A 57,671-nucleotide genomic window follows, 5' to 3' on the forward strand; every position below is an offset into this window, starting at 1 on the left:
ACCGCTATGGCTCAAAAAGCGAACACTATGGGCGGACGACTTTGGAATTTAGCCAACCGCAATCAGACAGTCGTACTCTCATTAACCGTACGCATTTGCATTACACCCATCAAGATGTTGAGGATTTAAACTGGGCAAATAGTTTTTATCAGCAACATCATTGGTCAGCCAAGCACGGTCAGCGTGAATTTAGCTACGGCATTTATGCAGGTGGTCATATCGAAAATAAAAAAGTCAGCCTAAATGTCTATGGTCCTTATGCCAGCTATCGTCAGCCTGTATGGCGTAAATGGCTGTTCTTACAAGGTGATGTTAGCTATTATAATAATAAGTCTGAAAATAAAGACCATCGTGTCGGTGTGTTTGGGCGTGTGGAGATGGTATTTTAACTGATTGGATAACCAATGGTGTGTATAATTAAAAAGACAGCTGTTTAGGCTGTCTTTTTAATTATAACTGTCGTATTAAAGTTTATCGTATTAAAACTTGAGAGTTAAATTCCTAAAATGTTGGTGATGATACTATAGTGATCTTCAAACATTTTTTTGCCATCTAGAGCATGAATGGGCAGCCAAAACACGCCTTTGGCATCATCGCCTGCTTTGACGGTGGGTAGGTCATTGCCTGTCAATTCAAAATGAAATACTGTGGTAATCGTGCGACCTCGTAAAGAGCGGTCAGGTGCATCAAAAGTATGGCGAGATTTTAGGGTGTTGTGGTTAATACTTAGTCCAGTTTCTTCAGATAGTTCACGCAACACACAATCAATCAAACGCTCGTTAATGTCCAAAAATCCCCCAGGTAATGCCCATAGCCCATTGCCGTATTCACCTCCACGCTCAACGAGCAAAATGTGTCCTGATTGCACGATTAGGGCATCAGCGGTGGTAAAGATGGGTGGATATGGGGTGTTTTGCCATTGTTTCTTAAATGCTTGAATATGGTGGTATTCATCATATAGCTTAACATAGCTTGTTGTATGCTTAAATGCCTGTAAAAACTGCCAAGAGGCATCAGGCATACGCTTATCAATGATACCATCGGCGAAGTACAGCTTCCTAAGTGGTGTGGCGGATAAATTCTCAAAGCTAGGAAGTTCAATCGCTCCCCAATTTGGAAATAGCGATAAATAATACGAACTGTCATCTTTATTGTGTCCGATGATGCCGATGCGTGCGTTCGCTTCTGTGGTGTGCACGATGGCAGTCTGGATATTTTGTAACCATTTGTGGTCATTGTACAGTGTGTCATCAATGGGTAGGCAGTGGATTCTTTTGCGGTCAGTATCATCGAATGCACTGAGTATCATCTGGGTACGCTCCTCAAAAGTAAAGGGGTTTTTGATGGTGCGTGGACTGTTGGCAGAGCCGATGAGCATGATGACTTGCCGAGCTTTGCTCAATGCTTTTTTAACGACAAATTCATGCCCATGATGAAAGGGTTGAAATCGTCCAATAAAAACCAAATGGTCAAATTCGTCATTCGTGTCAGTCATATATTATACCTATCGTCAGCCATAAAACCACTCAATAATAGCAGAAAAATCCATAAAATGAGAAAAAAGTTTATCAAGCCACCTTGATAAAGTCCTTTTATGTTACCATATAAATGGCAATAAACCGACTGATTTGGTCAAGATTATCATTATTGACAACTTGTCTAAGCTTTTTTAGGTTTCTCAATCAACTCATTTTTATATCAATACAGAGAACAGTCATGAGCGATATTCAAGAAGACACCCAAGATACCCCATTAAGTAGCAATATCATCATCACGCCATCGGCACAAGGTTATCTTGCCGAGCTACTTGCTAAACAAGAAGTTGAAGGCATTGGTGTGCGTATCTTTGTAGAGTATCCTGGTACGCCTCGTGCGGAATGCTGTATGAGTTATTGCCAGCCTGATGAGGTTGATGAATCGGATTTGCAGATTTTGTTTGAGGCATTCATTGCCCATATTGACGCACCAAGCATTCCTTACCTACATGATGCAGTCATTGATTATAATAAAGACCGCTTTGGCGGGCAGTTAACTTTCCGTGCACCAAATTCAAAAGTACCGCAAGTCGGTGCTGATGCCAGTGTTGAGGAGCGCATCAATTATGTCCTACAATCAGAGATTAACCCAAACCTTGCCAGTCATGGCGGTATGGTAGAGTTGGTAGATTTGATTGAAGATGAAGCAGGCTTGACAGCGGTGCTGAAATTCGGTGGTGGCTGCCAAGGCTGTTCAGCGGTGGATGTTACCTTGCGTCAGGGCGTAGAAGTGCAACTAAAGCAATCAATCCCAGAGCTAACCCAAGTGGTGGATGATACCGACCATAGCATCTTGGATAATGCGTATTATAAATAATTTACAATCATTCAAACGCTTTAGAGTGATGAATGGGAGTAAGTACTTACTCCCATTTTTATATTCATCAAAAGCCATCTAAAATCAAAAGTTTGTCATTTTTTTTTGGTGATATTTGTCATCAGCCTAAAATCTGGGCTTTAATGGACTGGTACTCTTGGGTAGATAGGCGAGGACCGAACTGCATGACGATGCGACCTGCAACATGGGTGGCAAGTTGTCCACATTGTTCTAATGAATGACCGTTGGTCAATGCGTATAAGAAAGCTCCTGCATAGTTATCGCCTGCACCATTGGTATCAATGGGGCTATCGATTGATAGTGATGGTACGCTAAGTATGTTGCCAGATTGGGCGATGAGCGTTGGTTTGTTGCCATTGGTAATGACTACCAAATCGGCAAATTTGCCTAAAGCTTGAATGGCTGTCTCTTGGCTGGTTGCACCTGTGTAGAGTATGGCTTCTTCGCTGTTGCAAAAGATGGCATCAACACCGCCTAAAAGCATGCCATCTAACCCATCTTTGGCGAATTTGACCACTGCAGGGTCGGCAAAACTGACGGCCACTTTGACACCTTGCTCTTTTGCTTGCTGGCGTAGGCTTGCGATACCGTCCGTGATGGATGGCGACATGGCAAGATAGCCTTCTAAGTAAAGCCACTTTGCCCCTTGTAGGGCGTTGGGATTGATATTTGTCTTGTTAATCTGACTGCTTGTGCCTAGATGTGTCTGCATGGTGCGTTCGCCATCTGGTGTAACCAGTACCACGCACGAGCCTGTTGTGCCGTTGGTATCGATGGCAACACTGGCATCGGTGGTAACGCCTGATTGCTCAAGGTCGGATAAATAAAAATCGCCCATGTCATCGCCACCCACTCGGCAGTTATAAAATGCACGACCACCTAAAGAGGCAAATGCCACCATGCTGTTGGCGGCCGATCCACCGCCTGCTTGTTTGACAGGGTGGTCGCCTGCTTGAGCGAGTGTGGCAAATAGAGTGTTTTGGGTGTCTGATTCGGCAAGTGTCATATTGCCACGAGTTAAGGTGGTGGCGGTTAGGGTTTCGTTACTGATTTTAAATTCGGTATCCACTAGGGCATTACCTATGGCAACAATATCAAACATGATGTTCCTAAGTTTAGTGTAAAAATGATAAGACAGTCAATAAAATAGGGCAATCACGCCCAATGCACTCATCATCAAGGGGTTGTGTGCATGATAGTTTTTCATCTTTAATCTGAATAAAAGATGAAAAACTTACTCAGTGGCCAACTGTACGACAAGCAAGTCGCTATCAACATCAGGTAAGATGCTATCAGCAGTCGCTCCTGCCAACCATGCCGATAGCCCTGTGCGTTTATGGCGACCGATGACCACAAGGTCAATGGCGTTATTTTTACAGTAATCCACGATGCCTTTGCGTCCTGAGATGGCGGTTTTTATTTTAACATTATGGGCGTGAAGGCTGTTTCTGGCTAGCACTTGGGCAAGGCGGATGCGTGCTTCTTGACAGCGTTTATTATCAATCTCTTCGTGCAGTGCCGATGCCGGTATCAGCTCATAGCCAAAGCCAAACATGGTCTCTTCGACAATGTGCAGTACAGACAGTTGGGCGTTTGGCGATGCGTCCAAAATCCATTTTGCCTTGGTAGCAACCAAGTCTGTATTATCTCTTAAATCCGTTACCAGTAAAACATGTTGATACATTACGACTCTCCTGTGGTTGATGAGCAGATGCTCAAGGTGAATGATTTATCGTTAATGAAAGGATTATCTTATTAGTACAATTTTAGTATAACAAAAAACCTGACCACCGTCAGCTAAATTCTATTAAAAATGAATTTTTGACTACTTGAATGATTTTGCCATACTTATGCGGATAATTACTTAACTAATTCTTTTTTGGTGTTTTAAATTTTGATGATTTATCACTAATATAATTGAGTCAATCATTTCTTATGATTATATATTTTTCATGATTTGTTAGTTTTTTGGTTGTTATTTTCAAGGATTTCATATGACAGCACAGACCCTAATCATCAAGCCTATCAAACAAACCATCGGTGCCATCATTGAGGGCGTGAATCTAAACGAGCTAACCGATGAAGCATTTGCTCAGATTAAGCAGGCTTTGTTGGATCATCAGGTAATTTTCTTTCGCAATCAGGATTTGACAACTGACGCACAAGTCAATCTTGCCAAATCATTTGGTAGTTTACATATTCATCCAGTCTTTCCAACTGTGCCAAATGTGCCTGAAGTCATCGTGCTAGACAGCCATCAGACCGACCTAAAAGACAATGAGCTTTGGCATACTGATGTTACTTTTAGTAAGACGCCACCACTAGGCTGTGTACTAAGAGCGGTCAAAATCCCACCATCAGGTGGTGATACCCTATGGGCAAGTGCAACGGCAGCATTTGAAGCACTAAGCGGTGATATCCAAGAAAAAATCAAAGGCTTGACCGCACTACACGATATTCGCCTGTCATTTCCAAAAGAGCGTTTTGGTGGTGTGAGTGAAGCAGAAAAAGTCCGTTTAGAGGAGATTTATCATAACAACCCACCGGTGGTACATCCTGTGGTGCGTACCCACCCTGACACAGGCAAGCCAATTTTGTTTGTGAGCGAGGGTTTTACCGCTAAGATTAACGATTTGCCAGAAGAAGAGGGTAAGGAGCTGTTAGATTTTTTAACACAGCACGCTGTCAAAGAAGAGTTTCATCTGCGTTGGCAATGGCAAGAAGGCGATGTTGCTATTTGGGATAACCGTTGTACACAGCATAAGGCATTGTTTGATTATGGTGATGCCCATCGTATCATGCACCGTGCTACCATCAATGGCGATGAGCCTTACTATGTGATTAACTAACCATGTTATCAGCTAAAAAATCTGTGATAATGCACTAAGGATAAGCGATGAGTGGTTCTGGTCAATCTCATAAAACATCAAATCAAGGATTTAAAGCCAGTTGGGTCTATGCCATGGCGGTAGGCTCTGCGGTTGGTTGGGGTGCTTTTGTACTGCCTTACGAATGGCTTTTATCATCAGGACTGATTGCGGTTGTTGCAGGCTTTGTGATTGGGACACTGCTTGTTGGTGTGATTGCCATCAACTATGGTTATGCCACTAGGTCTTTGCCTGTAACAGGCGGTGGCATTGCTTTTGCTTTAGCGACTTTTGGGAGAGTGCATGGCTTTATTGCAGGATGGGCACTCATGCTTGGCTATATGGGTATCATCGCCCTGAATGCGTCAGCGGTTACTTTGGTATTAAGACTTGTTATTCCTGATATGATGATGCAAGGTGCGTTATATGAAATTTCAGGTTGGACCGTCTATGCTCCTGAAGTCTTGGTGGCATCACTGTTTTTGGTGGGATTTGCTTACTTGAATATAAAAAATACCGCTATCTCTGGACGGGTGCAGGTCTTGGCGGTCGTGCTGATGCTTTTGGCGGTGGCAACTGTGCTGTTTGGTACTGGTATCCATTATGTTACACATCAAGAACGACTACCGCTACTACCACCTGATGGTGTGGGGTTTTGGTCGGCAGTGGGGGCGATTGTTGCTTTTGCACCGTGGGCGTATGTGGGTTTTGATGGCATTCCACAACTGGCAGGCGAGTTTCGTTTTTCTGCAAACAAAATCATGAGACTGCTTGTTGGCAGTATTGTCAGTGCCAGTTTTTTGTATGTGGCGGTTATCTTGTCGGCGGCATTCGCCTTAGGTGGGCAGATGGCGTCATTTGCTGGTAGTTCATGGGAGATAGGTCATGCCATCTCATCGGTGATGGGTAGGTTTGGTTTGGTGCTGATGGTTTTGTCGGTTAGCATGGGTGTTTTGACGGGTTTGAATGGTTTTTATGTGGCGGCAAGTCGTGTTATCTTGACCTTAAGTCGCAGTCAGATGCTACCTGCATCACTTGGGCGACTTCACTCCATATACGGCACGCCATCTTATGCGTTTTATGTTGTCATGGCAGTCTGCCTGATTAGTCCTTGGTTTGGTCGTGCGGCACTGCTTTGGATTGTGGATATGACCAGCGTTGGTATTGCTGTTACCTTTTTTTATACTTGTGCCTGTGCTTATAAATTGGGTCGTGATGGGGCGGTATTTGGTATGAGCGTTCAACAAAAGAGCAATGCACAAAGGATTATTGGTATCTTAGGCATGGTCATCTCGGTAGGGTTTTTATTATTGTTGCTATTGCCGAACTCAGCTGGTGCTCTTAGCCTGCCATCACGATATATGCTGGTGCTATGGGTGCTACTTGGTATTTTGTTTTATGTTGTTAGGCGGGCTGATTTGTATCGCAAAAGTGATGCTGAGTTAAGACAGGTGCTGTTTGATCAGGTTTATTGATGGAGTAAAATCAATGCAGAGTGTCATTTGATATTTTTTAGATTGGGTTAATTTTTTATGAGAATTTATCAAGATTGGGTAAAAAAAGTATTTGAAGTATTGCATAAATAAAACAAATTATTAATATAATCAAGATAACAAGAAAAAATAATGGACTTTGATGGGTGAAGCTGTTATTGTAACTGCATAAATTTTTAAGTTAATCTTAGTCTTAAGGAGAGTTTGATGATGAAGCGTATCATATCAACCTTAGCATTATCAGTATTTGCCATGTCGTTTACTGCGACTGCATCAGCTGATGAAGACAGACGCATCTATCAACAAAATAAAGCTCAATATATCTCACACGCCAAAGCAGGCGAGATTGCCAAAGCTCATGTTAAAGGCACTGCTGTTAAGCAAGTTGAATTTGACCATGACAGAATGTACGGTGCTCATTTTGATGTAGAGATAATAACTGCACAAGGTGAGTATGATGTCAAAGTTGATGCTAAGTCAGGCAAAGTCATCTCAAGTAAATTTGATGACTAACCTAGACACAACCAGTCATACCAAAAGCAGTTAATTAAAAAAAATCGCAGGTTTTAGACTTGCGATTTTTTAATTGCGTTTTTATTCATGATTCAAAGATTGAAATGTTTAAATGTATATCAATAAGACCATGCAAGCATTCATTTTTTGGGTTAAATTATGCTAAACTATGGCTTTTTACTGCTATTTTTATCGTTTCACCAGTAAATTGGTAACCAATTTTTTAAGCAACTTAAGATAATAAAAGCAAGGAATTAATCATGATAACCACCAAATCCGACAATACCCCTAAACAACACCCAAGCCCAGCCTTTGAATGGCTTGGCACCACAAAAATCGAAGCCTTAGATATTGATGTTGAGCATTATCGCCATAAAGAGACAGGGCTGGTGCATTTTCATCTTGCTTGTCAAAATGATGAAAATGCTTTGATGATTGGCTTTGCTACCCAACCAATGACTTCTCGTGGCGAAGCCCATATCTTGGAGCATGTGGTTTTATGCGGTAGTGAAAAATATCCTGTCAGAGATCCGTTTTTTAGCATGATTAAGCGTTCATTGCAGACTTTTATGAATGCGATGACGGCGGCAGATTGGACGGTTTACCCTTTTGCGACACAGAACAAGAATGATTTTTTTAATCTATTGTCCGTCTATGCTGATGCGTGTTTTTTTCCAAATATTCATGAACTGGATTTTGCCCAAGAGGGTATTCGTGTTGAGATCAATGATGACGGAAAGCCTGAGTACCACGGCATTGTTTTTAATGAGATGAAAGGAGCGATGAGTGGTGAGATTGATCAATTATACTACGCTTTGACACCGCATCTATTCCCAACAACTACCTATCATTATAATTCAGGTGGCGATCCAGAGCATATCATCAAGCTAACCCATGAGGATTTGTTAAAATTTCATCAGGCACATTATCACCCATCAAATGCCATTGTGATGAGCTTTGGTAACATTGAGGCAGTCCAAATCCAAGAGCATCTACAAAAGAATGTACTGGTGCGATTTGATGATGTCAGTCGCCCTAAGATTGGCAAAAAATTCGCTTCTGTGCTTGAACAGCGACTAGATGAGCCAGTAAGAGTTTTTGATACTTATACCGCTGATGATAATGGCGGACAAAAAACCCATCATGTGCTGTCTTGGCTACTTCCTAGTATCAAAGATCCAAAAGAACGCTTGGCAATGCGTCTAATGGAAGGGGTGCTTATTGAGCATTCAGGCTCGCCGCTGCGTGCCTACCTAGAAAGTTATGCCCATGCAACCGCTCCTAGCCCACTGCTAGGATTGGATGACAGTCATTATGAGATGGTGTTTTATGCAGGGGTGCGTGGTTCGGATGTTGATTATGCTGATGATGTGGAGGCGGGCATCTTAGGTCTGCTACAGCAGGTGGTCGCAGATGGTGTGAATCTTGAGACAATCGAAACGGTGCTACATCAAATAGAGCTGGACCAACGACACATTGGTGGCGATAGTATGCCTTATGGGCTAACACTCATGCTTGAGGCGTTTAGCACAGTGGTGCATGATGGCGATCCTTTAGATGTTTGGCAGATTGACGAGCATCTAAACTGGTTAAGACAACAGGCGACAGACCCAAGTTTTGTGCCATCACTCATCCAAAAACACTTAATTGACAACCCTCACCGAGTGCGTTTGACTTTATCACCTGACAAGGATAAGGCGCAAGCACTCATTGATAAAGAGCAGGCGACAATAGATGCACTTGATCGGTCATTAACTGATGAAGATAAGGCAGATATTCGCCAACGCATGATGGACTTACAAGCTCGCCAAGCGATGGCGGATGATGTTGATTTGTTGCCAAAAGTAGATTTATCAGATGTGCCAAGTGATATCGCATTTGTTCATGCTAATAAGCAACCCATTGCTTTAGATGGTGAAATGCGTACTTTGTATGAATATCATGCAGGTACGAATGGGCTTTATTATTATCAAGTGGTGTCAGAGCTTGGTGGGTATGCTGATGAGATTTTGGGCGATCCATTATTGCCAATTTATCTAACCTTGCTATCAGAAGTGGGTACAACTCAATATGATGCCAGAGCATTTCAGGCAGTGCAAGCAGCCCATTCGTCAGGCGTAACAGCACGCATCAGTCAGCGTACCGATGTGGCAGACAAAGACAAGATGAGTAGTTATTTTGTGGTGGCAACCCGAGCATTGAACCGAAAACTTGAGGCGATTGATTTGGTCAGTCAGGTGCTCGATGAGACGATTTTTGGTGAATCAGATCGCATTCGTGAATTACTACAACAAAAACAGACCAGTTGGCAATCTCGCTTGACTGGAGCGGGTCATGCCTATGCGATGCAAACCGCCAGTCGCAACATGAGTCAGCTTGCTAAGATTGAATATGCTTACTCTGGGCTACCTGCATTGTCTGTATTAAAGGCGTTTTTAGCAGAAAGCGGTGATGAAAAATGGTCAATTTTATCAGCACGATTGGCAGCCTTGCACGCACGCATCACCGCCTTGCCTAAAGATGTGATTTTGGTCTGTGAAGCTGAAGCTTCCGATGTTTTAAAAGGCAAGATAGTAAGTACGCTTCATACCAAGCCATTGGATGCTACGCCCACTTTAGCACCGATTATTTTTGATGAGCTGGCGGATATTGCTAAGCAGGGTGATGATGAGGACATTGCTTGGCTTATTTCAACCAATGTTTACCACAATGCCGCTGCCTATGCTGCCACCACTTCAGATGGTCCTGATGCGGCCGCACTTATGGTGTTGGCGTTGTTTTTGCGTAATGGATATCTGCATACTGCCATTCGTGAGAAAGGTGGTGCGTATGGCGGTGGAGCGACCTTTGATGGCAATGCCGCTGCCTTTAAGTTCTTTAGTTATAGAGACCCAAACTGTGCAGCAACTTTTGAGCATTTTACCAATAGCATTGACTGGTTACTTGACAATGAGCATCAAAATGAGCAACTAGAGGAGGCGATTTTGGGCATTATTGCAGGTATGGATAAGCCAGGTTCACCAGCAGGCGAGGCGGTCAAATCCTGTTTTGCCATATTACACGGCAGAGATAAGGATTATCAGCAGAGCTTGCGTGCTAAGATTTTATCAGTCGGTATCGATGACTTAAAACGAGTGGCTCGCATTTATCTAAAAGATAAACCATGCACAAAAGCAAGTCTTGCACCGCTTGAGCAAGAATCGCAAATGACCGAACTTGGTTTTTCTATCAAAAAACTTTCTTAAAATACACCATAAAAAAGCCCTGTTATCAAGTAGGGCTTTTTTATGTGGTGAGTGCTATTAGACGGCAAGCTCACCCACATCCGCCACACTCAAAAACAGTTCACGCACTTGCTTTAACAAGGCAAGGCGGTTGTTTTTTAGTGCCGTATCATCAGCATTGACCATCACCGTATCAAAAAATTCAGTGAGTGGCACATCAAGACTCACCAAAGTTTTTAAAATACCTTGGTAATCAGCCTTGCCTAATAGGGGTTGGCACGCATTTTGGGCATTGGTAAGGGCGATAAACAATGTCTTTTCGGCAGGTTCGCATAGTAAACTGTCGTCAATATCCGCCTTAATCTCACCATCAGCTTTTGCCAAAATATTGCCCACTCGCTTGTTATTTTGTGCCAAAGTTTTGGCAGACGGCTCGTTCTTAAAGTTCTCTACCGCCCAAATGCGTTCATCAAAATCAAGGGGTATATGCGGATTAATCGCCTGCACCGCCAAAATCGTATCCACCGTTACGCCTTTGTCTTCGTACATTGGACGATAGCGAGCTTGGATAAACTCCATGACATCGGTCAGGGTTTTTGTTGCATTATCTAATTTGCCATCATAACCCAAAATTGTTTGTTCAATTAATTTGGTCAAATTCAGCGGTAATTTCTTTTCAATCAAAATTCTAAGCACGCCGATGCTAGCACGGCGAAGACTAAACGGATCTTTTGAGCCTGTTGGTGCTTGATTGATGCCAAAAATCCCCACCAATGTATCTAAGCGGTCGGCAAGTGCTAAGCATAAACCAATGCTGGTTTTTGGCAGCTCATCGCCTGCAAACTTAGGCAGGTACTGCTCGCCAATCGCATCTGCCACATCGCTAGGCTCACCACTAATGCGAGCGTAATAAGTGCCTGCAATGCCTTGTAATTCTGGAAATTCGCCAACGAGTGTGCTTGCCAAATCGCATTTTGACAAAAGAGCTGCACGAGTAGCATTATCCACATCAGCACCGATTTGTATGGCGATAAAGGCAGATAGCTTGGCAATGCGTTCGCACTTTTCCCAAATTGTGCCAAGTTTTTCTTGAAAGACACGAGTTTTTAGGTTGTCGGATAATGCAAATAGGGGTTGCTTTTGGTCTTGCAAAAAGAAAAACTCAGCATCTGATAAGCGTGGTCGGACGACTTTTTCATTGCCCAAAATTACCGCAGATTTATCTTTGCTGTCAATATTACTAATAAAGATAAAATAAGGCTGTAATTTACCATCTTTGGTTAGGCAAAAATATTTTTGGTCAGCTTGCATGGTGCTAATCAAAGCCTCTTGCGGTACTGCCAAGAATCGCTCTGGGAAAGTCGCTCGTAATGCCACAGGGTAATCCACAAGGGCGGTTACTTCATCCAATAGGTCGCTAGGCACGATGGCATCCGCCCCCACTTCATCGGCAAGGCGGGCAACTTGCTTGCTAATCTTGTCTTGGCGTTTGGCAAAATCAGCGATGACATAGCCAGCTTCAAGTACGCTTTCGTATTCATCAGCACGAGCAATCTCCACAAAATCAGGAGCATGAAAGCGGTGTCCGCAGGTTTTGTTGTCTGTTTTTAACCCTTGAATGGTGGCGTCAATCACCACATCATCACGCATCAGCACCACCCATTTGACAGGTCGTACAAACTCGTGCTTATCAGCACCGCTTCGCATCCGCTTGGCAATCGGTAAATCATCTAAGGCTTTTTGGATAAGGCGTGGTAATAACTCATCTATTCTTTCGCCTTTGACTGTCAGCTCGTAGCCGATGTATTCGCCTTTTTTGTCAGATAAGGTGATTAAATCATCCTTGCTAAGGTTTAGACCATTTGCATTAAGCCCTTGTAAAAAGCCTTGACCTGCTTTTGTTAGCTCGCCTGTCTCATTAAAAGCGGATTTGAGTGCCGGTCCTTTTTTGATTTCGGTTTTGTCAGGAGTAACCTCCCCTACATTAAAAATCTGCACCGCCAAACGGCGTGGACTAGCATAACTTTTGATGCCATCAAAGGCAATTTGAGTATCTGCAAGCGATTTTTCAAGGCTTGCTTTCAAGGCGGCTTCTAGGTTTTTTAGGGATTTTGGCGGTAATTCTTCACAGCCAAGTTCAAATAAGATTGTGTTCATTGTTTGACCTTTTTTACTTATATCTGACAAATTGGGTTTATTGTGATTTATTTGCTAAGCGTTTTTCTAAAATTTACAAAAATTTATCAACGCTTAGTTGTTCTTTTCTAACAGACGGCATAGGTCTTGGCTTGGCATTTTGTAAGTCATGCAAAAACTGTTCAATCGCTTGTTCATCACGCACAATAAATTGTTTGTCAAAGGATGCGGTACTCATCGTTTTTCCTTTTACATATTCATTCGTTATTTTCCGTTGGCAACCACTTCTCCAATGCTTCCTTTCTATGCTCTTCATCGGCAAGTGGAAAGCCCAATTTGGCACGAGCTATCGTGTAGCTTTCTGCTACTTTACGAGCCAGTGTGCGTACTCTTAGAATAAATCTTTGGCGTTCGGTAACCGATATTGCCCCACGAGCGTCAAGCAGGTTAAAACTGTGGCTTGCCTTTAACACCATCTCATAGGCAGGCAGTGGTAAGTTGACACCCACCAAGCGGTCAGCTTCTTTTTCATAAAAATCAAATAGTTCAAACAATTTATCCACATCGGCATATTCAAAGTTATAAGTGGACTGCTCTACTTCATTTTGATGAAAAACATCGCCATAAGTAACCTTGCCAAATTCACCGTCTGTCCATACCAAATCATAGACGCTATCTACGCCTTGAATGTACATGGCAAGGCGTTCAAGTCCATAGGTAATCTCGCCTGTTACAGGAAAGCACTCAATGCCACCCACCTGTTGAAAATAGGTAAACTGGGTAACTTCCATGCCATTTAGCCACACTTCCCAGCCTAGCCCCCATGCTCCTAAAGTTGGTGATTCCCAGTTGTCTTCTACAAAACGCACATCGTGAGTAAGGGTATCAATCCCCAAAGCCTTTAACGAACCTAAATACAGCTCTTGAATATTGGCAGGATTGGGTTTTAGAATGACTTGAAACTGATAGTAATGTTGTAGGCGGTTGGGATTTTCGCCATAACGACCATCGGTGGGGCGGCGAGAAGGCTGAACATAGGCAGCGTTCCATTTTTCGGGAGTTAATGCACGCAAAAAGGTGGCGGTGTGAAAAGTCCCTGCACCCATTTCCATATCATAAGGCTGTAAGATTACACAGCCTTTTTCTGCCCAGTAGTTTTGAAGAGTTAGAATGATTTGTTGGAAAGTCATGATAAATAGTACCCAATAATTGGTAAAAAATAATTTGATTAAAAAACTTATTACTGTACACAAAAGCGGTAAAATTAGCAACCGCTTTTTGGTAAATGAGGCTGTTTGGATGATGCTGAAAATCTCTAAAAATTTGATTGATTTTTTTATTGGTAGGTATTATTATTGAACAGACAAATGGATTTTTTAGGTGCTGCAAATACAACCTTGTTTGCTTAGCAAACTAAAATTTGCTGTTATAAGCTAATGTTTTTATCAAAGGATGAAGTATGAAAAAAACATTAAGTTTAGTTTCAATCGCTCTATTTGGCATGTTGTTTTATAATACATCTTATGCGGACTCTTCTGTCTTGAGCGATAATTCAAGTACTACCATCTCATCTTTGACAATCCCATTTGCATCAGATAACATACCATTGGTATTGGTGGCGTTCAAAATATTGGAGGTTATAACGACCGATTTTTCGGTGAGGGTAATGATGCGTTTGCAAAGGAAAGATTGAGTGGGGCAGTCGGTTATCAAGAACCCAGCCAAGCTGCTGGTATTGGACAGCTAATAAGGCATTTTGGTATGGGTTATGAAATTGTAGATACTACCTATGGAGTTGGCAAGCATTTCGTTGAGCGACAAAAAGAAAGATGGGATGAGCAAAAAGAAGAGAGAAAGATTAGAGACAGTGAGCAACAATATAAGGAATGGCGTAGAGAATGTCGGACAGGATGCCAAATTCCGCCTAGGATAGAATATATGGAAAACGGTCTATTTAGATAGCCATGAAACGCAATCAATTTAATGTCAAGATAAGCAATGCAGGAGGAATGATTGTGAGCAATCTACTACTAAACCCACCCAAGCATCAGTGCCATGAATGTCAAAGCCAATGTGATTACCATCTAAGCATTGGTAAATACGCCATTTTTAGCTGTCCAACTTGCGAATCTAAATTTTCAATTTGGCGAAGTTTTGCTTACTTTGCAGGTGTGTCGCTGTTGGTAAGGCTGATTTTAAGAATGCTGGGGATTACAAGCATTTCTGATACTTTTCTTGTTGCCTTGTTCGCTATTGGTATGGCGGTTTTGGTGGCATTTAGTGCTTTTGGCAATCATATTTGGACGCTGAAAATTAAAAGACTCGAATAGTTTTGGGAATGATATTATCAATAAAAAAGTTGCCTTATGATAGGGCAACTTTTTTATTTGATCAAGCATCAATAAGGCTGATGCTCTATGGCGTAGGAGCTGGCAGTCGCTTCGGGCATGACCAGCCACATCAATAGATAGGTAAGTGTCGCCATTGGCAAAGTAACACCTGCACTAAAAATGATGATTGCCCAAAATAAAAGCCGAATATGGGTAGGCTTCCAACCTAGATACTCTGCCAATCCACCCAGCACTCCAGCGAGCAGGCGGTTCTTTTTTGAGCGATGCAGACGATGTAAACGATGCGATTTAATCAATTGTGCCATAAAAACCTTATTTATTTTGTTAAATTAGCGAATTGTCTGTATAATACAATGCGGTTAATCCATACACTTTACAAGCCGATTTGGGGTATATTCGCCTATTGTTACAAAATTCATACCCAACTTCACCAATGACATTATATTATGACAGCACATGGACTTCTTATTGGGCGATTTGCCCCATTGACCCAATCTCATCTACAATTCATCAATGACTTAGCAGGCAAGGTTGATGCCTTACACATCGTTGCTTTAGCTCCCAATCACGCCACCGTTACCGCTCAAGACACCGCCCGCTGGCTACAAGTATCCTATCAGGGTTTGGGTTTTATTCACATTCACACACTAGCAAGTCTGAATTTGACCAATGCTGATACAGATGCCATTTGTCAAGTGTTAAACCTTGACCGTCCTCAGCTCTTTGATAATATCACCCCAACTACGATCCACTTTGAGACGCTTGCCCCTGCTTGTCGTTATTTTTATAGCACCAAAATCGCCATTGTTGGTGGAGAAAGCTCTGGCAAAACCACGCTGATTGGCAAATTAGCAGGGCATTTTGGGGCAGATGTTGTGCCAGAGATGGGGCGACTTTATGCAGGTACGCATCTTGGTGGAACAGAAGTGGGTTTGCAATACAGTGATTATACTGCCATCGCAACCAATCATGCCACTGCTATTTATCAGTCCTGCCAAAGTGCTTTGACGCTTATTGATACCGATTTTATTACCACGCAGGTTTTTTGTGAGGTTTATGAAAACAAAACCCACCCTGTCGTTAATGCCTTTATTGATGAGTTTTATGATGACAACAACCCTTTTCAAATAACCCATACCATTTATTTGGATAATAATGTCAAATGGGTTGCTGATGGCATGAGGCGACTTGGTAATCAACGAAGTGTTTTTGCCCAAAGGTTGTTGGATAAATACGCCACTTATGACAGAACTTTATATGTCATTGATAGCGATGATTACCATCAAAGATATTTAAAAACGGCAGAAATCATCAATGATATTTTAAAAAACAAAACTTATTAAGGGTAATAGATGCGTATTCAATTTTTAGATAATTTATTGGACAAATGGGCGACAGCTTGGATAGTTGGTTGGTTCGTCTGTGGTGTGTGTGCATTGTTCGCAGGCTTTTGGCTAACGACAGAGCGAACTACTTTGGATTGGTTTTATCTTGGCGTATCTGTTGTTGGACTAATTTGCGTGTTGGGTTTATCATTTCGCAAAAATTTCGTGGGCAATGGCTTTGGTATGCTTGCCACAGCAGGAGAGGTTGTGGTGCAGGGTACAGCAGGGGCGGTTGGTCTGATGCTTGCTCCTATTTTTAACTTTTTTACGCACACTTACGGTATGATTAACTGGTGTGCATACACCAATGATGATGGTGAGATGTTGCCAAAGTCTTCTAATAAATACATTTGGAGTATCACGGCGGTATTTATCGCTGCAGGCTTGATGTTATTTCCGATTATCAATGAGTGGCTTGTTGCCCAAGGCTATGGCATCGTTGAAGATGATGGCAGTAGGTTTTTGGGTGTGATCAGTTTCTTTTGGATAAATGTGGCTGCTTTTGTGTTGTCCATCACAGCACAAGTGGCGATGATTTTGCGATATTCATTTAACTGGTGGCTGTGGATTTTGGTGAATTTTGTGTGGCTGATTGTCAATATCATGTCGGGTAATATTATTTTTGCCATTCAGACAGTGATTTATCAGATTAACGCCATTGTTGGTCTATACGGCTGGCAGCGTAGTGAGTACGACTAAGTTATTGTGATGGGCAACTAAAATAAAGAACCCATCAAATAGCAGATGGGTTTTTGATATTTTTGGGCTTGAGTTGGTAGTATCAGGGCTGTTTGAGATAGGGCCATGTCGCCTTTAAATAGATCATCATTGACCATAAGGTTAGCACGACTGCAATCACCATAAGTACATAACCAATGAGTTCTAGGCTTTGCCAATTTAGGAGTAGTACTGAGATGGCTATCATTTGGAATGTGGTTTTTAGTTTACCTACATAAGACACAGCGACACTTGTTCTTGCTCCAAGCTCTGCCATCCATTCACGCAGTGCAGATACTGCAATCTCACGAGAGATGATGACAATCGCACAAGTTGCCATAACGATGTTGGCGTGCCATTGCACCAAGATAACAAGGGCGGCTGCCACCATGAGTTTGTCTGCCACGGGGTCCAAAAACCGACCAAATGCTGAGGTAATATTCATCTTGCGTGCCAAATAGCCATCAAGCCAATCGGTAATCGCTGCCAAAATAAAAACGAAGGTCAATAAAAAATGACGAAGCATGCTGTCGCTATATTCTAGCATACCAAGCCGTGCGATGGCGTTATTGGTGATGGCAGGTACACCGATACCCAGTGCAGGTGGCCAATAAGCAATGGCAATGAATAGCGGAATCATGACAATGCGGGCGATGGTGAGATTGTTTGGCAGGTTAAAAATAGTGTCTTTAGACTGGCGATGGTCGGTCATGGACTTCTCTTTACTAGACTGGCTATGCGGTTGTTTTTGGTGGCTTATGATACCTTAATTTCTGCCATTTTTGGCGAATTATTTGTATATTTTGGTGAAATTGGTATTTTTTTGGACTGCCATCAGTAAGATGGGGTCGTCTTATTGATGGTATTTTTCAACTGCTAGATAAACAATTAAGCAATCGCCATAATATTTTTGAAAAATTTAAATATTTTTAAAAAAATATATTGACAACAAAATAAAAATCTATATAATACGCACCCATACAATGATTGTTAGATTTAATAGTTTGTTAAACTAAATTGCGGGAATAGCTCAGTTGGTAGAGCACAACCTTGCCAAGGTTGGGGTCGCGAGTTCGAATCTCGTTTCCCGCTCCAAATTGCAACACTTAACTCATGCGGGAATAGCTCAGTTGGTAGAGCACAACCTTGCCAAGGTTGGGGTCGCGAGTTCGAATCTCGTTTCCCGCTCCAAATTCTAAAAAGCCTAAATCGAAAGATTTAGGCTTTTTTATTGTTTAAATTCAATGGGTTATAATAAAAATTTATTTATAAAAAATTACTCAGGGAAAGAGAGGCGATTCGTGCTTAGAGCTTTGCGTGACCAAAACGTGACCATCGTGAAAATTTCATATTTTTTAAAAAGCCTGAATTGACACCAACCCTCATTTTTCATTTCGCCTATTTTTTATTCATTTTCATCATCTTTTTCATAGATAATGATGTCTCCCGGTGTGCAGTCTAACAACTTGCAAAGCTCATTCAGAGATTCAAAATCTATACGAGTCACTTCGTTGTTGTACATTCTATACAATGTAGATCGTCCTAATTTTGACATTCGATCTGCATCGGCTACTCGTATGCCTTTTTGGGCAAATAAAACTGGTAAATTAAGCTTAATCATCAAAAAAAATCCCATAAATGATAAAAAAATACTTTTAAATGATAATTTTATAAGATAAAATATGATCATTAGTGATAATAAAGATATTACTAATGAAAACTTTATCTTAAATGGAGAGTCATTATGACACAAACCTACCTCACAACTCAAGAGCTTTCCCATCGCATCAAGTATGATGAGAGAACCATTCGCAACCAATTAAAAGACAGTGTTTTGCTTGAAGGTGTGCATTACATATGTCCCTTTGGTGGTCGTAAAATCCTGTACATCTGGGAGCGAATCGAAAAAGACATGGCGGAGTATTTTAATCAATCTTCACTTTGTATGGCATTACAGTAATAGGAGGCATTATGGCCAGTATAAGAGAACGCTACGGGTTTCTTGTTGTGGACTTTCGTTACATGAACACCCGCTGCCGAGAAAAAACCAATCTAACCGACACACCTGCCAATCGAAAGAAGCTTGCAAAGATTCTAGAGAGAATGGAGGCTGAAATATTACTTGGTAGTTTTTGCTATGAGCGGTATTTCCCAAAAAGCGACAAGGTTGACTATTTTGAAGATCTGGGTGAAAGACGACAAAACTTACAAAGTGGCGTACCACTCTTTGGAGAGTTTGTTTGGCAATGGTTTAATGAAAGGTGTATTGAATGGCGGGCAACTTATCAAGAAAAGCTTAGAATCATCATCAATAAGTATTTAATACCTGTCTTTGATAAGCGTGCCATATCAAGAATAGATAGAGCGGATGTGTTGGCGTTTCGTGCTTCTCTCGCCAAAGTGACCCACAAAACGACCAAACACACCCTGTCAGCTACCAGAATTAACTCAATCATGGCAACTTTGTACATGATACTAAAAGAAGCGTCAAAACGCTACAACTTTAATGATCCTACCGTTGACATCAGACAGCTTAAGGTTGAAAAAAGTGACATCACGCCACTAAGTATTGATGAAGTATGGCGTTTTATTGGTGCTATCAGAGCTGACTTTAAAAACTACTACATCGTCCGATTCTTTACAGGAATGCGAACCAGTGAAATTGATGGATTGACATGGGAGCATGTAGACTTTGAGAAGCGTCAAATCAAAAGCAGACAGGCGCTGGTCAATGGTGTGATGGGCCCTCCTAAGACCACCGAATCCTCTCGTGAGATTGACATGGCTCCATTTGTGTATGAGGCACTCTTGGCACAAAAGAAAGTGACCTTTGATAAGTCTGAATTTGTGTTTTGCACCCGTGATGGTGAACCACTCAGCTATCGCAATGTAAATCGCAGGGTCTGGCATCCTACTTTAAGGTTTTTTAAGACTACAAGCAAGAAGCACCTATCAGACACGTCATACAGCAGCCACGCTATGGCTTGCAGCAGGAGAGGCACCAGAGTGGATAGCTAAGCAGATGGGTCATGTTAACACCATGATGCTCTTTAAAGTCTACAGTCGCTACATACCTAATGCCACAAGACAAGATGGCAGCGCCTTTCATGCGCTGTTGATGCAAAGCAAACATGGTAAAGATGCGTTTTATTTGGCAAATTTACCCAAGCCAGATACCAACGATTTAACATGGGATAATCACGAATTTGTGCTAATTCCTCCAAATTTCTAGCTTGATTTTTATCGCGTTTGATCTGTTTGATTTTCTCATCAATATCGGCAATCTCTTGTTCGCTTGCCTTTATTTTATCTTCCGCCCATTTATCCAGCCTTTGGCTTTCTTGACTTAATAACACACGCTGGCTTTCGCTGTGGCGTGCGGTGAGTGCAGAGATGGCTTGTTTGGCATTGTCAGCCAAATGGCTGGGCATTGTAGAAATGCTTTCGCCCATTGTTGCTGAAACACTCAATAATTTGCGACAAAAATCATCATCAAGCCATTCATTATGAGTATTTTGAGCGGTAAAAACAATTTCTTCATGTGTTTGTTTTTCGCCATAAAACTCCACTTTATCCACTCAAAGCCAACTTGATTGCCCTTGATGTTGCTCAATAATGGACAGCTTACTGTGATGATTACCATAATCAAATATCAAAGAAGCAATTGGCGTATCGGTATTTTGACACACTTGCAAACAATAGCCCAATGGGTGATTTAAGCGATAATCATAGCCTTGCTGCCCATTTTTGGCTTGCAAAATATAAGTACCAGCCTGAAAATCTTGTGGCGGTCTATGTAAATAAAATTGACGATTTTGTGTATCAAAATTGGCATTATCATTTAAAGCAAATAGCGTTGCCCACCAAAAATAACGACTGGTTTTGTCAAGCAGACTTTGGCTTTGTGATAATTGTAATTTGAGTTTTTCTTGCACATCTTCATCAAAATAATCCAAAATTTGACTGTTAGCTCGTTCTAAATTGGCTTGAATTTGGCTTTCTAACTCTTTTTGCAATTCATCAAAAGCGGTTTTGATTTCATCTGAAGTACGGCAATTTTCATAAATTTGATGAATGCGTTTTTCAAAATCCATACCATTTTCTATACGCCCCAATATTTCATCGGATACACCAAAGACGCCATCAAATAATTTGAATTTTTCATCTAATAATTGCAAAATGCGTTGGTCGGCTTCATTTCTTTGATTTAAAAAATTGATGACCACCACATCAAATAATTGCCCATAACGATGACACCGTCCAATTCTTTGTTCCACCCTTTGTGGATTCCACGGCAAATCATAGTTAATTAGTAAAGAACAAAATTGTAAATTTACGCCTTCGGAAGCTGATTCTGTGGCAATCATAATTTGGGCGGTATTTTCAAATTCATCAATTAAAGCACTTCTAACATCTACTGCTTTTGAACCTGTGATTTTATGTTCATTGTTTGGATTGTTTTTCCATTGTTGGTAAATTCGCTGACTATTTTTGTCATTATTGCTGCCTGAAAAACAAACAATTTTATTGTCATAACCATTATGACTCAAAAACTCAAATAAAAAGGCTGGTGTACGCACACTTTCGGTAAAAATAATGGCTTTTTGTTTTGCACCCAATTCACGCATTTTATCAAAACCTGTTTTTAAAGCGTTTAATAAGGATTGGGCTTTACTGTCATTTTTTAATGCACTGGTTGCTTTGATAAAAGATTGAATTTGAGCAATTTCTTGATTTAAAAGAGAAACATCAGTTTCATCAAAAACATCTTGATTGTCATCATCATTTTCCCATTCATCAAATTCTTGAGTAAAATCTCCTTCAATTTTATCTAATTGTGATAATAAATCTTTTTGCGGTAATTGATTTTTAATTGCCAGCAGTCTATCTAAAATCACTTGCAAAGTATCGGCAATGGCATAAGGGCTAGATGCCAAAAGTTTTCTTAAAATCAAGCCAATCAAATGGCGTTGGCGTTTTGGTAGAGCAATGCTGTGTTCTTTACGAATAAAATCAGAAATGGCTTCATAAAGCTGTTGTTCATCGTCATTGGGATAAAAGTTTTGGGTAATGGTGTGGCGTTTGGTATAGCGAATGTATTCACTCACATCTTTTCTTAAAGTGCGTTTGACAACTGTTTTTAGGCGTGTTTTTAATTCAGCATTGTTTTGCCCACCCACAAACTCACGGCGAAAGCCTTTTTCATCGCCAAATAATTCATCGTCCAATAAAGTGGATAAACCATATAATTCCATTAAACTGTTTTGTAGCGGTGTGGCGGTGAGTAATAATTTCTTACGCCCATTAAATGCCGTTTTTAAGGTTTGCCCCATTTTACTGCTAGAACGATGGGCATTTCTTAATTTATGAGCTTCGTCAATAATCACACAATCAAAATAATGCCCTGCCAAAGTATCGGCAAATTTACTGGCATATTGATAAGAAACAATGACAATTTCTTTGCCCACTTTATCAGACAAGAATTGAAAAACATCATTGCCAAACGATTTTAATATCGGCTTATCCAAAATAATGCTGGGCAAACCAAATTTATTTGCCAATTCATTTTGCCATTGTTTTCTTAATACAGCAGGGCAAACGACCAACAATCGCCGTTTGCATTCTGCCCATAATTGACACAGCACCAAGCCTGCTTCAATGGTTTTGCCCAAGCCCACTTCGTCCGCCAATAAAACGCCTCTGTCCAACGGATTGTGCAGGGCAAAAATGGCGGCATCAATCTGATGTGGATTTAAATCCACTTTGGCATTAAACAAACCTTGGCTAATGCGTTCTACACCAGTATCAGATTGACATAAAATGGCATTGGCAAAATATTTGGCTTGGTGTGGCGTAATGTTCATTATGTTTCCCAAGTAACTGTATTCAAATAACTATCGTCCAAAATGGCATTGAATAAATGCTGTAAATAATCTATGCCATTGATATTTTCCATAAACAAAATATGTTTATCAGCAAAGTCTTGATAAGTTTTACCAAAATGATTTAATGCTCCTGTTTCTGCTGTATCGGTGCTTGGGGTAATGGATAAAATAAAACTATTTAAAGTCAATTTATCCAAATTTAGGCTGCCTGAAAATTTCTTTAATTCATCAAACAACATAAATTTAGGGTCATCAAATGACAACTGGCGTATGCCTTTGGGGTCAATAAAGCTAAGCCATTGTTCATTGCTGTTTTTATCCACCAGCCACAATAAAAAATCAGGATAAAAATCGCCTGCCAGTGCAAATCCCAAGCCTTTGGCTTTATTAGACGCATTACGAAGCAGATACAGCTCTTTATCGCCTATCCACTGTTGTAATTTGCCTGTATTGCAAGCATTTTGCAGATCTTGCACAAATTTTCGTTCACTTTTTTCTTGCATTAGCAAAGGTTTTAATGAAAATGGCACATTGTCTTTATCGGCAAGACTGATGATTGGATAAAACAAATGCCTATCAAAACAAATGGCGTGTACATTACCATCCTTACCGTCCTTCTCAAAGCCCATTACTTTTGCCAAATCTCCACTTTCTACCCAATTTTTTAATTCATTAAGTTTGGTTTGGTAATTTGGCACACCATCATCTTCATTGGGGCGTATTTCAAACACATAATTTTCCAATAAGGCTTTATGATGATTGCCAATTTCTTGCATTTGATAAAATTGCCCTTCATATGCCCCTTTGAGTTTTTTATAAAAGGCTTCCACATAAATCAACAGCAAATCCAAAAGGATTTTCTCTTGTTTTTGAATGTCGGCAAAACTTTGTATTTGTAATTCACTTTGGGGAACATACAATTTATACCAGTCGGTTTTTTTGGCAAAATCCTTTAATTTGGCTTTGTCCAATTTAAGATTATTAAACGATTGCCACATTTTGTGGTTTAATAATGCCAAATAAACTTTATCCCAATTCACAAAATCAAAAATAAACGCATTTAAATGCCCTTTTTGTTTTTGGCTTTCGGTGATTTTCAAGGCATTATCACGACTGGTAATGGCCTCTATTTTCGGGTACAAATCCAAAACCGCCACAGGCATTTTGATATTGGCGTATTTTTGGGGAATTTCAAATAGCGTTACCGTTTCACGGCGTTTAAAACTTTTTTCACGATTGCCTTTATAGGCTTCGTCCAATTGCAAAGTTTTTAGGGCAATATCTTTGGGCAAATTGGGCTTGGTATCAAAAAAAATGGTAATCACTTCGCTGGTATCTATGCCTTCATAGGATAAATAATCACGGAAAGTCTGCATATAAATCGCCCAAAAAAGGTGAGCAAATGGCGATACACGGCGTTTTGAATGTCGCTGTTTTCTTTGAGTTTTTTATTGGCGACTTGGGGAAGTGTGTGGTTGAGATAGTGCTCAATTTGCTCGTTTCGGCTGTTTAAAATGCGGTAAATGCCAAAGTCCAAATCGGCACGGTCAATTTGAAAGATTTCGGATAATTTTTGGGTGAGTTCGGTTAAGGCAGATATGGCGGTTCCTGTGTTTAGGGTAGTGGTATTTTATTATACTATATAATGCCATATCTGTGAGATGCTATTCACTTATAGATTTTTCTGAGAACTTCAGCCCTGATCATGAAAGCCCTATTGTCGATGTTGTGCTATTTTTTATTCTGTGGTAAAAAAGTAAAATGATAGAATTGAAGATTGGCACACATTGATTTGTGGTAGATTAAAGGTGATGTATGAAGCTCAAAAAATTAAAAATTAAGAATTTTAGGAATTTTGATAATTGTGAAATTGAATTGTCAAATAAAAACCTAATTTTTGGCATGAATGATGTTGGTAAAAGCAATTTAATTTATGCTTTGTGCTTACTATTTGATCGCCGCACGAGAAATAGTCAAATTTTTGATACAGATTTCCATGCCTGTACTACATTTAAGCCTATAGAAATATCTTGTTATTTGGACATATCAGAAGAAAATGAATTTAATGATATTATTATTGCTAAGGCTGAAAATGCGAGTGTGGACGATAATCAATATTTTATTATCAAATTGTCTATTGAGTTAGAAGATAATAAATTTATTAGCAATTTGTACTGGGGTTCTGAGAATGAAAATTTATTAGCAATTCTCATGCGCGGATTAAATCGTACCGTGCTAGATGATATCTTTTATTGCGTATTTATTCCATCGCAAAATGACATGACATCTAAATTTAAAGAATTTAAAAAGAATTGTTAGGCAGCCATGAGAAACATGTCGATGACAAAGATATTGAGCAAACAATACGAAATTTAAATAATTCAATCAATGTTGAGATATCAAAGCTGTCTACAGTAAAAACTATGGAATCAGATTTAAATGAACAGCTTGAAGTATTTGATAAAAATTATCAAATAAAGATATCACCAAATCATACTTTCGGTGATTTTCATAATAATTTAGATATTTATATGTTTGATGCAAAGCATGCAGAAGATGGGGTTGAAGCAAAAATATATCCCACATCAGGCGATGGAAGAGTCAGGAAGGTAATGTATTCTCTTATAAGTTATCTGCTTAATAAGGGCCAAGCTGCCGATGGCAAGATTCCAATTTTATTAATAGAAGAGCCTGAAAATCATCTTTTTATTTCATCACAGATTGAGTTATCCAAAACTATTTTTAATAAAGAATTCAGCCCTTATTTATTTTTGGTCACTCATTCACCACAATTATTTTTTAAAATTAGTGATGAGGCTAATTTAATTCGTTTGTTTAAGCAAAAACAAAAGATAGCAATTCATTCAGAAATTGCCAATATAGGAGCTCAATACAACAGCCTTAAAAATATTTTAATGGAAAACGTAGCACAATGTTTATTTGTTAATAGAGTTTTATTGGTTGAGGGACCATCTGAGAAATTACTTTTTGAATGGGTATTAGATACATTAGGGTGCGATAGAACAGATATCATTGTGCAAAGTATTGCGGGCATCTATTTTGATAAGTATATTCAAATATTAAAAGGATTAGGTATTAAGATTATTATTAAAACAGATAATGATATTACTAAAGTTTCACGAAAAGATGAATTAACCGCATTAGGATTTAATCGTTGCATTGATTTATTCAATTTACTCTGTGATTGCGAAGAAAAAGAAAAGTTAGACAATATTGCCTTGGGACCTGATGCATCAGAATCTACCATTTTAGAAGCAAAAGAAGATTTTAGAAACAAAATTTTAAGCAATAAAAATTGTTTTGATGAGTTTTCTCGCTTAGGAATATATCTATCAAAAATTGATTTGGAGCATGATTTGGCAACATGCCTTGATAAAGACGATAAATTTGTTAAAGATTTGCAGGAGTCAAAATGGATAAATATGTGGGAATTTACCAAAAATGCCACACATGCTGAAGCCAAGAAAATTTTTTATCATGAGAACTTTAAATGCTTAAAGGATTTGGTTGATGAATAATTTTAATCTAACAGATGAGCAAAAAGATATCGTTGAGTCAGAACAATTTTCATCAGCCATGATTATTGCTAATGCGGGTTCGGGAAAAACCAATACATTGGTTAGAAGAGCAATCAATCAGACCAAAGGAATTAAACCTTGGAAAAATATTGCAATTATTAGTTTTACTAACAAAAGTGCTGATGATATTTTGAAAAAAGTAAAAGAATTAAATGGAAGTCAAATTATTGCTATGACATTTCATTCGTTCTTGTTGCATCATGTTTTAGCGTTTAATGAATCTTTTAGAAGCCAAAAAATCTTATTTGATTTTAATCCAGATAATAGCTCAAGTAGTTTAAAAGAGTGGTTAAGTAAGGTTATTGATAGAAAAATTATGACATCTAGTGGTGGAAAGTCAAAAAATGATTACTTATTTGAATACGCAATCAAATGCCTTGAACAAAATAAATATATCAGAAGATACTTAAAAATAAAATTTGAAGCAATATACATTGATGAGGCACAAGATAATAATTTCTTGCAGTATAAAATTGTAGAGTTATTTTTATCTTATGGTATACAAGTTGTTTTGGTTGGGGATCCACAACAAGCCATTTATGGATTTAGAGGGGCTGATTCGCAAAAATTTAAAAGCATGGCAAACAATCCATATTTCAAAGACCAAGTTTATCAATTAAGCAGAAATTTTCGTTGCCATTCTTTAATTGATAGTTGTGCAAAAAGCTATGTTATCCCACAAGCAAATAGTATATCTTGTGAGGATGGAACTTCATACGGAGTATTTGCTGATATATCCGCTGAAAAACTTGTTGAGAAATTTAGTGAAGAAAAATTTAATAATGAAGGATTGTGTTTTTTATTTTGGAGTACAGGAAAAAGTCGAGCCATTATCAAGGAGCTTGATTTAGCTTTAGTAAAAATTCCTGATTTTATTGAAAGCCAACAAGACCCGCAGTATCAAAATTATTTAGATTCATTATTTAAATTGTATTTCTCAAAATCAATAGAAGAAGTATACTTTAAGGAGAAGTTTTTATCCCATATTCATACAAGAATAGCTAGAAAATTAATACAAGACTTTAAAAACGATCTATGTATTGATACACTAAAATCATTAAATGATCATGTTGGGATAATAAATCCCAGTCATTTTTCAGAAATTATAGATTGCATCAACCTTGATACTACAAAACAGTTTTATCAGTTGGATAAAACACAGAATATTGCAATGACCATACATTCTGCCAAGGGGTTGGAGTTTAGAAATGTTGTTTTGCAGAAAAATGATTTTAGGGGGATGGATAGAAATGCCGAAATGTTTTATGTAGCGTGTACTAGGGCTGAAAAACGCTTGTTTTTTGTATAAAAATATATCTTAATAAAGAGTTGTCCGGCTCTGAAAAATAGTTAAGCTAGAACGCAATAAAGAGACTTATCTAACCACAAGTAGCCCATTAATATCCGTTGTAAAGCAAGGACTCAAATGATCTCTTCTCATCTGCCAGTCTTTGTTTAATAATCCTGTGCCAAGGGTGATGCTGTTCTTTCCAAAGCGTGTCATCACCCCATCCCAAGCTGTTATTAATCTATCATCGTCAGATGCTTCATCAAACAGCAATGACTGCTCAAAAGGTCCTTGGCTTAATCCACCAAGCATAATGCCGCACTTTTTATAACGATATTGAGGTTTGTATATCTGCTTTAATAATTCTTGAGCTGCTTGATGAAGGCGTATCACATCATCACTGGCATGAGGCAATCCGATGGTTTTTAACCCACTGTACTGCTCATCTTGTCTAAATCTGTCTGTATGGATAAACACACTGATGGTATGAGCTTTGCTGTGCTCTTTTCTAAGTGCTTGCACACCGCTTTTAACATGATGCGTCACTGCTGACTGTAAAGCTTGTAAATCACCAACCAACTTACCAAAACTTCGACTGCGCACAATATGACGTCTGCTTTGTGCTTCTTCTAATGCCAAGCGGGATAAGCCTTTCATCTCTAAATGTATCTTTGCCACAGTGATGTTAAAGTGATGTCTAATAAAGCTTTCGTCTGCTTGTACAAAATCCCAAGCTGAATGGATGTTCATTGCTGCCAATTCCCCAGATTTCACCCACAGGCTCGCTTTTTAAAGCGCGCTGCTGCACTCAAAAGACCAATCAGTCCACACCACAACCTTGCCAAAGTGCTTAGGGTGTTTTTTAGCAAGGTGATTGCAGAATTTGGCCAATGTCTTGGTCGGAGCAATGCCAACACAGGTGGGTATGCCCACCCACTGCATGACACGCTGTTTGATCTGTCTGCCCAGCCCTTGTAAGTCTTTGATGCCGCTTAATTGCACAAAGCATTCATCAATCGAATAAATCTCAACAGCAGGCACCATACCCTCAATGGTTTTCACCATGCGATTAGACATGTCGCCATACAGTTCATAATTGCTGCTAAAAGCAAACAATGAGCCTTGAGACACCAGATGCTTAACCTGAAGTAAGGCATGCCCATCTTAATGCCCAAAGCTTTGGCTTGTGCGGTGCGTGATACCACACAACCATCGTTATTGGATAAAACAACAACCACTTTATCTTTTAAGGCAGGTCTAAATACTTGCTCACAAGAACAATAAAAACTGTTACCATCAATCAAGGCATACATTCTAGCGACCCCATGCGCCCCGTGTTTTTTTAATGACATGAGACACCACGCCCACAATGGACCATTCATCACCATCACTGGGTATGAAGTTAGGATAATCGCCACTGTTGTTCTCAGAATGTAGCTCAAAGCCATGTGTGCCTTTTACCAAGCGTTTAATGGTAAACTCATTGTTCACATTTGCCAGCACAATGTCATTATGCTCTGTCATGGGCGATCGATCAACAATAAGCAGATCATCTAAATCAATGCCTGCATCTAGCATGGACAAACCACCACAGCGAATCATGATGGTTGCAGGTGGGTTAGTCACCAAAAGCTCATTTAAGTCAATCTTATTGGATAAATACCCTTCAGCAGGACTGGGGAAGCCTGCAGCAACTTTCTCTTGATACAAAGGGATGTCTAATTTGCTTGGTGTGTTTGATAAATAAAGCACATCATCAGGCAATCTGCCCATGTACTTTGATGGCTTAAGGTGATAAGAGGCTCTTTTGGTAGCCAATATATCATCGACAATAGGCACACAAGAAATGGGAATGCGTTTAACAACCGTCTTTTCACCCAAAGTCGATTTACGCCCAGCATTGGCTCTTTTACCGCCATGACCACAGCCTTTGGTCTTGTTTAAAGGTTATTTGATATCAGACATGACGCACAATCCAACTTGATTAAGTAACTTAATCAAATTTAAAGGAAAATCGCGTAAAAATCAACTTAAAAACCCATCAGCTTATCAATTCATTGGTTGTTTAAATATGTGTGAAGAGGGCGTCGGTGATGGAAATTTGAATTTATAAAATCAAAAAAAATTATAAGATCCCTAAAAGTGTTCTATATGGGAAACTTTCTTTTTTCAAATATGATTGTCAGATCAGGTCTGGACTAGTGCATCCAATATAATATATGAAAGGTGTTATTTAAGTTTATTTAATGGCTATCATCTAATATCATGGAAGGATTCTAAGGGTTGGGTGGGCAGTTTAAAGTTATTTGTTTATTAATTCCGATTTGTTGGTAGATTATTTCAATAGTTTTTAGTAATAACTGAATGAATTCACCATCATCCCCATTTCGGAAAGACAAAAATATAGGGCTGACTGCACCGGCATCTAGTATGGGTAGATATTTTAGGTTTGCCATTGAGATGGCTTTACTGTTTTGTGGCACAATGGATATACCTTCGCCAGATGCGACCATCCCAAGTGCGAGTTGGATGTTGGAAATATAACGAATGCCTTTTGGACTAAGACCGTGTTCAGCAAAAACATTTTTAATGTAGTTTGCGAAGGTGTGGTCGCCAACATTTGGATAGCACCAAAGCACTTCATCAGTGACATCACTCAAATATACCCCGTCAAAACCGATAAAACGTGGTTCGCATTCATTGACTGCTAGCACCAAGGATTCATCTCTGAGCAAAATTCTTGCGATGGAAGGATCGCTAAATTTTAACCGACCAAAACCTACATCAATTTTTCCCGATTTGAGCGCCTCGATTTGTTCTAAAGTGCCCATTTCAACGAGTTCGATATTGATGTTGGGCAGCAGTTTTCTGAATTCAAAAATAACTTGTGGTAATAACCCTAAAAGCAGCGAGCCGACAAAACCTACCTTTAAGGTTTTATCGGCTTGTCCAACTCTTCTTGTCATGGAAACCATCTGTTCCATATTGCCCAAAATTCTTTTGGCATATTGATAAAAAAATTGCCCTGCTTCTGTTGTCTTAATAGGTCGGCTACCGCGTTCTAATAGTGGCAAGCCTAACTCATCTTCTAGATTTTGGATTTGTCGACTTAGCGGTGGTTGAGCGATGAATAGTCGTTCGGAGGCCTTAGTAAAACTTTGCTCTTCTACAACAGCAACAAAGTATTTAAGATGACGAATATCCATGTCTTAATTCCATAATTTTGTATTTATATCTATAGGATATCAAAAATATTATATTTTTAAAGTATTTTTTTATAGGAGGCTCATCTTAAAATTATTGAAAAAAATAAAAAAATTAATAATTTCAATTAATTACATAATATATTTATTTTTTCTTGTTTAAACAAGTATGGTTTTATACCAAAATAGTCTAAATCCATATTTATTTGATTTTGCAATTTGTTTAAAAATCAAATAAATTTGCACCTACAGCTAGTCAAAATTTGACAAAATTTAGCTAGTTGAATTGTAAAGAGATTTTTTGAAAATTTTACCATATTTTTAACTAAGGAGTGGTTATGAGTGAACAGGTTCTCCAAACAGCAGCCAATAAACCCGAGCGGGTGAGTATTGATGATTTTATTGACCATGCTAAATTTACACCATTTCATTGGAAGGTGTTGTTGTGGTGTTTACTTATTATTATTTTTGATGGATATGATTTGGCTATTTACGGGGTGGCACTACCCTTGTTGATGGAGCAATGGAGTTTGACATCGGTGGAAGCTGGATGGCTTGCCAGTTCTGCATTGTTTGGTATGATGTTTGGAGCGATTGGCTTTGGGACATTATCCGATAAGCTGGGGCGCAAAAAAACGATTATGCTGTGCATTTTGCTTTTTGCAGGGTTTACTTTTTTGGGTGCATTTGCTGAGACTCCCGTACAGTTTGCTGTATTGCGTTTCATTGCTGGGCTAGGGATTGGTGGTGTTATGCCTAATGTGGTTGCGCTGACAACCGAGTTTGCTCCAAAGCGCATGAAAAGTACGCTAGTGGCGGTGATGTTTAGTGGTTATGCCATTGGAGGCATGGCATCAGCTTTGCTTGGTAAGGCTCTTGTGCCAGTGCATGGTTGGCAGATTGTGTTTATGCTGGCCGGTATTCCTGTGCTTTTATTGCCAATCATTTGGGCGATGTTGCCAGAATCGTTATTTTATCTAAAACGCAAGGGGCGTGATGCAGAGGCTAAAAAGATCATTGCTAAAATAGACCCTGCGTACGCTAATAAAGATTATGAGATTGAACCGATTGTTGTAACTTCAGAGGATTCTGCTCCTTTAAAAGCTTTGTTTCAGCAGGGCAGAACGGTCAGCACCATCATGTTTTGGGTTGCTTTCTTTATGTGCCTGTTAATGGTTTATGCACTTGCGAGCTGGTTGCCTAAGCTGATGATTGGTGCAGGGTATTCATTGGGGGCGAGTATGCTGTTTTTGTTTGCTTTGAATATCGGTGGTATGATTGGCGCGATTGGCGGTGGTGTTCTTGCTGACCGTTTTCATATCAAGCCTGTATTGGTATCGATGTTTGCGCTAGGTGCGGCCTCACTTATTCTGTTGGGGTTCAATAGTCCAGCTCCTGTATTATATACACTTATTGCCATTGCTGGTGCAGCGACCATTGGTTCTCAAATTTTACTTTATACTTTTGTTTCGCAATACTATCCATCTGCGGTACGTTCGACAGGCATGGGATTTGCCTCTGGTGTAGGAAGGATTGGAGCAATCGTTGGTCCTGTGCTTACAGGTGCTTTGCTTGGCTTGCAGCTTGCTCATCAAATGAACTTTATGGCAATTGCAATTCCTGGTCTAATTGCAGCAGTGGCGATATTCTTGGTGGACATCAAAAATTCTAGCACTAAGTAAGACTTGGATGCTAAAAAAACCGCTTTTAAAGCGGTTTTTTGTTGGTGAAAAATTGAGTGTTTATACTCAATAACTATACTTATAAAGTATAAAAAAATGCAAAAATGATATTTGTTTTTTTATTTATATTCTTTTAGAGTATAAATATGCCCATCCCAAGCAAGGAAGGCAATATAAATTGAGTTAAAAAATAATCGGGAATACTGTGTATCAATTAGAAACGTTCATCTTGGACATACCAACCATTCGTCCACATAAGATGTCAGTGGCAACCATGCAAAAGCAAACCCTTGTGTTAGTGAAGATAACCTCTGCTGAAGGGATTGTGGGTTGGGGTGAGGCGACAACCATTGGTGGTTTGTCCTATGGCGAAGAAAGTCCTGAGAGTATCAAAACCAATCTGGACATGTATTTCGCTCCCTCATTAACCAGTATCAGCGGCGAGATGAACATTGCTCAAATTACGCAGATGCTTAATAAAAACATCATTGGCAATCGCTTTGCCAAATGCGCGGTACAAACAGCATTGTTTGATATTTGGGGTAAAAAATTAGGTTTACCTGTCAGTGAGCTATTAGGTGGTCGGATGCGTGATAGCTTACCTGTGCTGTGGGTGCTTGCCTCAGGCGACACTGACAAGGATATTGCTGAAGCCAAGCAGATGATTGATAGTGGTCGGCATAATATTTTTAAGCTAAAAATTGGTTCAAAAGCGGTAGAAGAAGATGTGGCACATGCTGTCGCTATCAAAAAAGCACTTGGGCGGGATGTAAGTATCCGTGTGGATGTTAATCGTGCGTGGAGTAAAATGCAATGCATTAAGGGTATACAAGCATTGCAAGATGGTGGCATTGATTTAATTGAACAACCCTGTGCTATTTTTGATACCGAACTTTTAAAATATCTAACCGACCGTTTTGATGTGGCGATTATGGCAGACGAAGCAGTTATGGCACCACAAAACGCCTACACACTTGCCAAAAATCGCTGTGCTGATGTGTTTGCTGTCAAGATAGAGCAAGCGGGCGGACTAATGGAGGCATGTGATATTGCCAAAATCGCTCAATTTGCAGGGATTGATTTGTACGGTGGCACCATGCTAGAAGGGGCGGTGGGGACGATTGCATCCGCTCATGTATTTAGCACCTTTGAGAGTTTAGCTTATGGTACAGAGCTGTTTGCACCGTTGCTTTTGACCGAAGAAATTCTAAAAACTCCTCTGGCTTATGAGAATTTTGAATTAAAAGTACCAAAGGGTGCAGGGCTTGGCATTGAGCTGGATGAGGAAAAAATATTGTCATTAGCACGACATTCGTAAGATGTTAATATAGTTAGACAAAACATAAGGAGGTATTATGCTTTATCATGTAAAAATGGATGTCAACATTCCAGTTGACTTTGACAAACAAAAAGCTGATGAGATTAAGGCAATCGAAAAAGCCTACTCGCAGGAACTTCAAAAACAAGGTAAATGGCGACATTTATGGCGAATCTCTGGCCAATATTCTAATATCAGTATTTTTGATGTGGAGAGTAATGAGGAGTTGCACACCATATTGCAGGGATTACCACTCTACCCTTTTATGAACATAGAGGTTATGCCTTTAAACCGTCATCCGTCATCTATTCGTGATGATGATAGCTGATTTTTAATTTACAAAAGTGGCTATGCACTCTCATAGCAATTAACCCAACCGTAGCCAGCCATTTGGAGATGCCAGCTACACCATGACAAGGAGAAGAAGTATGAACCGTCAAGAAATTGATGCTTTGGTTAAAAAAATGAATGTGGACACCGCTACAGGTGAAGTGGACGCTCGTGTGCAAGAGATTGTGGTTCGTCTTTTGGGTGATTTGTTTGAAGCCATTGTGGATTTGAACATCACCCAAACTGAGCTTTGGAAAGGCATGGAGTACCTTTCTGATTTGGGCCAGGCCAACGAAGTAGGATTGCTTGTACCTGGTCTTGGTTTAGAGCACTTCATGGACTTGCTTGAAGACGAAAAAGACCGTCAAGCTGGCGTAGAACAAGGCGGTACACCTCGTACCATCGAAGGCCCACTGTATGTGGCGGGAGCTCCTGAGAGCGTGGGCTTTGCCCGCATGGACGATGGCTCTGAATCTGACAAGATTGACACGCTCATCATTGAGGGTGTGGTGACTGATGTGGATGGCAACATCGTACCAAATGCCAAAGTGGAAATGTGGCACGCTAACGGTCAGGGCAACTATTCATTCTTTGATAAATCACAATCTGATTTCAACCTTCGCCGTACCATTTATACCGATGAAAACGGTCGCTATCGTGCCCAAACTACTATGCCAGTTGGTTATGGTTGTCCACCGAATGGACCAACGCAAGCCCTGCTTGACAAGCTAGGTCGTCATGGTCAGCGTCCATCGCATGTTCACTACTTCATCACGGCTGACGGCTTCCGTAAGCTCACCACTCAGTTTAACATCGAAGGCGACAAATACCTCTGGGACGACTTTGCGTTCGGTACTCGTGAAGGCTTGGTTGCTACTGCTACCGACAAATCAAGTCCAGAAGAGCTTGCCAGATATGGACTAGACAAGCCATTTAAGCACATCACCTTTGATTTTAAACTAACCAAAGACACCCAAACCGCCCCAACTACCGAAGTGGACAGAAGACGAGCTCAGGGCTGATCGTTGTTATCGGTAGATTGTATCTTAGCAATAGGGTTAAGATACAATCCCCATAATCCACAACATAACCTACAAAAGGAGTGGTAAATGAGTTATCAAGTTACAAAAGGATTGTCTGTTTTGGCGGTGTCGGCATTGTCCCTAAGTCTGATGGCGTGTTCGACAACATCGGTTTCGTCCCAATCGGCTGTTCAGGCAAATCCTGAATACCTACACGCACCAAGCACCCACCCAGCACGCCTTGCCCCAAAAGAAGGTGAAATGAGAGTAACCTTATTGGGTACAGGTAGCCCAGTGCCGAGCGTTCATCGCTATGGATCTGCAACTTTGGTACAAGCTGGTGGTCTTAATATTTTGATTGATGCAGGGCGTGGCAATGCGGTGCGTTTGACCCAAGCGGGTGTACCACTTGGCAAAATTGATGCGGTATTTTTTACCCATTATCACTCTGACCATACCAATGGTTTGGGCGATTTGTGGATGACGGGTTATATTCCTGCGTTTGGTGGTCGCAGTAGCGGTGCATTAAATGTTTATGGTCCGACTGGGGCAAAAGCATTGGTTGAAGGCTTAAAAATCGCCCATGCTGATGACATTAAAGTGCGTGTTGCTGATGGCGAACTAAAAGCGGAAACGACGGGGCTTGTTGCTCATGAATTTGAGGGTGAGGGCGTCGTGTTTAACCAAAATGGTGTGGTGATTACCGCCTTTGATGTGCCACATGATACCAAAGGAGCGATTAAGCCAAACTTGGGCTATCGTGTGGATTATGCAGGGCGTTCGGTGCTCATTAGTGGCGATACCATTCCCTCGCCAAATGTCATCAAATACGGCAAAGGTGTAGATTTGCTCATTCACGAAGTGGCTGAATTTAAAGACACCAATGCCCTACCGCAAGTCTATGCTCATCATACCAACCCACGCCAAGCAGGCGAGATTTTTAGCCAAACCAAGCCAAAAATGGCGGTTTATACCCATGTTGTCAATGGCGTATCGGCAAAAATCATCGGTATTCCTGACGAAGAATTGATTGAGCGTACTCGTGCCAATTATCAAGGAGCGTTAAAGGTTGGACGGGATTTGATGAGTTTTTCGCTCAACGCAAATGGCGTTGAGGTGTATGAACCTTAATTGTTATTTCATTTAAATTGTATTTGACCCCAGCTTGTGCAAGGAGAAAATAAAATGCCAAAGATTCCTGTTGTCAATACCAGTCATTTAGACCGCATTGACGAGCTTTTAGTAGAAAATCCAGAAACTGGCGAATATAAAGTTCATCGCTCTGTATTTACCGACCAAACTTTATTTGATTTGGAAATGAAATATATCTTTGAGGGCAACTGGGTGTATTTGGCACATGAAAGCCAAATTCCAGAAATCAACGATTATTATACGACTTATATTGGTCGCCAACCAATCATCATTGCTCGCAACAAAGATGGCGAATTAAATGCGATGATTAACGCCTGTTCACATCGTGGGGCTCAGCTTTGCCGTTACAAAAAAGGCAACAAATCCTCCTATACCTGCCCATTTCACGGTTGGACATTTAACAACTCTGGCAAACTTTTAAAAGTCAAAGACCCTAAAGACGCAGGTTATCCTGAAAGTTTTAATAAAGACGGTTCGCACGATTTAAAAAAAGTCGCTCGTTTTGAAAGCTACAAAGGCTTTTTGTTTGGCAGTTTAAATCCTGATGTCCTGCCACTTGAAGAATATCTTGGTGAAGCGACCAAAATCATTGACATGATTGTCGGTCAAGCTCAAGATGGCTTAGAAGTTCTTCGTGGTTCTTCAACTTACACTTATGAAGGTAACTGGAAGCTCACCGCCGAAAATGGTGCCGACGGATACCATGTGTCTGCAGTACATTGGAACTATGCTGCCACAACCCAACAACGCAAAGAAAAGCAAGCGGGAGAGGATAAAATCCGTGCTATGAGTGCAGGCGGTTGGGGCAAACAAGGCGGTGGCTCATACGGTTTTGAACATGGGCATATGCTTCTTTGGACACAATGGGCAAACCCAGAAGACCGTCCAAACTACGCCCAATACGACACTTATAAAGAGCTCTACGGCGAGGCGATGGCAAAATGGATGATTGAGCGGTCTCGCAATCTATGCTTATACCCTAACGTATATCTGATGGATCAATTTGGATCCCAAATCCGGGTACTGCGTCCGATTAGCGTTAATAAAACTGAAGTAACCATTTATTGTATCGCACCTGTGGGTGAGGATGCAGAGGCTCGCCAAAGACGTATTCGCCAATATGAAGATTTCTTTAATGCATCAGGTATGGCGACCCCAGATGATCTAGAGGAGTTCCGCTCTTGCCAGGTGGGCTATGCCGGAATTGAGCTTGAATGGAATGACATGTGTCGTGGAGCAACTCATTGGGTGCATGGACCTGATGAGGTTGCTGATGAAATCGGATTAAAGCCTAAACTAAGCGGTGTCAAAACCGAAGATGAGGGATTGTATTTAGCACAGCACGAGCATTGGATAGAAATGATGAAGCGTGCCATTTCTAATGAACGCAAGCTTGAAAAACATGGAGAAGTTGCATGAATAATGTACCAGTAGTATCAGCAGAATTACAGAATAAAATCAGTCAGTTTTTGTATCAAGAAGCTCGCTTTTTGGACGATGAGCAGTGGGACGATTGGCTAAACTGTTATGCTCCAGAAGCATCTTTTTGGATGCCAGCATGGGACGATGATGATACCCTCATCACAGACCCAATGGCGGAAATTTCCTTGATTTATTACCCAGATCGTCAAGGGTTAGAAGACCGAGTGTTTCGTATCAAAACTGAGCGTTCATCAGCAACCATTCCCGATACTCGCACAAGCCACAATATTAACAACATTGAGGTAGAAAGTGTAGAAGGTATCAAGGCAACGGTACGCTTTAATTGGCATACGCTTAGTTTTCGCTATAAGACGATTTCTCAGCATTTTGGTATGTCTCGTTACGAAATCGATGTTTCAGGCGACAGCTTTAAAATTTTGAGCAAATATGTCGTTCTAAAAAATGACTACATTCACCAAGTCATTGATGTTTATCATATTTGATAAAAATGGGATTGGTGAGTTGAATTACCAATCCCATTTTGCCTTAATTTAACCAGTCAGCCAACAGCCAACTTATTGCATAAAAAATATAAGGATATTTTTATGAGTCACAAAGTCGCTTTACAATTTGAAGATGGTGTTACCCGGTTTATTGAAGTGGGTGACGGCGAAGTTTTATCAGACGCTGCCTACCGCCAAAAAATGAACATTCCGCTAGATTGCCGAGACGGAGCGTGTGGCACTTGCCGAGCTTTTTATGAGTCTGGGACTTATGACATGGATAGCGACATGTACATCGAGGACGCCCTAAGCCCTGAAGATGCTGAAAAAGGCTATGTTTTGGCGTGTCAATGTTATCCAACTTCAGATTCGGTCATTCAGATTTTGGCAAGTTCTGCTGTGTGCAAAACCCAAATCCATGCTTTCAGTGGTACGCTGACCGATTTACAAAAAGTCTCCGATAGCACCATTTGTTTTGAAATTGAATTGGATAACAATGAACCAGAAATCAGCTTTTTGGCAGGGCAATATGTTAATGTGAAAATTCCAAACACTGATGAAACTCGTTCTTATTCTTTCAGTTCAAAGCCAAACGACCGCAAAACCAGCTTTGTGGTGCGAAATGTCCCCAATGGCAAGATGAGTTCGTTCTTGGCAAATACCGCCAAAGTGGGCGACAAAATGAGCTTTACAGGACCTTTTGGCAGTTTTTATCTGCGTCCGATGGTTCGCCCAACGCTGTTTTTGGCAGGTGGGACGGGGATTGCGCCGTTTTTATCCATGCTTAAAGTGCTTGACGAAAAAGGTTCGGATTTTCCTATTCGCATGGTGTTTGGCGTGACCAATGATGAGGATTTGGTCGGTATTGATGCGCTAGATGACTCTAAGGCGAAACATGACTGGTTTGATTATCGTACAGTTGTGGTCAATGAGATGTCCACCCATGAGCGTAAAGGCTATGTCACTGCTCATATTGATGATGACTGGCTAAATGGCGGCGATGTGGATATTTATCTGTGTGGACCTGTGGCAATGGTTGATTCGGTGCGTGATTGGTTGGAAGTTCAGAACATCACGGTGCAAAACTTCTTGTTTGAGAAGTTCTCAGCCAATTAAGATGGCGGCAAAATGGATTGCTTGTAAATTTCATAAAAGTCATTAAAATCTTTTTTACCCCTAGTGGTCAGTACCTAATGGCTGAAATTTGTCATCATCTATCAAAAGGAGTAAATATGTCCCTGTCTAATACCATTGCTATAAACCCGCAGCATTTGAGTGATTTGATGAGCGAACAGGCGTTTTTTGCGAACATTCGCCAAACCATCCACCAAAATCCTGAGCTGGGTTTTGAAGAGGTTGAAACCAGTAATCTCATCGCCAAGTACCTGACCGAATGGGGCTATACGCTACATCGTGGACTTGCCAAAACAGGCATTGTCGCCACCCTAAAAAACGGTAACGGCGATAAAGTCATCGGACTGCGTGCCGACATGGACGCTTTGCCCATCGTGGAAAAGACGGGCAAACCTTATGCCAGCCAAGTCGCAGGCAAATTTCATGGCTGTGGGCATGACGGACACAGCACCATTTTGCTTGCTTGTGCCAAACAGCTTGCCAAAACTCGCAATTTTAATGGTGCGGTGCATTTGATTTTTCAGCCTGCCGAAGAGCTGCTTTATGGCGGTCGTGTCATGTTAGAGGACGGCTTGTTTGACAAATTTCCTTGCGATGTGATTTTTGCCATGCACAACATGCCACGCCTAGCGACAGGCGAGTTTTATTTTAAAACTGGGGCGGTCATGGCGTCCTCCGACACTTTGTATGTCCATGTCAAAGGCGTGGGCAGTCATGGGGCGATGCCTGAATACGGCATTGATGCGACTTTGGTGGCGTGTCATATCGCCATTGCCCTCCAAAGCATTGTCTCTCGCAATGTCAGTCCGCTTGAGCAAGCGGTGATTACGGTGGGGCAACTCACCTCTGGCAATGTCCCCAATGTGGTCAATGATTCTGCCCTGTTAAAATTAAGCGTTCGCACCCTAAATGCTGAAGTGCGCAAAAAGGTGCTATCTCGCATTACAGAAGTGGTGGAATTTCAAGCCAAAAGTTTTGGAGCAAGTGCCGAAGTCGAACACATCAACGGCTGTCCGCCCACCGTCAATGGCAGTGATGCGACCGAATTTGCCGTCAAAGTCGCCCAAAATTTGGTGGGCGAGGACAAAGTGCATACAGGCATTGCTCCGCTTATGGGAAGCGAGGATTTTGCCTTTATGCTAGAGGCTAACCCCAACGGCAATTACTGCTTTGTCGGCAATGGGGGTGGTGATTCTGCGTGCATGGTGCATCACCCAGAATACGATTTTAATGATGAGATTATCGCTACGGCTGGGGCGTACTTTTGTGGTCTTGTGGAAAACTATTTGAAGTGATTTAAAAAAAGGATTTTTTATGACAACAACACAAACACAAAATGAGTTTCGTGGCAACGACAAACTGCTCATCGGCATGGTGCTGGGGGTTTTGACCTTTTGGCTGTTTTATCAGTCGATGTTTAATGTCGTGCCGTCCATTCAAAAAGATTTGGGCATGAGTGATACATCGCTCAATGCGGTAATTAGCCTAGGCTCACTGTTTTCTGGCTGTTTTATCATTTTAATGGGCGGATTGGCGGATAAATTTGGGCGAGTGCGTTTGACTTATGTGGGCTTTACTCTAAACATCATCGCCTGTTTGGTGCTGTATTTTAGCACCAATCCTTTCACCTTTGGGCTTGGGCGAGTGCTTCAAGGTCTGTCGTCCGCCTGTATCATGCCAGCGACTTTGTCCATCATCAAAAATTATTATCACGGAGCCGAACGACAAAGGGCGTTTAGCTTTTGGTCGATTGGCTCGTTCGGTGGTTCAGGGCTTTCGTCTTTTGTCGGTGGGGCAATCGCCACGAGCATGGGCTGGAAAAGCATTTTCTTGCTGTCAATCGCCATTTCGGTGGTCGGTATGCTTCTCATCAAAGGCACGCCAGAGAGCAAGTCGCACGAGGTTTCTACCAGTCGTTATGACTATGTGGGGCTGTTTAGCTGTGTGATTGGGCTTTTGTGTTTAAATTTGCTCATCACCAAAGGGTTTGGGCTTGGGTTTACGAATGGTTTTACGCTAACCATGCTCGCTGGGGCGGTGGTGATGGGGATTGTGTTTTTTCGCACCGAAATCAAGAAAAAACATCAGGCATTTTTGGATTTTTCGCTGTTCAACAGTCGTGGTTATAGTGGGGCGTGTTTGTCCAACTTCTTATTAAACTGCATGGCAGGCACGATTATCATTATCAATACCTATTTGCAAAAAGGACATGGCTTGACTGCATTTCAAGCAGGGGTCAAATCTTTGGGCTATGTCGTCATGGTCATGATTATGATTCGTGTGAGCGAAAAACTGCTACAAAAATTCGGCTACAAAACCCCAATGTGGCTCGGCACGGCAATCACGGCGGTTGGAGCATTGGGGCTGTCCATGACCTTTGTGTCGCACGAAGTGTATATGTGGTGGGTCATTGTGTCTTTTGCGGTGTTTGGCTTTGGTTTGGGTTGTTATTCTACCCCTGCGGCGGACTGTGCGATGGTCAATGTGCCTCTTGATAAAGCAGGCGTGGCGGCAGGTGTGTTTAAAATGGCAAGTGCTTTGGGTGCGTCCTTTGGCATCGCCACAGGAGCGACTATTTTTAGCACCTTTAAGGATGCTGGCGTGCATTTGGCAGGTCAATATGCCCTCTTGACGATGGTGGCTTTTGGTGTACTAGCAACATTGGCAGTGCTGGTAATGATTCCTAAAAAGACTGCGCAATCGGTTTAACGCCGCTATGTAGGGATTTAAAAGACCCTTCTATTTTAAATCAAAGCATGACAACATGAAGTATAACAGGAGTAATCATGTCGAGAACCAAGCGTTTTAAAGATAAGGTGGTGATTGTGACAGGTGCAGCTCAGGGAATTGGGCGTGGCGTGGCTTTGCAAGTCGCCAAAGAGGGGGCAAATGTGGTGCTGGTGGATTTTTCGGATTTTGTGCAAGAAACCGCCGATGAGATTGCCAAATTACAAAAAACTGGCAAAAAAGGCGATCATCTCATCGTCAAAGCCGATTTGGAACAGTATGCAGGAGCCCAAGAAGTTGCCAAGCAAACCCTTGAAAAATTTGGGCGCATTGATGTGCTGATTAACAATGTCGGTGGGGCGATTTGGATGAAGCCGTTTGAGGAATTTGCCGAAAATGAAATCATCAAAGAAATCAACCGCTCGTTGTTTCCAACTTTGTGGTGTTGTCATGCGGTGCTACCTTGTATGATTAGCCAGCAGTCAGGCGTGATTGTCAATGTGTCGTCCATCGCCACTCGTGGCATTCATCGCATTCCTTATTCTGCGGCAAAAGGCGGGGTAAATGCCTTGACCGCAAGTTTGGCATTTGAACACGCCAAAGACGGCATTCGTGTCAATGCGGTGGCGACAGGCGGTACAGACGCTCCGCCACGCAAAATCCCAAGAAACACCAACCCCCAAAGCGAGGACGAAAAACGCTGGATGCAAGAGGTGGTTGAACAAACCATTGACCGCACCTTTTTGGGGCGTTATGGCACGATCGACGAGCAGGTTAATGCGATTTTGTTTTTGGCGTCCGATGAGTCGTCCTATATGACAGGCGCGGTCATGCCTGTGGGCGGTGGCGATCAAGGATAGCTTTTTACCCATCACTGGAAAAATATGGCTGACACGGAGTGTGGATGATGAGCGTATTTAGGGATTTTAAGCAAGATTTTTCTTTGTCGGCAATGGTGGCGGGTTTGCTTGCGGTAACGATTTCTTACGCAGGACCGTTGGTGATATTTTTTCAGGTGGGGCAGTCGGCAGGTGTGGATAACGCCATGATGATTTCATGGATTTGGGCGGTGTCAATTAGCTCGGCAGTTGGCAGTATTTTTTTATCTTTACGCCACAAAGTGCCGATTTTGCTCGCTTGGTCAATCCCTGGAACGGCACTTTTGGTCAGCCTGTTTCCCAGCATTAGCCTTAATGAAGCGGTGGGGGCGTATCTCATCGCAGGCGTGATGAGCCTTGCCATTGGCATGAGTGGCTATTTTGATAAGGTATTGCATTGCATTCCGCAGGGCATTGCAGGTGGTATGATGGCAGGGATTTTGTTTGGTTTTGGCGTGGGAGCGTTTTCGTCATTTAGCAGTGAACCGATGTTAACCTGTGCCATGCTGGCAAGTTTTTTGGTTGCCAAACGCTTTTTGCCTCGTTATGCGATTGTGTGGGTGCTTTTGATAGGGCTTTTGGTGGCGTGGTTATTGGGACTCATAAATGGTAGCCAAGCTTTTGAATTGAGTGTTGCCAAGCCCATATTTATCGCCCCAGAATTCTCGTGGCAGGCAGTGTTTAATTTGGCATTGCCGTTGGTGATTTTAAATTTAACAGGGCAATTTTTACCTGGAATGGCACTCATTAAGCTTAATAATTATCAAGTATCCAGTCAGCCCATCATCAATAGTGCAAGCCTACTGTCGCTCGCTGTGGCGGTGTTTGGGGGCATTAGTATTGTGCTGGCGGCGGTAACATCGGCTTTGTGCATGGGCAAAGATTGCCACGAAAACTCTGACAAACGCTACATCGGCGGTGTGTTTAATGGCGTGTTTTATCTGGTGGGAGCGGTGTTTGCAGGTTCTTTGGTGGGCTTGTTTGCCATGCTTCCCAAAAGTTTAATCGCCATGCTGGCAGGCTTGGCGTTGCTTGGGGCATTATTGACCAATCTTGGCATTGCCATGCAACACAGCGAACAAAAAGAGCCTGCGTTAATCACCTTTTTGGTAACAGCCTCAGGCATGAGCTTGTTTGGGTTAAGTTCGGTGTTTTGGGGCATTGTATTTGGCATGGCGAGTTTTTATTTTTATAAGCTGAGATGGTAAAAATAAAAAGGATTGATTTATTGATGTGGTAAATGATTTGGCAATGGAGTGAATTATGGCGCAAAAAAACGAAACTTTGTATCAAGGAGGTTTTGCCAAAACCCCAAAAAAGATCTATCGTGGCATTGGTATTATTTCCATAGCAGCAGTCGTTGCCTATCTTTTATATGCTGTGATTTTACCATTTGATGCTAATGCCAATAAAGGGCTTGCCATTTTGTTTTTTATTGGGGTGTTATGGTTGACTGAAGCAGTGCATATCACCGCAACAGCTCTGTTTGTTCCTGTTTTGGCGGTATTGGCTGGTGTGCCAGAATTTAATACCAAGTCGGCGTTTGCTAATTTTGCGGATCCAATTATTTATGTGTTTGTCGGCGGGTTTGCGCTAGCAGCAGCGTTAAGTGTGCAAAAACTTGACCGAAAAATTGCCCTTTGGATTATGCGTCTATCAAATGGACATTTGGGACGAGCGGTAATGATGATGTTTTTGGCGACCGCAGGACTGTCGATGTGGATTAGTAATACCGCCACAGCGGCGATGATGGTGCCATTGTCACTGGGGTTGCTTACACAGCTTGATAGAGAAAAAGACAGAAATACCTGCATTTTCATCTTGCTTGGTGTGGCCTATTCGGCAGGGATTGGTGGCATTGGGCTGCTTGTGGGTTCACCACCCAATGGCATTGCTGCCAAACAGCTTGGCATGGATTTTATGGATTGGCTAAAAGTGGCTTTACCATTACTTGTGGTGTTATTGCCCACCTTGATCGCTACCATGTATTTGATTTTAAAACCAAATTTGAATCAAAAAATCGTGGTTAGTGATGAAGAAATTCCTTGGACGCCTGCTAGAATTTTAACGATTGTTGTTTTTGTCATAACGGCGACCTGTTGGATTTTTGGTAAGCAGATTTCAGGGTATTTTGGTTTTGATAGCCCTGACACCATGATTGGTATGATGGGAGCCTTAAGTGTGATGGTACTTGGTCTTGCTACTTGGAAACAGGTCAGCGAGCGTACCGAATGGGGTGTTTTATTGTTGATTGGTGGCGGTTTTACCTTATCAAATGTGATGAAGCATTCAGGAGCTTCAGCGGTGCTGGGCGAACAACTTGCCACGCATTTGGCGGGTATGCCTGTGATTTTTATTATTTTTGTGACCGCTTGTTTTATGATTTTCTTGACTGAATTTACCAGCAATACAGGTTCAACCGCCTTGATGGTGCCAATTTTTGCGTCTGTTGCCACACAGCTTGGTTTGCCAAATGAGCTTTTGGTGATGGTTATTGCCATTGGTGCATCTTGTGCCTTTATGATGCCTGTTGCTGCCCCGCCTAATGGCATTGCTTTTGCTACGGGCTATATGGCTCAAAAAGAGATGGTAAAGGTCGGTTTTTTCTTAAACTGGGTTGCTATTGGAATTGTTACGCTGTGGGCGTATGTGTTGTTGATATAATTTTTAAAAGGAGTAAACAATGATTGATAAATCCAGCCAATCACTCACCCAGGTGATGAGTCAAATCAAAGACGGCTCAATCATTCTCATCGGCGGTTTTGGACCGGCAGGTCAGCCTACCGAGCTGATTGATGCACTCATTGATTGTAATGTCAAAGATTTGACAATTGTGAGTAACAATGCAGGCAATGGCGATTATGGATTGGCACGCCTGCTAAAAACAGGAGCGGTGAAAAAAATCATCTGCTCATTTCCTCGTCAAGCTGACTCGTATGTCTTTGATGAGTTGTATCGTGCCGGTAAGATTGAGCTTGAAGTTGTTCCGCAGGGCAATTTGGCTTGCCGTATTCAGGCGGCAGGTATGGGGCTTGGGGCGATTTATACGCCAACAGGGTTTGGTACACTGCTTGCCGAAGGTAAAGAGACTCGTCATATTGAGGGCAAGGATTATGTGCTTGAATACCCAATCAAAGCCGATTTTGCCCTTATCAAAGCCCATAAAGGCGACCGTTGGGGCAATTTGGTGTACAACAAATCGGCTCGTAATTTCGGTCCTATCATGGCAATGGCGGCTGATGTTACCATTGCTCAGGTGGGTGAAGTGGTAGAGCTTGGTGAGCTTGACCCTGAACACATCATCACGCCAGGTATCTTTGTGCAGCATATCGTTGAGCTAACCTCTGTAACGCACGCCATGACAGAATAAGGGAAAATATCATGACTTATCAAAAACTAAGCCGGGACCAAATCGCAAGCCGTATCGCCAAAGACATTCCAGAAGGGGCGTATGTCAATCTAGGTATAGGACTGCCAACCAAAGTGGCCAGCCACTTACCCAAAGACAAAGAGATTTTTTTACATTCTGAAAACGGTTTGCTCGCCTTTGGTCCGCCCCCAGAAGCGGGGCAAGAAGACCCAGAGCTTATCAATGCTGGTAAAGAGTTTGTTACCATGCTCACAGGTGGTTCGTTCTTTCATCATGGCGATTCGTTTACGATGATGCGTGGCGGTCATTTGGATATTTGTGTATTGGGTGCTTTTCAAGTTGATGAAGATGGCGACCTTGCCAACTGGCACACAGGCGAGAGTGATGCTATTCCTGCGGTAGGCGGAGCGATGGATTTGGCAGTGGGAGCAAAACAGGTGTTTGTTGCAACCGAACATACAACCAAAAAGGGCGACCCCAAAATTGTCAAAAACCTCACCTACCCAGTAACGGGCAAAAAATGCGTGGATAGAATCTACACTGACCTATGTGTGATTGATGTTACACCGGAGGGTCTAAAAGTCATTGAAAAAATTGAAGGTTTGGCTTTTGGGGAATTACAACGACTCACAGGGGCAAGTCTGATTGATGCAACCATTTAAATAAAAAATTAAGGGGAATTATGATGCAAAACGCTTATATTATTGATGCCATTCGCACACCATTTGGGCGTTATGGTGGGGCATTGTCAGGCATTCGTGCTGATGACTTGGGGGCAACTGTTATCAAGGCAATCATGGAACGCAATGGCAATGTAGATTTTAGTCAGGTTGATGATGTGATTTTTGGTTGTGCCAACCAAGCAGGTGAGGACAACCGCAATGTTGGTAGAATGTCTGCTCTACTGGCAGGAATGCCAACAACGGTACCTGCAACGACCATAAACCGTCTATGCGGTTCATCACTTGATGCCATTGCAACCGCCAATCGTGCCATTAAATCAGGCGAGATGAATCTCATCATCGCAGGTGGGGTGGAGAGCATGAGCCGAGCCCCTTTTGTGATGGGTAAGGCACAGACGGCGTTTGGGCGGTCTCATCAACTAGAAGATACCACGATGGGTTGGCGGTTTATTAACCCTAAACTAAAAGAGCTTTATGGCGTGGATACCATGCCACAGACCGCAGAAAATGTCGCCGAGCAGTTTAACATCAGCCGAGCAGACCAAGATAAATTTGCTCTAAGAAGCCAGACACTTACCAAAACCTCCCAAGATAAAGGTTTTTTTGATAAAGAAATCATTTCGGTGTCTATTCCACAAAAAAAGGGCGAGCCAATTTTGGTGGATAAAGATGAACACCCACGAGCCGATACAACCCAAGACGCTTTGGCAAAACTCAAACCTGTGGTTAAGCCAGATGGCACGGTTACCGCCGGCAATGCCTCAGGTATCAATGATGGGGCGTGTGCGGTACTGATAGCCTCTGATGAAACGGTAGAAAAATTTAATCTTGTCCCACGAGCCAAAATTATTGCTAGTACAACCGTTGGTATTGAGCCACGCATTATGGGTTTTGCCCCTGCTCCTGCCATTAAAAAACTGCTTGCCATGACTGGGCTTGGTCTTGATGACATGGACGTGATTGAGCTTAACGAGGCTTTTGCTGCCCAAGCCCTAGCGTGTACTCGTGAGTTAGGTTTGGCTGATGATGATAGCCGTGTCAATCCCAATGGCGGTGCGATTGCCTTAGGACACCCATTGGGTGCGTCAGGGGCAAGGCTGGTAACAACTGCTTTAAATCAGCTTGAACAGACAGGTGGTAAATATGCTCTATGCAGTATGTGCATTGGGGTGGGTCAAGGGATTGCGTTGATTATTGAGCGAGTTTAAGGGGTGCAATATGCCAATTTTTACCAATAATGAAGTCAGTTTAAATTACCAAACTTTTGGTGATAAGACAAAACCGGTCTTGATTTTTTCCAATTCATTGGGAACAAATCAAAACATGTGGCAAGCCCAAATTGACGCTCTACAAACAGACTTTTTTATTGTCTGTTATGACACACGTGGACATGGCGACAGCTCCACACCAGAGGGGAGCTACACCATAGCACAACTTGGGCAAGATGTGGTGGATTTGTTGGATTATCTTGACATTAGACAGGCGAATTTTTGTGGTATTTCTATGGGTGGTTTGACGGGTATCTGGCTTGCCATTCATCACCCAAGCTACTTTAATAAGATCATCGTCTCAAATACCGCCGCCAAAATTGGCAACCAAACCGCTTGGCAAGAACGAGCAGACAGCGTACGTGCTAATGGCTTGCAAGGCATTGCTGATACCGCCCCCAGCCGATGGTTTACTGATACTTTTATCAAAAACAACCCTGAGAATGTCAAACATCTTAGCCAAAACCTTGCCAAAGGCGACAAAGATGGTTATGCCAACTGTTGTGAAGCATTGGCGATTGCCGATTTGCGTGATGACCTAAAAGATTCGCAAGTGCCAATGCTGGTCATTACGGGCAGTGCTGACCCTGTAACCACTGTCGCCGATGGTGAATTTATTGTGGAGCATGCCCCCAATGCCAAACTTACCATTATTGAGGCTTCGCATATTGCTAATGTTGAGAAAGCAGAGGTATTTAATCAGACTATTAAATCTTTTTTAAATTAATTAAGGTTAGGTGAGGTAATTAGCATAGCTAAATTCAGCCTGTACCAGCCAGCTATTTTCAAACAACCTCTAAGAAGGTTTTGTTAAAAAACTGTCGTTCTTTTTCGACAGGGCTTAGGTAGTTATTAAAGCTGTGGGTCTGATTTGACTGTAATAGCCATGGATATAACTTGCCGAATCTACTTTTGCTTCATGAATGTTCTCATAGCCATGTTTTGGCATCCATTCGGTTTTAAAACTTCGAAAGAAACGTTCTGTTGGTGCATTATCCCAGCAATTGCCTTTTCTACTCATACTGTGTGTCATCTTACATCTGGCAATAGCATCGGCAAAGGTTCGACTGGTGTAATGCGTTCCTTGATCTGAATGAAATAACACACCAGTTGGTTGAAAGCGTATGGTATAAGCCATAGCCAATGCTTTAGTGGTCAGCTCAATGTTTGGACGATCACTCATGGCAAAGCCAATGATGTGTCTGGCATATAAATCCATCACCATTGCCAAATAACAAAATCCTGCTTTGTTGTGAATATACGTCACATCCGATACCCACACTTGATTGGGTGCAGCTGGTGCAAACTGTCGTTTTAGCAAGTTGTCATGCACTGTATGTGCTTGATCAGCCATACGATAGTGCGATGCTTGATGCTTTGGCGACTGATGAGTCCTTGTGCTCTCATTAATTGACGCGCTTTATAGCGTGTTAGTTTAATCTGATGAGCACGACTGACCATAGCAGCAATACTTCTAGATCCTGCCGATCCTTTAGAGCAATCAAAGGCTTGTTTTACCCATAAGCGTAGCTCAATCTCTTTGCGTGTTGGCAATCTGATTCTTTGCTTGGCATAATAAGTACTTCGGTAAATACCAAATAACTGACACAGCTTTGCTTTACTGATGCTGTATTGCCCCATCAATTGCTCTATTAGCGGGATAGTAAGTTGTCTTGAGCCAATAGAGCGGATGCCTTTTTTAAAATATCTCGCTCAAGTCTTAGCTGGGTATTTTCTTTACGAAGTCGTTCAAGCTCTCGTTGTTCTGGTGTTAGAGCATGACCTGTGGCTAATGGCTTGCCTTGAAGTTCAAGACGATAACGTTTAAGCCAGTTTTCTAAAGTAGATTTACCGATATCATATTGCTTAGCAACATCAACAACACGCTGATTCTGCTCTTCAATGAGTTTTACCATTTCTAGTTTAAATTCGGTGCTGTACTGCTTACGCTGTTTTGTCATGAGAGATTACTCCTAGTTTGGGGTAATATAACCTCTTATGGGGTTATCATTCTTAAGGGGGATGCAAATCCCCATGAATTCGACATTAGTCAGGGAGGCAAGTGCCAAAAAATATTCCCGTAATAAGTAAGCGTGACTATTGTTATTGGGCAATAAATGAGCCAATGCTAATCGGATATCATGCTCATCCATGTAGACTCTCCTCAATAAGATCAGCAAAGGTGGGCATGGGGATGTTCTTTGGGGCTTTGGCTAGATAGTAATCCCAGCTTTTCCTGCTAATATTTTTTGGTTAAAATTTTTTGAATGGTGGGCTTGCCACCGAGTATATCAATAACTGTACTAGAGGGGCATTCGGACAGTAATTTTGGGAAGATGTGCAAACTAACATTTGACACAAGAAACACGTCAAACAAATGATTCCAAGCCTTCTTATTGACTTCGTTATCGCTAAGCGTTACTTCCTTGACATAGATTTTATCCCCATTCTTTATTTTTAGGCAGGATGAAAAATTGGTATAGAAGTAATAGCGACTCTCTCGGTGAACTACTTCGATATAGGAAGTGTCAGAGGTGGAGAGTGGTAGATTGGCAGAATTTTCAATACAAATTGATAGCACTTTTTTGCATGTTGATGGACTATCAGATTGTCGTGGACAATTATCAATTTGACGTGCGTTTTTTTGTTAGCGGATTTTATTTTTTGTGTGCAATTAAAATTAGGTTGGTATAATTTTACCCTAAATTTAGGGTGTCTGCAACGACACAAAATTAAATAAATTATGTATTAGTAAATGAAAATATATTAAAAAAATTCCATCAAAAGCCTTTAAAATACTAGCTTTACATATAATATAGGTTTATATAATTTAGGTGGCTGACATTGCCAAGGTTGGGGTCGCGAGTTCGAATCTCGTTTCCCGCTCCAAATCTTAAAAAGCCTAAATCAAAAGATTTAGGCTTTTTTGTTATTTAGCCTGACTAAACTAGAAAAATTAATAAGATGTAACTTGAGTGCCATCATTTGCTAGCAGAATAACAATCTGGTGGGTCTAGCATGGGCATTCTCCAATGATGATAACTTAAAATTCATTGGCAACGACAGTGATGGATAATAAATTGATGGATGGTTTGGCGGTATCCTTAGATTATGACGCCCTTGCTTTTATTAACAAAATGGCAAAAGTTACTGACTTTGATAATCATACTTTTATTGTTCATTGCCACCGCTAGGCTAAATGATGAGATTGAGCGAATGATGAATAACCGATAGATAAATACGATAATGTTAGCTTTGCTGATGCAATGATTAATCAAGTGCAAGTTTCCATCAAAACATCATAAAAAATACAGCAAGATTATCAGCTTGTCAAAGCATTAGTAAGATTGACTGAGGATGGTTTTGATGTATAAATACAATCTTGACGGCATGTTAAGATTTAATTGTGACAAAAAGTGTTTGTTGGAGTCAAAATTGCATTGTTATCGTAAATTAGGCAGTTCGCTTCATCTGCCAAGACCGGATTTTAAAGCTGTTATACCCAAGATTATTAAGGATTTAATGCAAATAGTTATACAAAAGTAAGCCGATAACCATCACCAAATTTTTATAAAAATAAAAAGGAGTTACAGATTTTATTTTGGATTATGATACAATGTCTGGCATTCTTTTGCACCTTGCGTGCTTGTAATTCACCAACTGATTTAGGGATAAACAATTTATGAATGAAAATTCTAAATCAAGCGATTTTAAAACGCTTGACATCGCCTTTATGGGGCACCCAAAACCCTTGCGTTCTTTATTTTTCACTGAGATGTGGGAGCGTTTTTCTTATTATGGTATTCGTCCGCTTCTTGTATTGTTTATGACGGCGGCCATTGCACAAGGTGGCTTGGGTATTGACGATGCCAATGCGTCATCGATTTATGGTATTTTTGCTGGGTCAATGTATTTGATGCCGATTTTAGGAGGCTGGCTTGCCGATAATTGGCTTGGGCAGGAGCGAGCGTTGTGGTGGGGGAGTATCATCATTGCGTTAGGGCATTTGTCCATTGGTATGTCAGCATTTTTGTCTATTCAGTTTTTCTTTTTGGGGCTTGTGCTTTTAGTCATTGGCTCAGGATTATTTAAAACATGTATTTCAGTCATGGTTGGGGCATTATATGATAAAAATGACGCTAGGCGTGATGCAGGCTTTACACTATTTTATATGGGAATTAATTTAGGGGCGTTCTTAGCACCTTTAATTACAGGGATTTTTAAAGAGCAACAAATGTGGCACGCAGGCTTTACAGTGGGCGGTGTGGGCATGCTGATCTCTTTGGCAATTTATAAACTTTTTGGTAAAAAAAATCTCACCGAATTTGCTAACGCTAAAAATACAGCCGCCAGTTGGGAGCAGCCCAAGCAGGTGCGAGCCAATGTTGGTAAATTTGTTGGGGTTGGCGTCATTGCTTTATCAGCATTTATCATACTGGTGATGATGGGTGTGATAACGCTAAATCCTGTTTTGATTGCATCTGTTATGACCTATGTGATTGCAGGGTCGGTAAGCCTTTATTTTGCCTATTGTTTTGTGTCGCCAGTTTTTACCAAACCTGAAAAATTACGATTGCTTGTGTGCTTTTTGCTTGTGGTTGGTTCAACCTTTTTTTGGTCAAGTTTTGAGCAACAGCCAACCTCTTTTAATTTATTTGCTGAGCGTTATACTGATTTAAATGCTTTTGGCATGAAGATTCCTACTGTATGGTTTCAGTCGTTAAACTCTTTGTTTATTTTGGTATTTGCACCGATTGTGAGTATCATGTGGGTAAGACTTGCTGCCAAAAAAATCCAGCCTAACAGCATGGTTAAGTTTGCCTTAGGTATGTTTTTTGCCGCTGCAGGTTTTGTCCTAATGATTATTGCCAGTCAAGGCGTGGTGAATAACGGTGGCTTAGCATCGCCTTGGTGGCTTGTAGGTAGCTTGTTTTTATTGACAATTGGTGAGCTTATGTTAAGTCCTGCGGGACTATCTAGCATGACCAAACTTGCTCCCGACCGTATGCAGGGTGTGGTGATGGGATTATTTTTTGCATCTATTGCATTGGGCAGTCTTGTGGCATCATTCTCTGGTGGCTCGGTATCGGCAGATACGATTGAAAACTTGCCAAAACTATTCACCACACTGACCATTTTCTTAGTGGTGTGTGGCGTAATTTTAATAGCGGTGAGTCGTCCTGTAGCACGAATGTTGAAAGAAGCTGATAATAATGTAGAAATATAAAATATTAAAAATCCGCCTGAAGGCGGATTTTTTGATTAATACTGGTGTTATATTGATTAAGTATTATTAATAAATACTTGTGGGATTTATCATCTTATATGGTTAAGATGAAGACAGCAAAAAAAGATAATAAAACTAGTATAAGCTGTTCACCCGCCCAATCTTTTGCCCCATTTTTACGACCGACCTATGAATGAATTCATCGCCCCATACGGCATGGGCAGACTTTGGTAAGACGATGATGGCGGTAGAACCCAAGTAGAATCGTCCAAGTTCATCGCCTTTTTTTAGGGCGATGTCATGTGTGCGGTGCTGAATATAAGGCGTGCGTTTGATGTCGCCTGTTGCTACTGAGCTAATCCCTGCAACAATCATCGCTCCAACCAACACGACGAATGCACGCCCAAATTTGGTCTCAAATTCACACACCAAGCGTTCATTGCGAGCAAATAGGTCGGGTACATGTAAGGCGGTGGTGTTATTGACCGAAAACAGTGTTCCTGGCACATAGCGTGTGGCGACTAGTCGACCATCAAAAGGCATATGCACACGGTGATAGTTCGTTGGGGCAAGATAAATGGTGGCAAACGAGCCATCGGTAAACGCCTTGCCTACTTCAAAATCTGCCAATAACTGACCGACATCATAATCACGCCCCTTAGCTTGAATCAGCTGACCATGTTTGATGGCTCCAATCTGGCTGATTTTGCCGTCAGCAGGGCAAGCAATGCCATCTGGTGTGCTGTCTATGAGACGAGCACCTGCCTTTAATTCACGAGTAAAAAAGTCGTTGAAGCTATCATAATCATCAAGACTGCCACGCTCGTATTCTGCCAAATCAATACCATAAGCACGGGCAAAGCCATGCACAAAGGCTTTTTTGATGATGGGGTTGTCGCTTTTGGCAAGATGACCTGCTACTTTAGATAATGTTTGTTGTGGGACGATGTTTTGGGCAATCGTAAATAGGTTCATGGTATTTCCAACTGGTTAAATTGTTTTATTTTAACCGATATTTGCTATAATGGATATTTTTATTTGTATCACACCAAGCTAAGCGTCTAGGTATGCCTATCAGTGTCAATGATTGCTTAACCAAATATTTTTAACTGACAAGGTGAAAACATGAAAGCCTTAATTCAACGAGTCAAGTCTGCTCATGTGGCGGTAGATGGTCAAATCATCGGTAAAATTGATGCTGGCGTGCTTGCCTATATCGGTATTGGCAAAGAAGATGATGATGAGACAGCACGCAAGCTCATTGATAAGATTTTGACCTATCGAATTTTTGAAAATACCACCGAAGCTGACAAATTGGGCAAAATGGATAAATCCGTATCTGATGTTCAAGGTGGTTTATTGCTGGTTTCGCAATTTACGCTGATGGCTAAGACGGATAAGGGTCGCCGTCCTGATTTTGCTCCTGCCATGCCGCCAAGTGATGCAAAAGCATTATTTGAACAATTGGTGGATTATACCAGATCGGTTTACCCTAATGTCCAAACTGGCGAATTTGGGGCAATGATGGCGGTCAGTAGCATCAATGATGGGCCAATTAACTTTTTGTTGGAAGTGTAGTCTCTTTGGTTTGTCTCGCCCCAATTCGCTTAGCTGTCATTGTTTTGGTTGTTTGTGCTATTTATGACCGACAAAAGCAAAATCTACAGGCGGTGTTTGCCCTGTCATTAAGTGCGATAACGCCCTTGCTGAACCGCACGCATGGGTAAAGCCAAGTGTGCCATGCCCTGTGTTTAGCCACAGATTATCAATCAGATTATCAGAAGTCCTGCCGTGCCAAACATTGCCCAAATAAGCACGCCCAATCAGTGGCACATTTGATGGGGTCATCGGACGCAGACCCGCCCAATAGTTCGGCTCGTCATAGTTTAGGGCATCACCAAACAGTGCTTGTACTCGCTGAGTTAGTGCCTGACAGCGAGTCGGGTCAAGGTCGGTATTATAGCCATTAAACTCTGCCGTGCCTGCCACACGCAAAACATCACGCTCATAAGTAGTAAAGCGACTCATCACCAGTTTGTATTCATCATCAATTAGACTAATCTGTGGCACTCGAGTGCCATCACGCACCGAATAAGTCGCTGAATAACCCTTAGCAGGAAAAATGGGCAGGTGTACGCCAATTGGGTCAAGTAGGCGTTTACCATAGCTTGCCAGACATATAACATAGTGGTCGCTTTGATGGGTCTGTTGGGTGATGCCTTGGCGAATTGTGATGTGGCTGACGTGTTTGTCATCTAAAGCGATGTTGTCAATGTGGGTGTCATAAAGAAAAGTTACGCCACGACTTTGACAATAGCTGGCAAGCTTATTGGTAAAAATATGGGCATTGGCAGACAGATCGGCATCTGTATAAGTCGCTCCAACAAGGGTACTGCCCAGTGCGGACAAGGAAGGTTCTAGAGCGACCGCTTCATTGGGCGAGATGAGTGTGCGATGACAGCCTAGTGTTTGCATGCGTTTGGTGGGAGCGATGGCGGATTGGTATTCGCTGACACTGGTATAAAAATGCATGATGCCCTGCAACCGTTGTTCAAAATCTAGTGGTAGGTTTGCCATCAGCTCTTTTAGAGTGCGTCTAGAATATAGCCCCAATTTGACCATTTGCTGTAAGTTGGCATCGGCACGGCTGGCACGACATTCTTGCAAAAATCGCCAGATAAAGCGTAGCTGTTCAGCATTGGTATTTAGTCGATATAATAGCGGTGCGTTTGGTTTGCTAAGCCATTTTAGTGCTTTTATTGGAGTGTTAGGGTTTGCCCAAGGAGTTGCATGGCACACTGAAATTTGCCCTCCATTGGCAAAACTCGTCTCCATTGCAGGCTGACTTTGACGGTCAATGACTGTAACATCAAAACCCGCCTCTAACAGATACCATGCACTTGCAACGCCTGTAACGCCTGCCCCGAGTACCGTAACACTGGGTTTGGCTGTCTGATGGGCATTAGCCACGAGATACACCACCTGTGAGTGGCTTGGGCAGGTCGAGCAGTTGCCCTGCCTGGGCAACATCTGTTGGTGTACCGATGACTAGGCAGTCGTAACCGCCATCTACCGCAATGCCATTAACGATGTGTACTTTGCCGATTTTTTCACCAGATATCACTGTGTTTGTTGTGTTGTCTAGGGTGTTAGCTGTTAGTAGCACACGGTGTAGGTATACCTTAGGGCTGGCTTTAAAGTACAGTCGAGCGATGATTTCTTGTCCTAAGTAGCAACCTTTATCATAGTCCACTCCCCCGCGCTGATGCAGGCGAAGCTCTTGGGGTTGAAACAGCCCTTGGGTAAAGGTGGTTATCCAGTAGTTGCCTGTTTTGATGCTCAAGCTTGCCCAAGCATCAAAGTCGGCGCAAGATGGATTGTCATCAAAGGTTGGTAAATTGTCTATGATGGCAGGATAAATGGCGATGGGCTTGGTTGTGGTAAATTTGGAGAAGACGCCGTATTTGTTGATATGGGCAACCAAATCTTCCATACAATCAGCACCAGTGATGAGCGTAAAGGTGTCATCACTGGTGCGAGCGACCCACAGTCCAAACCTGACTCTCCCCTTGAGATCGCTGATGGCACAAGCTTGGTATGCCTTGCTTAGCGTATCAACATTGACGGTCAGTTGACCTTGTAGGAATTTAGCGGCATCTTGACCTGCTAGGGTGATTGCTTGAAAATGTGTGGTTGTCATGGTGTTATTTCTGCGATGATGAAAATTGGAAAATATTAAAATCATGGTTTTTGTGCTTATTATTGTAGCATTTTTAGGTTAAGATTAACATTTTGTATTAACAAAAAACCGCTAAAGTCTGCTATACTAAACGATTATTTTTTTATGATGATTTAGGAATGACGATGAGCCTACCTACCTGCCCAAAATGCAATGAAGATTATACCTATGCCGATGGAGAG

The 57,671-nt window shown here is 41.5% G+C and carries 54 protein-coding genes, 2 tRNA genes and 3 pseudogenes (2 of these 59 running past the window's edge); 38 read left to right on the forward strand and 21 right to left on the reverse strand.

Going from position 1 to position 57,671, the window contains the following annotated elements; translation table 11 throughout:
- Positions 1-389: the 3' end of a hypothetical protein gene (locus tag LU276_RS00700; protein ID WP_284673796.1), read on the forward strand. The gene continues 619 nt to the left of window position 1, outside the view; 389 of the gene's 1,008 nt are visible here — the last part of the coding sequence; its start codon lies off the left edge, out of view; the stop codon is at positions 387-389.
- 104 nt (positions 390-493) lie between these two features.
- Here the strand turns inward: LU276_RS00700 and LU276_RS00705 are convergent, their stop codons facing one another.
- Positions 494-1,495 (reverse strand): bifunctional nicotinamide-nucleotide adenylyltransferase/Nudix hydroxylase, encoded by a 1,002-nt coding sequence (locus tag LU276_RS00705; protein WP_284673797.1) that lies wholly within the window; start codon positions 1,493-1,495, stop codon positions 494-496.
- A 221-nt stretch (positions 1,496-1,716) separates the two neighbouring features.
- On the opposite strand from LU276_RS00705, the gene nfuA reads away from it, so the two are divergent.
- The gene (gene nfuA / locus LU276_RS00710) at positions 1,717-2,352 is read left to right on the forward strand and encodes a Fe-S biogenesis protein NfuA (RefSeq protein ID WP_284673798.1); all 636 of its coding nucleotides are present in this window, start codon (positions 1,717-1,719) and stop codon (positions 2,350-2,352) included.
- 121 nt (positions 2,353-2,473) lie between these two features.
- Here the strand turns inward: nfuA and LU276_RS00715 are convergent, their stop codons facing one another.
- Together LU276_RS00715 and LU276_RS00720 are read right to left on the reverse strand one after the other, a co-directional pair.
- Positions 2,474-3,475, reverse strand: a complete 1,002-nt coding sequence (locus LU276_RS00715) for an adenosine kinase (protein ID WP_284673799.1) — start codon at positions 3,473-3,475, stop codon at positions 2,474-2,476.
- A gap of 132 nt (positions 3,476-3,607) precedes the next feature.
- Positions 3,608-4,057, reverse strand: coding sequence for a universal stress protein (locus LU276_RS00720; protein WP_284673800.1), 450 nt, complete (start codon positions 4,055-4,057; stop codon positions 3,608-3,610).
- Between the two features lie 310 nt (positions 4,058-4,367).
- On the opposite strand from LU276_RS00720, the gene tauD reads away from it, so the two are divergent.
- The 4 genes from tauD (at position 4,368) to LU276_RS00740 (ending at position 10,491) form a co-directional block, all read left to right on the forward strand.
- On the forward strand, positions 4,368-5,222 hold the full coding sequence (gene tauD, locus LU276_RS00725; RefSeq protein WP_284673801.1) for a taurine dioxygenase: 855 nt from the start codon (positions 4,368-4,370) through the stop codon (positions 5,220-5,222).
- 47 nt (positions 5,223-5,269) lie between these two features.
- Positions 5,270-6,715, forward strand: a complete 1,446-nt coding sequence (locus tag LU276_RS00730; RefSeq protein WP_284673802.1) for an APC family permease — start codon at positions 5,270-5,272, stop codon at positions 6,713-6,715.
- A 225-nt stretch (positions 6,716-6,940) separates the two neighbouring features.
- Positions 6,941-7,246 carry a PepSY domain-containing protein gene (locus LU276_RS00735; protein ID WP_284673803.1) on the forward strand — a complete coding sequence of 102 codons (306 nt, stop codon included), beginning with the start codon at positions 6,941-6,943 and terminating at the stop codon, positions 7,244-7,246.
- Between the two features lie 260 nt (positions 7,247-7,506).
- Positions 7,507-10,491 (forward strand): insulinase family protein, encoded by a 2,985-nt coding sequence (locus LU276_RS00740; protein ID WP_284673804.1) that lies wholly within the window; start codon positions 7,507-7,509, stop codon positions 10,489-10,491.
- Positions 10,492-10,548: 57 nt separating this feature from the next.
- Here the strand turns inward: LU276_RS00740 and glyS are convergent, their stop codons facing one another.
- The 3 genes from glyS to glyQ all read right to left on the reverse strand — a co-directional run bounded on the left by glyS (position 10,549) and on the right by glyQ (position 13,796).
- Positions 10,549-12,627 carry a glycine--tRNA ligase subunit beta gene (gene glyS, locus LU276_RS00745; RefSeq protein ID WP_284673805.1) on the reverse strand — a complete coding sequence of 693 codons (2,079 nt, stop codon included), beginning with the start codon at positions 12,625-12,627 and terminating at the stop codon, positions 10,549-10,551.
- Between the two features lie 73 nt (positions 12,628-12,700).
- Entirely contained in the window at positions 12,701-12,844 is a 144-nt protein-coding gene (locus LU276_RS00750) for a hypothetical protein (RefSeq protein WP_284673806.1), read from the reverse strand.
- A gap of 19 nt (positions 12,845-12,863) precedes the next feature.
- The gene (glyQ, locus tag LU276_RS00755; RefSeq protein ID WP_284673807.1) at positions 12,864-13,796 is read right to left on the reverse strand and encodes a glycine--tRNA ligase subunit alpha; all 933 of its coding nucleotides are present in this window, start codon (positions 13,794-13,796) and stop codon (positions 12,864-12,866) included.
- Positions 13,797-14,295: 499 nt separating this feature from the next.
- On the opposite strand from glyQ, the gene LU276_RS00760 reads away from it, so the two are divergent.
- Together LU276_RS00760 and LU276_RS00765 are read left to right on the forward strand one after the other, a co-directional pair.
- Positions 14,296-14,568: a hypothetical protein gene (locus LU276_RS00760; protein ID WP_284673808.1), complete on the forward strand. Its 273-nt coding sequence runs from the start codon at positions 14,296-14,298 to the stop codon at positions 14,566-14,568.
- A 2-nt stretch (positions 14,569-14,570) separates the two neighbouring features.
- On the forward strand, positions 14,571-14,936 hold the full coding sequence (locus LU276_RS00765; RefSeq protein ID WP_284673809.1) for a hypothetical protein: 366 nt from the start codon (positions 14,571-14,573) through the stop codon (positions 14,934-14,936).
- Between the two features lie 68 nt (positions 14,937-15,004).
- Here the strand turns inward: LU276_RS00765 and LU276_RS00770 are convergent, their stop codons facing one another.
- Positions 15,005-15,262 (reverse strand): PspC domain-containing protein, encoded by a 258-nt coding sequence (locus LU276_RS00770; RefSeq protein ID WP_284673810.1) that lies wholly within the window; start codon positions 15,260-15,262, stop codon positions 15,005-15,007.
- A gap of 141 nt (positions 15,263-15,403) precedes the next feature.
- Between LU276_RS00770 and nadR the strand changes: the two genes are divergently transcribed.
- Together nadR and pnuC are read left to right on the forward strand one after the other, a co-directional pair.
- A complete protein-coding gene (nadR, locus tag LU276_RS00775; protein ID WP_284673811.1) occupies positions 15,404-16,300 on the forward strand; it encodes a multifunctional transcriptional regulator/nicotinamide-nucleotide adenylyltransferase/ribosylnicotinamide kinase NadR in 897 nt (298 codons plus the stop codon).
- A 9-nt stretch (positions 16,301-16,309) separates the two neighbouring features.
- Positions 16,310-17,041: a nicotinamide riboside transporter PnuC gene (gene pnuC, locus LU276_RS00780; protein ID WP_284673812.1), complete on the forward strand. Its 732-nt coding sequence runs from the start codon at positions 16,310-16,312 to the stop codon at positions 17,039-17,041.
- Between the two features lie 82 nt (positions 17,042-17,123).
- Here the strand turns inward: pnuC and pgsA are convergent, their stop codons facing one another.
- Positions 17,124-17,771 carry a CDP-diacylglycerol--glycerol-3-phosphate 3-phosphatidyltransferase gene (gene pgsA, locus LU276_RS00785; RefSeq protein ID WP_284673813.1) on the reverse strand — a complete coding sequence of 216 codons (648 nt, stop codon included), beginning with the start codon at positions 17,769-17,771 and terminating at the stop codon, positions 17,124-17,126.
- A gap of 307 nt (positions 17,772-18,078) precedes the next feature.
- On the opposite strand from pgsA, the gene LU276_RS00790 reads away from it, so the two are divergent.
- Together LU276_RS00790 and LU276_RS00795 are read left to right on the forward strand one after the other, a co-directional pair.
- Positions 18,079-18,154 (forward strand) — tRNA-Gly (locus tag LU276_RS00790).
- 20 nt (positions 18,155-18,174) lie between these two features.
- Positions 18,175-18,250 (forward strand) — tRNA-Gly (locus LU276_RS00795).
- Between the two features lie 214 nt (positions 18,251-18,464).
- Here the strand turns inward: LU276_RS00795 and LU276_RS00800 are convergent.
- Entirely contained in the window at positions 18,465-18,680 is a 216-nt protein-coding gene (locus LU276_RS00800; protein ID WP_046699028.1) for a helix-turn-helix domain-containing protein, read from the reverse strand.
- Between the two features lie 123 nt (positions 18,681-18,803).
- Here LU276_RS00800 and LU276_RS00805 point away from each other — a divergent pair, with 123 nt between their 5' ends.
- Both LU276_RS00805 and LU276_RS00810 read left to right on the forward strand, forming a co-directional pair.
- Positions 18,804-19,019: a hypothetical protein gene (locus LU276_RS00805; protein ID WP_284673814.1), complete on the forward strand. Its 216-nt coding sequence runs from the start codon at positions 18,804-18,806 to the stop codon at positions 19,017-19,019.
- 11 nt (positions 19,020-19,030) lie between these two features.
- Positions 19,031-20,291: pseudogene (locus LU276_RS00810) on the forward strand (Arm DNA-binding domain-containing protein).
- Between the two features lie 346 nt (positions 20,292-20,637).
- On the opposite strand, the gene LU276_RS00815 reads toward LU276_RS00810, so the two are convergent.
- Both LU276_RS00815 and LU276_RS00820 read right to left on the reverse strand, forming a co-directional pair.
- The gene (locus tag LU276_RS00815; protein WP_284673815.1) at positions 20,638-22,923 is read right to left on the reverse strand and encodes an SNF2-related protein; all 2,286 of its coding nucleotides are present in this window, start codon (positions 22,921-22,923) and stop codon (positions 20,638-20,640) included.
- Positions 22,923-24,320 (reverse strand): hypothetical protein, encoded by a 1,398-nt coding sequence (locus LU276_RS00820; RefSeq protein WP_284673816.1) that lies wholly within the window; start codon positions 24,318-24,320, stop codon positions 22,923-22,925. The genes LU276_RS00815 and LU276_RS00820 overlap by 1 nt, the downstream gene beginning before the upstream one ends.
- Positions 24,321-24,759: 439 nt before the next feature.
- On the opposite strand from LU276_RS00820, the gene LU276_RS00825 reads away from it, so the two are divergent.
- From LU276_RS00825 to LU276_RS00835, 3 genes are read left to right on the forward strand one after another with little or no spacing between them, the layout of a single operon-like run.
- On the forward strand, positions 24,760-25,263 hold the full coding sequence (locus LU276_RS00825) for an AAA family ATPase (RefSeq protein ID WP_284673817.1): 504 nt from the start codon (positions 24,760-24,762) through the stop codon (positions 25,261-25,263).
- Positions 25,257-26,483 (forward strand): ATP-dependent nuclease, encoded by a 1,227-nt coding sequence (locus LU276_RS00830; protein ID WP_284673818.1) that lies wholly within the window; start codon positions 25,257-25,259, stop codon positions 26,481-26,483. Before LU276_RS00825 ends, LU276_RS00830 begins: the two co-directional genes overlap by 7 nt.
- Positions 26,476-27,852, forward strand: coding sequence for a UvrD-helicase domain-containing protein (locus tag LU276_RS00835; protein ID WP_284673819.1), 1,377 nt, complete (start codon positions 26,476-26,478; stop codon positions 27,850-27,852). Before LU276_RS00830 ends, LU276_RS00835 begins: the two co-directional genes overlap by 8 nt.
- A 66-nt stretch (positions 27,853-27,918) precedes the next feature.
- On the opposite strand, the gene LU276_RS00840 is transcribed toward LU276_RS00835, so the two are convergent.
- From LU276_RS00840 to LU276_RS00860, 4 genes and pseudogenes are all read right to left on the reverse strand, one after another.
- Complete coding sequence (locus LU276_RS00840) at positions 27,919-28,581, reverse strand: DinB/UmuC family translesion DNA polymerase (RefSeq protein WP_284673820.1); 663 nt, start codon at positions 28,579-28,581, stop codon at positions 27,919-27,921.
- A 39-nt stretch (positions 28,582-28,620) separates the two neighbouring features.
- Positions 28,621-29,219 (reverse strand): annotated as a pseudogene (locus LU276_RS10030) (Y-family DNA polymerase).
- A complete protein-coding gene (locus LU276_RS00855; RefSeq protein ID WP_284673823.1) occupies positions 29,146-29,712 on the reverse strand; it encodes a LexA family protein in 567 nt (188 codons plus the stop codon). Before LU276_RS00855 ends, LU276_RS10030 begins: the two are co-directional and overlap by 74 nt.
- Positions 29,713-30,107: 395 nt before the next feature.
- Complete coding sequence (locus LU276_RS00860) at positions 30,108-31,037, reverse strand: LysR family transcriptional regulator (RefSeq protein WP_284673824.1); 930 nt, start codon at positions 31,035-31,037, stop codon at positions 30,108-30,110.
- Between the two features lie 335 nt (positions 31,038-31,372).
- Between LU276_RS00860 and LU276_RS00865 the strand changes: the two genes are divergently transcribed.
- The 17 genes from LU276_RS00865 (at position 31,373) to pcaD (ending at position 49,250) form a co-directional block, all read left to right on the forward strand.
- A complete protein-coding gene (locus LU276_RS00865) occupies positions 31,373-32,716 on the forward strand; it encodes an MFS transporter (protein ID WP_284673825.1) in 1,344 nt (447 codons plus the stop codon).
- 205 nt (positions 32,717-32,921) lie between these two features.
- Positions 32,922-34,034, forward strand: coding sequence for a muconate/chloromuconate family cycloisomerase (locus LU276_RS00870; RefSeq protein WP_284673826.1), 1,113 nt, complete (start codon positions 32,922-32,924; stop codon positions 34,032-34,034).
- Between the two features lie 37 nt (positions 34,035-34,071).
- Positions 34,072-34,362 carry a muconolactone Delta-isomerase gene (gene catC / locus LU276_RS00875; protein WP_284673827.1) on the forward strand — a complete coding sequence of 97 codons (291 nt, stop codon included), beginning with the start codon at positions 34,072-34,074 and terminating at the stop codon, positions 34,360-34,362.
- A gap of 100 nt (positions 34,363-34,462) precedes the next feature.
- Positions 34,463-35,386: a catechol 1,2-dioxygenase gene (gene catA / locus LU276_RS00880; RefSeq protein ID WP_284673828.1), complete on the forward strand. Its 924-nt coding sequence runs from the start codon at positions 34,463-34,465 to the stop codon at positions 35,384-35,386.
- Positions 35,387-35,473: 87 nt separating this feature from the next.
- Entirely contained in the window at positions 35,474-36,517 is a 1,044-nt protein-coding gene (locus LU276_RS00885) for an MBL fold metallo-hydrolase (RefSeq protein ID WP_284673829.1), read from the forward strand.
- Between the two features lie 54 nt (positions 36,518-36,571).
- On the forward strand, positions 36,572-37,957 hold the full coding sequence (benA, locus tag LU276_RS00890; RefSeq protein ID WP_284673830.1) for a benzoate 1,2-dioxygenase large subunit: 1,386 nt from the start codon (positions 36,572-36,574) through the stop codon (positions 37,955-37,957).
- A complete protein-coding gene (benB, locus tag LU276_RS00895) occupies positions 37,954-38,463 on the forward strand; it encodes a benzoate 1,2-dioxygenase small subunit (protein ID WP_284673831.1) in 510 nt (169 codons plus the stop codon). Before benA ends, benB begins: the two co-directional genes overlap by 4 nt.
- 102 nt (positions 38,464-38,565) lie before the next feature.
- Positions 38,566-39,579 carry a benzoate 1,2-dioxygenase electron transfer component BenC gene (gene benC, locus LU276_RS00900; RefSeq protein WP_284673832.1) on the forward strand — a complete coding sequence of 338 codons (1,014 nt, stop codon included), beginning with the start codon at positions 38,566-38,568 and terminating at the stop codon, positions 39,577-39,579.
- Positions 39,580-39,695: 116 nt separating this feature from the next.
- Positions 39,696-40,892 carry a M20 aminoacylase family protein gene (locus tag LU276_RS00905; RefSeq protein WP_284673833.1) on the forward strand — a complete coding sequence of 399 codons (1,197 nt, stop codon included), beginning with the start codon at positions 39,696-39,698 and terminating at the stop codon, positions 40,890-40,892.
- Between the two features lie 19 nt (positions 40,893-40,911).
- Positions 40,912-42,306, forward strand: a complete 1,395-nt coding sequence (locus LU276_RS00910; RefSeq protein ID WP_284673834.1) for an MFS transporter — start codon at positions 40,912-40,914, stop codon at positions 42,304-42,306.
- Between the two features lie 77 nt (positions 42,307-42,383).
- Positions 42,384-43,184, forward strand: coding sequence for a 1,6-dihydroxycyclohexa-2,4-diene-1-carboxylate dehydrogenase (locus tag LU276_RS00915; protein WP_284673835.1), 801 nt, complete (start codon positions 42,384-42,386; stop codon positions 43,182-43,184).
- A 44-nt stretch (positions 43,185-43,228) separates the two neighbouring features.
- Positions 43,229-44,410, forward strand: coding sequence for a benzoate/H(+) symporter BenE family transporter (locus LU276_RS00920; protein ID WP_284673836.1), 1,182 nt, complete (start codon positions 43,229-43,231; stop codon positions 44,408-44,410).
- 55 nt (positions 44,411-44,465) lie between these two features.
- Entirely contained in the window at positions 44,466-45,866 is a 1,401-nt protein-coding gene (locus LU276_RS00925) for an SLC13 family permease (protein WP_284673837.1), read from the forward strand.
- A gap of 19 nt (positions 45,867-45,885) precedes the next feature.
- The gene (locus LU276_RS00930; RefSeq protein ID WP_284673838.1) at positions 45,886-46,572 is read left to right on the forward strand and encodes a 3-oxoacid CoA-transferase subunit A; all 687 of its coding nucleotides are present in this window, start codon (positions 45,886-45,888) and stop codon (positions 46,570-46,572) included.
- An 11-nt stretch (positions 46,573-46,583) separates the two neighbouring features.
- Positions 46,584-47,234: a 3-oxoacid CoA-transferase subunit B gene (locus LU276_RS00935; RefSeq protein ID WP_284673839.1), complete on the forward strand. Its 651-nt coding sequence runs from the start codon at positions 46,584-46,586 to the stop codon at positions 47,232-47,234.
- A gap of 23 nt (positions 47,235-47,257) precedes the next feature.
- Positions 47,258-48,463, forward strand: coding sequence for a 3-oxoadipyl-CoA thiolase (gene pcaF / locus LU276_RS00940; RefSeq protein WP_284674539.1), 1,206 nt, complete (start codon positions 47,258-47,260; stop codon positions 48,461-48,463).
- Positions 48,464-48,473: 10 nt separating this feature from the next.
- Complete coding sequence (gene pcaD / locus LU276_RS00945; protein WP_284673840.1) at positions 48,474-49,250, forward strand: 3-oxoadipate enol-lactonase; 777 nt, start codon at positions 48,474-48,476, stop codon at positions 49,248-49,250.
- Positions 49,251-49,364: 114 nt separating this feature from the next.
- On the opposite strand, the gene LU276_RS00950 is transcribed toward pcaD, so the two are convergent.
- From LU276_RS00950 to LU276_RS00960, 3 genes and pseudogenes are all read right to left on the reverse strand, one after another.
- The gene (locus LU276_RS00950; protein WP_284673841.1) at positions 49,365-49,877 is read right to left on the reverse strand and encodes an IS3 family transposase; all 513 of its coding nucleotides are present in this window, start codon (positions 49,875-49,877) and stop codon (positions 49,365-49,367) included.
- Positions 49,838-50,164 carry an IS3 family transposase gene (locus LU276_RS00955; RefSeq protein ID WP_284673842.1) on the reverse strand — a complete coding sequence of 109 codons (327 nt, stop codon included), beginning with the start codon at positions 50,162-50,164 and terminating at the stop codon, positions 49,838-49,840. The genes LU276_RS00950 and LU276_RS00955 overlap by 40 nt, the downstream gene beginning before the upstream one ends.
- A gap of 32 nt (positions 50,165-50,196) precedes the next feature.
- Positions 50,197-50,484, reverse strand: a pseudogene (locus LU276_RS00960) (transposase); the annotation flags it as partial.
- Positions 50,485-51,591: 1,107 nt separating this feature from the next.
- Here LU276_RS00960 and LU276_RS00965 point away from each other — a divergent pair.
- Positions 51,592-51,717 carry a hypothetical protein gene (locus LU276_RS00965; protein WP_284673844.1) on the forward strand — a complete coding sequence of 42 codons (126 nt, stop codon included), beginning with the start codon at positions 51,592-51,594 and terminating at the stop codon, positions 51,715-51,717.
- A 488-nt stretch (positions 51,718-52,205) separates the two neighbouring features.
- A complete protein-coding gene (locus LU276_RS00970; protein WP_284673845.1) occupies positions 52,206-53,750 on the forward strand; it encodes a peptide MFS transporter in 1,545 nt (514 codons plus the stop codon).
- 135 nt (positions 53,751-53,885) lie between these two features.
- Here the strand turns inward: LU276_RS00970 and asd are convergent, their stop codons facing one another.
- Complete coding sequence (gene asd, locus LU276_RS00975) at positions 53,886-54,725, reverse strand: archaetidylserine decarboxylase (RefSeq protein ID WP_284673846.1); 840 nt, start codon at positions 54,723-54,725, stop codon at positions 53,886-53,888.
- A 150-nt stretch (positions 54,726-54,875) separates the two neighbouring features.
- On the opposite strand from asd, the gene dtd reads away from it, so the two are divergent.
- Complete coding sequence (gene dtd, locus LU276_RS00980; RefSeq protein WP_284673847.1) at positions 54,876-55,328, forward strand: D-aminoacyl-tRNA deacylase; 453 nt, start codon at positions 54,876-54,878, stop codon at positions 55,326-55,328.
- 57 nt (positions 55,329-55,385) lie between these two features.
- On the opposite strand, the gene LU276_RS00985 is transcribed toward dtd, so the two are convergent.
- Together LU276_RS00985 and ygfZ are read right to left on the reverse strand one after the other, a co-directional pair.
- Entirely contained in the window at positions 55,386-56,720 is a 1,335-nt protein-coding gene (locus tag LU276_RS00985; RefSeq protein WP_284673848.1) for a D-amino acid dehydrogenase, read from the reverse strand.
- On the reverse strand, positions 56,713-57,495 hold the full coding sequence (gene ygfZ / locus LU276_RS00990; protein WP_418001270.1) for a CAF17-like 4Fe-4S cluster assembly/insertion protein YgfZ: 783 nt from the start codon (positions 57,493-57,495) through the stop codon (positions 56,713-56,715). Before ygfZ ends, LU276_RS00985 begins: the two co-directional genes overlap by 8 nt.
- A gap of 119 nt (positions 57,496-57,614) precedes the next feature.
- Between ygfZ and LU276_RS00995 the strand changes: the two genes are divergently transcribed.
- Positions 57,615-57,671, forward strand: the start of a protein-coding gene (locus LU276_RS00995) for a zinc ribbon domain-containing protein YjdM (RefSeq protein ID WP_284673849.1). The gene runs 282 nt beyond the window's last position; 57 of the gene's 339 nt are visible here — the first part of the coding sequence; its start codon is at positions 57,615-57,617; the stop codon falls past the right edge of the window.

Source organism: Moraxella haemolytica (assembly GCF_030177935.1).
GTDB lineage: Bacteria > Pseudomonadota > Gammaproteobacteria > Pseudomonadales > Moraxellaceae > Moraxella > Moraxella haemolytica.

What these genes read in the sequence shown, in the direction of transcription:
- pnuC (WP_284673812.1), top strand. Translation starts at nt 16,310, where the DNA reads ATGCGTATTCAATTTTTAGATAATTTATTGGACAAATGGGCGACAGCT.
- ygfZ (WP_418001270.1), bottom strand. Translation starts at nt 57,495, where the DNA reads ATGATTTTAATATTTTCCAATTTTCATCATCGCAGAAATAACACCATG.
- LU276_RS00865 (WP_284673825.1), top strand. Translation starts at nt 31,373, where the DNA reads ATGAGTGAACAGGTTCTCCAAACAGCAGCCAATAAACCCGAGCGGGTG.
- LU276_RS00915 (WP_284673835.1), top strand. Translation starts at nt 42,384, where the DNA reads ATGTCGAGAACCAAGCGTTTTAAAGATAAGGTGGTGATTGTGACAGGT.
- LU276_RS00930 (WP_284673838.1), top strand. Translation starts at nt 45,886, where the DNA reads ATGATTGATAAATCCAGCCAATCACTCACCCAGGTGATGAGTCAAATC.
- LU276_RS00805 (WP_284673814.1), top strand. Translation starts at nt 18,804, where the DNA reads ATGACACAAACCTACCTCACAACTCAAGAGCTTTCCCATCGCATCAAG.
- LU276_RS00730 (WP_284673802.1), top strand. Translation starts at nt 5,270, where the DNA reads ATGAGTGGTTCTGGTCAATCTCATAAAACATCAAATCAAGGATTTAAA.
- pcaF (WP_284674539.1), top strand. Translation starts at nt 47,258, where the DNA reads ATGCAAAACGCTTATATTATTGATGCCATTCGCACACCATTTGGGCGT.
- LU276_RS00905 (WP_284673833.1), top strand. Translation starts at nt 39,696, where the DNA reads ATGTCCCTGTCTAATACCATTGCTATAAACCCGCAGCATTTGAGTGAT.
- LU276_RS00750 (WP_284673806.1), bottom strand. Translation starts at nt 12,844, where the DNA reads ATGAGTACCGCATCCTTTGACAAACAATTTATTGTGCGTGATGAACAA.
- LU276_RS00815 (WP_284673815.1), bottom strand. Translation starts at nt 22,923, where the DNA reads ATGAACATTACGCCACACCAAGCCAAATATTTTGCCAATGCCATTTTA.
- pcaD (WP_284673840.1), top strand. Translation starts at nt 48,474, where the DNA reads ATGCCAATTTTTACCAATAATGAAGTCAGTTTAAATTACCAAACTTTT.
- LU276_RS00935 (WP_284673839.1), top strand. Translation starts at nt 46,584, where the DNA reads ATGACTTATCAAAAACTAAGCCGGGACCAAATCGCAAGCCGTATCGCC.
- glyQ (WP_284673807.1), bottom strand. Translation starts at nt 13,796, where the DNA reads ATGACTTTCCAACAAATCATTCTAACTCTTCAAAACTACTGGGCAGAA.
- benA (WP_284673830.1), top strand. Translation starts at nt 36,572, where the DNA reads ATGCCAAAGATTCCTGTTGTCAATACCAGTCATTTAGACCGCATTGAC.
- LU276_RS00770 (WP_284673810.1), bottom strand. Translation starts at nt 15,262, where the DNA reads ATGGCACAATTGATTAAATCGCATCGTTTACATCGTCTGCATCGCTCA.
- catA (WP_284673828.1), top strand. Translation starts at nt 34,463, where the DNA reads ATGAACCGTCAAGAAATTGATGCTTTGGTTAAAAAAATGAATGTGGAC.
- pgsA (WP_284673813.1), bottom strand. Translation starts at nt 17,771, where the DNA reads ATGACCGACCATCGCCAGTCTAAAGACACTATTTTTAACCTGCCAAAC.
- LU276_RS00920 (WP_284673836.1), top strand. Translation starts at nt 43,229, where the DNA reads ATGATGAGCGTATTTAGGGATTTTAAGCAAGATTTTTCTTTGTCGGCA.
- nadR (WP_284673811.1), top strand. Translation starts at nt 15,404, where the DNA reads ATGACAGCACATGGACTTCTTATTGGGCGATTTGCCCCATTGACCCAA.
- glyS (WP_284673805.1), bottom strand. Translation starts at nt 12,627, where the DNA reads ATGAACACAATCTTATTTGAACTTGGCTGTGAAGAATTACCGCCAAAA.
- LU276_RS00825 (WP_284673817.1), top strand. Translation starts at nt 24,760, where the DNA reads ATGAAGCTCAAAAAATTAAAAATTAAGAATTTTAGGAATTTTGATAAT.
- LU276_RS00955 (WP_284673842.1), bottom strand. Translation starts at nt 50,164, where the DNA reads ATGGGGCAATACAGCATCAGTAAAGCAAAGCTGTGTCAGTTATTTGGT.
- LU276_RS00925 (WP_284673837.1), top strand. Translation starts at nt 44,466, where the DNA reads ATGGCGCAAAAAAACGAAACTTTGTATCAAGGAGGTTTTGCCAAAACC.
- catC (WP_284673827.1), top strand. Translation starts at nt 34,072, where the DNA reads ATGCTTTATCATGTAAAAATGGATGTCAACATTCCAGTTGACTTTGAC.
- LU276_RS00705 (WP_284673797.1), bottom strand. Translation starts at nt 1,495, where the DNA reads ATGACTGACACGAATGACGAATTTGACCATTTGGTTTTTATTGGACGA.
- LU276_RS00860 (WP_284673824.1), bottom strand. Translation starts at nt 31,037, where the DNA reads ATGGATATTCGTCATCTTAAATACTTTGTTGCTGTTGTAGAAGAGCAA.
- benC (WP_284673832.1), top strand. Translation starts at nt 38,566, where the DNA reads ATGAGTCACAAAGTCGCTTTACAATTTGAAGATGGTGTTACCCGGTTT.
- LU276_RS00950 (WP_284673841.1), bottom strand. Translation starts at nt 49,877, where the DNA reads ATGGCTGATCAAGCACATACAGTGCATGACAACTTGCTAAAACGACAG.
- asd (WP_284673846.1), bottom strand. Translation starts at nt 54,725, where the DNA reads ATGAACCTATTTACGATTGCCCAAAACATCGTCCCACAACAAACATTA.
- LU276_RS00740 (WP_284673804.1), top strand. Translation starts at nt 7,507, where the DNA reads ATGATAACCACCAAATCCGACAATACCCCTAAACAACACCCAAGCCCA.
- LU276_RS00765 (WP_284673809.1), top strand. Translation starts at nt 14,571, where the DNA reads ATGAAACGCAATCAATTTAATGTCAAGATAAGCAATGCAGGAGGAATG.
- tauD (WP_284673801.1), top strand. Translation starts at nt 4,368, where the DNA reads ATGACAGCACAGACCCTAATCATCAAGCCTATCAAACAAACCATCGGT.
- LU276_RS00720 (WP_284673800.1), bottom strand. Translation starts at nt 4,057, where the DNA reads ATGTATCAACATGTTTTACTGGTAACGGATTTAAGAGATAATACAGAC.
- LU276_RS00715 (WP_284673799.1), bottom strand. Translation starts at nt 3,475, where the DNA reads ATGTTTGATATTGTTGCCATAGGTAATGCCCTAGTGGATACCGAATTT.
- LU276_RS00840 (WP_284673820.1), bottom strand. Translation starts at nt 28,581, where the DNA reads ATGAACATCCATTCAGCTTGGGATTTTGTACAAGCAGACGAAAGCTTT.
- LU276_RS00970 (WP_284673845.1), top strand. Translation starts at nt 52,206, where the DNA reads ATGAATGAAAATTCTAAATCAAGCGATTTTAAAACGCTTGACATCGCC.
- LU276_RS00735 (WP_284673803.1), top strand. Translation starts at nt 6,941, where the DNA reads ATGATGAAGCGTATCATATCAACCTTAGCATTATCAGTATTTGCCATG.
- LU276_RS00965 (WP_284673844.1), top strand. Translation starts at nt 51,592, where the DNA reads ATGGATAATAAATTGATGGATGGTTTGGCGGTATCCTTAGATTATGAC.
- nfuA (WP_284673798.1), top strand. Translation starts at nt 1,717, where the DNA reads ATGAGCGATATTCAAGAAGACACCCAAGATACCCCATTAAGTAGCAAT.
- LU276_RS00800 (WP_046699028.1), bottom strand. Translation starts at nt 18,680, where the DNA reads ATGATTAAGCTTAATTTACCAGTTTTATTTGCCCAAAAAGGCATACGA.
- LU276_RS00885 (WP_284673829.1), top strand. Translation starts at nt 35,474, where the DNA reads ATGAGTTATCAAGTTACAAAAGGATTGTCTGTTTTGGCGGTGTCGGCA.
- dtd (WP_284673847.1), top strand. Translation starts at nt 54,876, where the DNA reads ATGAAAGCCTTAATTCAACGAGTCAAGTCTGCTCATGTGGCGGTAGAT.
- LU276_RS00820 (WP_284673816.1), bottom strand. Translation starts at nt 24,320, where the DNA reads ATGCAGACTTTCCGTGATTATTTATCCTATGAAGGCATAGATACCAGC.
- LU276_RS00910 (WP_284673834.1), top strand. Translation starts at nt 40,912, where the DNA reads ATGACAACAACACAAACACAAAATGAGTTTCGTGGCAACGACAAACTG.
- benB (WP_284673831.1), top strand. Translation starts at nt 37,954, where the DNA reads ATGAATAATGTACCAGTAGTATCAGCAGAATTACAGAATAAAATCAGT.
- LU276_RS00835 (WP_284673819.1), top strand. Translation starts at nt 26,476, where the DNA reads ATGAATAATTTTAATCTAACAGATGAGCAAAAAGATATCGTTGAGTCA.